This window comes from Vibrio celticus (assembly GCF_024347335.1).
Classification (GTDB): Bacteria; Pseudomonadota; Gammaproteobacteria; order Enterobacterales; family Vibrionaceae; genus Vibrio; species Vibrio celticus.
This window is the reverse complement of the sequence record NZ_AP025463.1, coordinates 1,150,729-1,208,399: the sequence shown is the minus strand read 5'-3', so window position 1 is coordinate 1,208,399 and position 57,671 is coordinate 1,150,729. Positions and strand designations below refer to the sequence as shown.

At 44.6% G+C, this 57,671-nt stretch carries 50 protein-coding genes, 1 riboswitch and 1 other annotated feature (2 of these 52 only partly in view); of the genes, 13 read left to right on the top strand and 37 right to left on the bottom strand.

Going from position 1 to position 57,671, the window contains the following annotated elements; translation table 11 throughout:
• From hisF to OCV19_RS05650, 8 genes are all read right to left on the bottom strand, one after another.
• Positions 1–397 carry the 5' portion of an imidazole glycerol phosphate synthase subunit HisF gene (gene hisF / locus OCV19_RS05685; RefSeq protein WP_065675748.1) on the bottom strand. Its footprint begins 377 nt before the window's first position, so only the first 397 of its 774 coding nucleotides appear in the window; the start codon lies at positions 395–397; its stop codon lies off the left edge, out of view.
• Entirely contained in the window at positions 379–1,116 is a 738-nt protein-coding gene (gene hisA, locus OCV19_RS05680; RefSeq protein ID WP_012604374.1) for a 1-(5-phosphoribosyl)-5-[(5-phosphoribosylamino)methylideneamino]imidazole-4-carboxamide isomerase, read from the bottom strand. The genes hisF and hisA overlap by 19 nt, the downstream gene beginning before the upstream one ends.
• Positions 1,117–1,159: 43 nt before the next feature.
• Positions 1,160–1,774: an imidazole glycerol phosphate synthase subunit HisH gene (gene hisH / locus OCV19_RS05675; RefSeq protein ID WP_065675749.1), complete on the bottom strand. Its 615-nt coding sequence runs from the start codon at positions 1,772–1,774 to the stop codon at positions 1,160–1,162.
• A gap of 24 nt (positions 1,775–1,798) precedes the next feature.
• Positions 1,799–2,887, bottom strand: a complete 1,089-nt coding sequence (gene hisB / locus OCV19_RS05670; RefSeq protein WP_048609394.1) for a bifunctional histidinol-phosphatase/imidazoleglycerol-phosphate dehydratase HisB — start codon at positions 2,885–2,887, stop codon at positions 1,799–1,801.
• A gap of 129 nt (positions 2,888–3,016) precedes the next feature.
• Entirely contained in the window at positions 3,017–4,057 is a 1,041-nt protein-coding gene (gene hisC / locus OCV19_RS05665) for a histidinol-phosphate transaminase (protein ID WP_065675750.1), read from the bottom strand.
• 9 nt (positions 4,058–4,066) lie between these two features.
• Positions 4,067–5,386 (bottom strand): histidinol dehydrogenase, encoded by a 1,320-nt coding sequence (gene hisD / locus OCV19_RS05660; RefSeq protein WP_065675751.1) that lies wholly within the window; start codon positions 5,384–5,386, stop codon positions 4,067–4,069.
• On the bottom strand, positions 5,386–6,282 hold the full coding sequence (hisG, locus tag OCV19_RS05655; protein ID WP_009848806.1) for an ATP phosphoribosyltransferase: 897 nt from the start codon (positions 6,280–6,282) through the stop codon (positions 5,386–5,388). The genes hisD and hisG overlap by 1 nt, the downstream gene beginning before the upstream one ends.
• Positions 6,283–6,335: 53 nt before the next feature.
• Positions 6,336–6,471: a sequence feature (His leader region), on the bottom strand.
• A gap of 190 nt (positions 6,472–6,661) precedes the next feature.
• Entirely contained in the window at positions 6,662–8,254 is a 1,593-nt protein-coding gene (locus tag OCV19_RS05650) for a Na+/H+ antiporter NhaC family protein (protein ID WP_026084180.1), read from the bottom strand.
• 112 nt (positions 8,255–8,366) lie between these two features.
• A riboswitch (Lysine riboswitch) is annotated at positions 8,367–8,544 on the bottom strand.
• Positions 8,545–8,908: 364 nt separating this feature from the next.
• On the opposite strand from OCV19_RS05650, the gene OCV19_RS05645 reads away from it, so the two are divergent.
• Positions 8,909–9,319 (top strand): H-NS family histone-like protein, encoded by a 411-nt coding sequence (locus OCV19_RS05645; protein ID WP_017060262.1) that lies wholly within the window; start codon positions 8,909–8,911, stop codon positions 9,317–9,319.
• A 197-nt stretch (positions 9,320–9,516) separates the two neighbouring features.
• Here the strand turns inward: OCV19_RS05645 and OCV19_RS05640 are convergent, their stop codons facing one another.
• The 3 genes from OCV19_RS05640 to OCV19_RS05630 form a co-directional block, all read right to left on the bottom strand.
• A complete protein-coding gene (locus OCV19_RS05640; RefSeq protein WP_065677722.1) occupies positions 9,517–10,617 on the bottom strand; it encodes an ISAs1 family transposase in 1,101 nt (366 codons plus the stop codon).
• A 101-nt stretch (positions 10,618–10,718) separates the two neighbouring features.
• Positions 10,719–12,023 (bottom strand): inosine/guanosine kinase, encoded by a 1,305-nt coding sequence (locus tag OCV19_RS05635; protein WP_065675699.1) that lies wholly within the window; start codon positions 12,021–12,023, stop codon positions 10,719–10,721.
• A gap of 102 nt (positions 12,024–12,125) precedes the next feature.
• A complete protein-coding gene (locus OCV19_RS05630; RefSeq protein ID WP_010439986.1) occupies positions 12,126–12,395 on the bottom strand; it encodes a hypothetical protein in 270 nt (89 codons plus the stop codon).
• A 204-nt stretch (positions 12,396–12,599) separates the two neighbouring features.
• Between OCV19_RS05630 and mnmA the strand changes: the two genes are divergently transcribed.
• The 3 genes from mnmA to purB all read left to right on the top strand — a co-directional run bounded on the left by mnmA (position 12,600) and on the right by purB (position 15,911).
• Entirely contained in the window at positions 12,600–13,736 is a 1,137-nt protein-coding gene (gene mnmA / locus OCV19_RS05625) for a tRNA 2-thiouridine(34) synthase MnmA (RefSeq protein ID WP_065675698.1), read from the top strand.
• Positions 13,737–13,779: 43 nt separating this feature from the next.
• Complete coding sequence (gene hflD / locus OCV19_RS05620) at positions 13,780–14,397, top strand: high frequency lysogenization protein HflD (RefSeq protein ID WP_019822494.1); 618 nt, start codon at positions 13,780–13,782, stop codon at positions 14,395–14,397.
• Positions 14,398–14,540: 143 nt separating this feature from the next.
• On the top strand, positions 14,541–15,911 hold the full coding sequence (gene purB, locus OCV19_RS05615; protein ID WP_017057059.1) for an adenylosuccinate lyase: 1,371 nt from the start codon (positions 14,541–14,543) through the stop codon (positions 15,909–15,911).
• A gap of 255 nt (positions 15,912–16,166) precedes the next feature.
• On the opposite strand, the gene htpX is transcribed toward purB, so the two are convergent.
• Complete coding sequence (gene htpX / locus OCV19_RS05610) at positions 16,167–17,030, bottom strand: protease HtpX (RefSeq protein ID WP_048617716.1); 864 nt, start codon at positions 17,028–17,030, stop codon at positions 16,167–16,169.
• A 277-nt stretch (positions 17,031–17,307) separates the two neighbouring features.
• Between htpX and OCV19_RS05605 the strand changes: the two genes are divergently transcribed.
• Positions 17,308–17,475 carry a hypothetical protein gene (locus OCV19_RS05605; protein WP_017060256.1) on the top strand — a complete coding sequence of 56 codons (168 nt, stop codon included), beginning with the start codon at positions 17,308–17,310 and terminating at the stop codon, positions 17,473–17,475.
• A gap of 114 nt (positions 17,476–17,589) precedes the next feature.
• Here OCV19_RS05605 and bioD read toward each other — a convergent pair whose 3' ends face one another.
• From bioD to bioB, 4 genes are read right to left on the bottom strand one after another with little or no spacing between them, the layout of a single operon-like run.
• Complete coding sequence (bioD, locus tag OCV19_RS05600; protein WP_017060255.1) at positions 17,590–18,273, bottom strand: dethiobiotin synthase; 684 nt, start codon at positions 18,271–18,273, stop codon at positions 17,590–17,592.
• Positions 18,270–19,073 (bottom strand): malonyl-ACP O-methyltransferase BioC, encoded by an 804-nt coding sequence (bioC, locus tag OCV19_RS05595; protein WP_065675697.1) that lies wholly within the window; start codon positions 19,071–19,073, stop codon positions 18,270–18,272. The genes bioD and bioC overlap by 4 nt, the downstream gene beginning before the upstream one ends.
• Entirely contained in the window at positions 19,074–20,285 is a 1,212-nt protein-coding gene (gene bioF / locus OCV19_RS05590; protein ID WP_065675696.1) for an 8-amino-7-oxononanoate synthase, read from the bottom strand.
• Positions 20,272–21,324, bottom strand: a complete 1,053-nt coding sequence (bioB, locus tag OCV19_RS05585) for a biotin synthase BioB (RefSeq protein ID WP_010439965.1) — start codon at positions 21,322–21,324, stop codon at positions 20,272–20,274. The genes bioF and bioB overlap by 14 nt, the downstream gene beginning before the upstream one ends.
• 159 nt (positions 21,325–21,483) lie before the next feature.
• Here bioB and bioA point away from each other — a divergent pair, with 159 nt between their 5' ends.
• Positions 21,484–22,767, top strand: coding sequence for an adenosylmethionine--8-amino-7-oxononanoate transaminase (gene bioA, locus OCV19_RS05580; protein WP_065675695.1), 1,284 nt, complete (start codon positions 21,484–21,486; stop codon positions 22,765–22,767).
• 459 nt (positions 22,768–23,226) lie between these two features.
• Positions 23,227–24,873, top strand: a complete 1,647-nt coding sequence (locus tag OCV19_RS05575; RefSeq protein ID WP_065675694.1) for a response regulator — start codon at positions 23,227–23,229, stop codon at positions 24,871–24,873.
• Between the two features lie 125 nt (positions 24,874–24,998).
• Here OCV19_RS05575 and serS read toward each other — a convergent pair whose 3' ends face one another.
• The 5 genes from serS to lrp form a co-directional block, all read right to left on the bottom strand.
• The gene (gene serS, locus OCV19_RS05570) at positions 24,999–26,306 is read right to left on the bottom strand and encodes a serine--tRNA ligase (RefSeq protein ID WP_065675693.1); all 1,308 of its coding nucleotides are present in this window, start codon (positions 26,304–26,306) and stop codon (positions 24,999–25,001) included.
• Between the two features lie 142 nt (positions 26,307–26,448).
• Positions 26,449–27,804, bottom strand: coding sequence for a replication-associated recombination protein A (locus OCV19_RS05565; RefSeq protein WP_017107655.1), 1,356 nt, complete (start codon positions 27,802–27,804; stop codon positions 26,449–26,451).
• Between the two features lie 64 nt (positions 27,805–27,868).
• Positions 27,869–28,465, bottom strand: coding sequence for an outer membrane lipoprotein chaperone LolA (gene lolA / locus OCV19_RS05560; protein ID WP_017060248.1), 597 nt, complete (start codon positions 28,463–28,465; stop codon positions 27,869–27,871).
• Positions 28,466–28,540: 75 nt separating this feature from the next.
• On the bottom strand, positions 28,541–31,711 hold the full coding sequence (locus tag OCV19_RS05555; protein ID WP_065675692.1) for a DNA translocase FtsK 4TM domain-containing protein: 3,171 nt from the start codon (positions 31,709–31,711) through the stop codon (positions 28,541–28,543).
• A 163-nt stretch (positions 31,712–31,874) separates the two neighbouring features.
• Complete coding sequence (gene lrp / locus OCV19_RS05550) at positions 31,875–32,369, bottom strand: leucine-responsive transcriptional regulator Lrp (protein ID WP_004734558.1); 495 nt, start codon at positions 32,367–32,369, stop codon at positions 31,875–31,877.
• A 156-nt stretch (positions 32,370–32,525) separates the two neighbouring features.
• Between lrp and ald the strand changes: the two genes are divergently transcribed.
• The gene (ald, locus tag OCV19_RS05545; RefSeq protein ID WP_065675691.1) at positions 32,526–33,650 is read left to right on the top strand and encodes an alanine dehydrogenase; all 1,125 of its coding nucleotides are present in this window, start codon (positions 32,526–32,528) and stop codon (positions 33,648–33,650) included.
• A 190-nt stretch (positions 33,651–33,840) separates the two neighbouring features.
• On the opposite strand, the gene OCV19_RS05540 is transcribed toward ald, so the two are convergent.
• On the bottom strand, positions 33,841–35,043 hold the full coding sequence (locus OCV19_RS05540) for a methyltransferase (RefSeq protein ID WP_065675690.1): 1,203 nt from the start codon (positions 35,041–35,043) through the stop codon (positions 33,841–33,843).
• Between the two features lie 140 nt (positions 35,044–35,183).
• Entirely contained in the window at positions 35,184–36,158 is a 975-nt protein-coding gene (gene cysB, locus OCV19_RS05535) for an HTH-type transcriptional regulator CysB (RefSeq protein WP_065675689.1), read from the bottom strand.
• Positions 36,159–36,480: 322 nt separating this feature from the next.
• Here cysB and OCV19_RS05530 point away from each other — a divergent pair, with 322 nt between their 5' ends.
• Positions 36,481–37,245: a hypothetical protein gene (locus OCV19_RS05530; protein ID WP_019822470.1), complete on the top strand. Its 765-nt coding sequence runs from the start codon at positions 36,481–36,483 to the stop codon at positions 37,243–37,245.
• Between the two features lie 143 nt (positions 37,246–37,388).
• Complete coding sequence (gene miaE / locus OCV19_RS05525; protein ID WP_065675688.1) at positions 37,389–38,144, top strand: tRNA isopentenyl-2-thiomethyl-A-37 hydroxylase MiaE; 756 nt, start codon at positions 37,389–37,391, stop codon at positions 38,142–38,144.
• Between the two features lie 104 nt (positions 38,145–38,248).
• Here the strand turns inward: miaE and pyrF are convergent, their stop codons facing one another.
• The 11 genes from pyrF to OCV19_RS05470 all read right to left on the bottom strand — a co-directional run bounded on the left by pyrF (position 38,249) and on the right by OCV19_RS05470 (position 49,703).
• Positions 38,249–38,944: an orotidine-5'-phosphate decarboxylase gene (gene pyrF, locus OCV19_RS05520; RefSeq protein ID WP_017078954.1), complete on the bottom strand. Its 696-nt coding sequence runs from the start codon at positions 38,942–38,944 to the stop codon at positions 38,249–38,251.
• 124 nt (positions 38,945–39,068) lie between these two features.
• Complete coding sequence (gene lapB / locus OCV19_RS05515; RefSeq protein WP_017060240.1) at positions 39,069–40,244, bottom strand: lipopolysaccharide assembly protein LapB; 1,176 nt, start codon at positions 40,242–40,244, stop codon at positions 39,069–39,071.
• A gap of 12 nt (positions 40,245–40,256) precedes the next feature.
• The gene (locus OCV19_RS05510) at positions 40,257–40,529 is read right to left on the bottom strand and encodes a LapA family protein (protein WP_017066774.1); all 273 of its coding nucleotides are present in this window, start codon (positions 40,527–40,529) and stop codon (positions 40,257–40,259) included.
• Between the two features lie 129 nt (positions 40,530–40,658).
• Positions 40,659–40,943, bottom strand: coding sequence for an integration host factor subunit beta (ihfB, locus tag OCV19_RS05505; protein WP_017060238.1), 285 nt, complete (start codon positions 40,941–40,943; stop codon positions 40,659–40,661).
• A gap of 121 nt (positions 40,944–41,064) precedes the next feature.
• On the bottom strand, positions 41,065–42,735 hold the full coding sequence (gene rpsA, locus OCV19_RS05500) for a 30S ribosomal protein S1 (RefSeq protein WP_010439921.1): 1,671 nt from the start codon (positions 42,733–42,735) through the stop codon (positions 41,065–41,067).
• Between the two features lie 106 nt (positions 42,736–42,841).
• On the bottom strand, positions 42,842–43,522 hold the full coding sequence (gene cmk / locus OCV19_RS05495) for a (d)CMP kinase (RefSeq protein WP_017060237.1): 681 nt from the start codon (positions 43,520–43,522) through the stop codon (positions 42,842–42,844).
• Positions 43,523–43,814: 292 nt separating this feature from the next.
• A complete protein-coding gene (gene kdsB / locus OCV19_RS05490) occupies positions 43,815–44,561 on the bottom strand; it encodes a 3-deoxy-manno-octulosonate cytidylyltransferase (protein ID WP_065675687.1) in 747 nt (248 codons plus the stop codon).
• Entirely contained in the window at positions 44,561–44,740 is a 180-nt protein-coding gene (locus OCV19_RS05485) for a Trm112 family protein (RefSeq protein WP_065675686.1), read from the bottom strand. Before OCV19_RS05485 ends, kdsB begins: the two co-directional genes overlap by 1 nt.
• Entirely contained in the window at positions 44,721–45,728 is a 1,008-nt protein-coding gene (gene lpxK / locus OCV19_RS05480) for a tetraacyldisaccharide 4'-kinase (protein WP_065675685.1), read from the bottom strand. Before lpxK ends, OCV19_RS05485 begins: the two co-directional genes overlap by 20 nt.
• Positions 45,729–45,742: 14 nt before the next feature.
• Entirely contained in the window at positions 45,743–47,491 is a 1,749-nt protein-coding gene (gene msbA / locus OCV19_RS05475) for a lipid A ABC transporter ATP-binding protein/permease MsbA (RefSeq protein WP_065675684.1), read from the bottom strand.
• A gap of 31 nt (positions 47,492–47,522) precedes the next feature.
• Complete coding sequence (locus OCV19_RS05470) at positions 47,523–49,703, bottom strand: DNA internalization-related competence protein ComEC/Rec2 (protein ID WP_065675683.1); 2,181 nt, start codon at positions 49,701–49,703, stop codon at positions 47,523–47,525.
• A gap of 17 nt (positions 49,704–49,720) precedes the next feature.
• Between OCV19_RS05470 and OCV19_RS05465 the strand changes: the two genes are divergently transcribed.
• Positions 49,721–50,233, top strand: coding sequence for a DUF2062 domain-containing protein (locus OCV19_RS05465; RefSeq protein WP_017060232.1), 513 nt, complete (start codon positions 49,721–49,723; stop codon positions 50,231–50,233).
• Between the two features lie 206 nt (positions 50,234–50,439).
• Here OCV19_RS05465 and lolE read toward each other — a convergent pair whose 3' ends face one another.
• Genes lolE through lolC form a run of 3 tightly spaced genes read right to left on the bottom strand, consistent with a single transcriptional unit; the run spans position 50,440 to position 53,578 of the window.
• Positions 50,440–51,684, bottom strand: a complete 1,245-nt coding sequence (gene lolE, locus OCV19_RS05460) for a lipoprotein-releasing ABC transporter permease subunit LolE (protein WP_065675682.1) — start codon at positions 51,682–51,684, stop codon at positions 50,440–50,442.
• Entirely contained in the window at positions 51,685–52,377 is a 693-nt protein-coding gene (gene lolD / locus OCV19_RS05455; RefSeq protein WP_048614550.1) for a lipoprotein-releasing ABC transporter ATP-binding protein LolD, read from the bottom strand.
• Positions 52,370–53,578: a lipoprotein-releasing ABC transporter permease subunit LolC gene (gene lolC, locus OCV19_RS05450; protein WP_059020945.1), complete on the bottom strand. Its 1,209-nt coding sequence runs from the start codon at positions 53,576–53,578 to the stop codon at positions 52,370–52,372. The genes lolD and lolC overlap by 8 nt, the downstream gene beginning before the upstream one ends.
• 227 nt (positions 53,579–53,805) lie before the next feature.
• Here lolC and OCV19_RS05445 point away from each other — a divergent pair, with 227 nt between their 5' ends.
• Together OCV19_RS05445 and mfd are read left to right on the top strand one after the other, a co-directional pair.
• Positions 53,806–54,375 (top strand): hypothetical protein, encoded by a 570-nt coding sequence (locus OCV19_RS05445; protein WP_065675681.1) that lies wholly within the window; start codon positions 53,806–53,808, stop codon positions 54,373–54,375.
• A gap of 6 nt (positions 54,376–54,381) precedes the next feature.
• On the top strand, positions 54,382–57,671 hold the 5' portion of the coding sequence (gene mfd, locus OCV19_RS05440; protein WP_065675680.1) for a transcription-repair coupling factor. It continues 172 nt past the right edge of the window; 3,290 of the gene's 3,462 nt are visible here — the first part of the coding sequence; it begins with the start codon at positions 54,382–54,384; its stop codon lies beyond the right edge, outside the window.

Here is a 57,671-nt window from a genome sequence, read left to right as displayed (position 1 = left end):
AATATGAATCGATGCCGACAACGATACATTGCACGCCAAACTTATCAGCAAGGTCAGTGATCAGTTGTGGATTAGCCAATGCCGGTGAGTTGATTGATACTTTATCTGCACCAAACTCAAGAATGCGCGCTGCATCTTCTGCTGATTTAATACCACCAGCCACACAGAAAGGAATATCGATCACTTCTGCTACGCGTTTTACCCAGCTTTTATCGACCACACGACCATCACTTGATGCGGTGATATCGTAAAATACTAATTCATCAGCGCCCTCTTCTGCATAGCGTTGTGCTAGCGGAACGATGTCACCAATAATTTCGTGGTTACGGAACTGAACACCCTTAACCACTTGTCCATCACGGACATCCAAACAAGGGATTATTCGCTTTGCCAACATGCAAATGCCTCCTCTGCGGTAAACTTACCATCAAGTAGCGCGCGCCCCACAATCACTCCAGCAACACCGCTGCCTTTAAGCGCTTCGATATCAGCTAGGCTGCCAATGCCGCCCGATGATTGGAACTGAACTTGTGGGTACTGCTTACAAAGATCAACGTAAAGCTCTACGTTTGATCCTTCTAGCGTGCCATCACGTGAAATATCGGTACACAGAACGTGTTTAAGGCCAACCGTGAGGTAGTCTTCAATTAGCGCTTCAATAGTCACGCCTGAATCTTCCTGCCAACCTGAAATCGCCACTTTACGTGTGCCGCTTTCGTCGATGTTGATGTCCAAAGCTAACACGATTTTTTCCGCGCCGTACTTCTCCATCCAACCTTTCACCAACTCAGGTTGCTTAACGGCTGTAGAACCAACCACAACGCGCTGTGCGCCAGCTTCTAGTAGATCAACGACATCTTGTTCGTTACGCACGCCACCACCAATCTGGATGTTCGCAGGCGTGCTAGCAAGGAGCTTAGCAATCAAGTCTAACTGACGAGCCGTTGTGTCTTTTGCGCCTGTTAAGTCAACAAGGTGCAGCCAGCCAGCGCCAGCTTGGTGATACAGATTAAACTGCTCTGCTGGGTCTACTTTGTATTCTGTTACTTGCCCGTAGTCTCCTTGGAATAAGCGAACTACTTGGCCTTCAATTAAATCTAACGCGGGAATAATCATTTACATTCCTTATATGGCAACGTTAGCCGCTGCCTAATCCTTATTACAATTCCAAGAAGTTCTGAATCAGCTTAGAGCCAGCTTTCGAAGATCGCTCTGGGTGGAACTGAACACCATAATAATTGCCACTTTGAACCGCCGCAGTGAACGGATTACCGTAATCACATTGTGCGATTGTGTAGTCGCCCACCGGCATTGCGAAGCTATGAACAAAGTAGAAGTATTCGCCTTCTTCAATGTCTTTAAATAGAGAGTGATTAGGTGTTGCCGTTACGGTGTTCCAACCCATGTGTGGTAATGGCAAGTCGCCCGTTTGAAGTAAACGAACTTCACCATCACACAAACCTAGACATTCAACTAACTCATCAGCCTTTTGGCCTTTCTCTTGAGACAGTTTGCCTAACAGCTGCATACCTAAACAAATACCTAGCAGAGGCTTCTCTACTTGCTTCACAAGGGTAACAAGGTCACGCTCTTGCAGGTTTTTCATAGCCTCACTTGCTGTACCTACACCGGGTAGGAATAGCTTGTCGGCAGCAAGAACCACTTCTGGTTCTTTTGAAATTTCAACTGCGTAGCCCAGACGTTCAATCGCAAACTTCACTGAGGAAACGTTGGCACAACCAGTATCAATAATAACGACTTTTTGATCTTTCATTGTTTTTCCTTGCTAACGTTAGCCTTACAGAACGCCTTTGCTGCTTGGTAACTCGTTACCTTCAACTTTGATTGCTTGGCGAAGAGTGCGGCCAAACGCTTTGAACAGGCTTTCAATGATGTGGTGATCATTATTGCCATCAGAAGAAAGGTGTAGCGTACAAGCCAATGTATCAGTTAGAGAACGGAAGAAGTGAACCACCATCTCGGTTGAAAGATCACCCACTTGCTCACGGCTGAACTTAGCATCGAACTTCAGGTATGGACGACCAGAAAGGTCTAACGCACACTGAGCCAAACACTCATCCATTGGTAGGCTGAAACCAAAACGGCCAATACCACGTTTGTCGCCTAGTGCATCTTTCAATGCTTGGCCTAAAGCCAGAGCGGTATCTTCGACTGTGTGGTGATCATCAATGTGCAGGTCGCCCTTCACAGTCAGGTTCATTTGGAAACCACCGTGTGTCGCGATTTGATCAAGCATGTGGTCGAAGAAACCCATGCCGGTATCGATCTTGTTGCCACCGGTTTCATCAAGGTTTACTGCAACCTTGATATCGGTTTCTTTAGTAGTACGAACTACTTCAGCAATACGCGCATTAACCGTCAGATCTTTAACGATTTGTGGCCAGTTAAGCGTGCCTTCAGTTTCCGCATCCGGGCCATATTGAATACCGCGGATAGCCATGTTCTCTGCCAGTTGAAGATCCGTCATTCGGTCGCCAATCACAACAGAGTGTTGGAAATCGACTTTACCGCCTTGTAGGTACTCTTTAACCATACCCAGTTTAGGCTTGCGGCAAGAGCAGTTATCTTCGTCAAAGTGAGGGCAAATAAGCACATCGTCAAACTTAACGCCTTGAGACTCGAAGAACTCCATCATCATATTGTGTGGTGCATCGAAATCTTCTTGTGGGTAGCTATCGGTACCTAAACCATCTTGGTTAGTGACCATCACTAAGCGGTAACCAGCATCTTGCAAAGCAAGCAGGCTAGGAATCACTAGCGGTTCGAATTTTAGCTTGTCTAAACGGTCTACTTGAAAGTCAACTGGCGGCTCAACAATTAAGGTGCCGTCACGGTCTATAAAAAGTATTTTCTGTTGTTTACTCACTTGAACTTCCTTTTAATTTTAAATCTGGTGGCCTAGCTAAAATCAAACGCTAACCCAAAATATTGGTTTCACTTGCCAGCCCAATTAATCAACTCAAACTGGCAAATGTTATTACTGGTAAGCCTTTCGTTACTGATAAAAGTTACGAATTAATCCAAGTGTCTTTTCGCACTCTTCGCGGTTACCAATACTAATACGAACACAGTCTTCAATCGGTGAATTACGCAAAATAATGCCCGTATCCCAAGCCGCTTTAAATAACTCATCGCCGTTCGGAAATTTAACCAGTAGGTAGTTACCCCAACCATCAAATACCGTCACTTGAGGCATGCCTAATAGACCCGCTTGCAAATACGCTCGGTTAGCACTTAAATCCAGAACTTGGAACTTAGCTCGCGCGAGTCCTTGCTCTGAAAGTGCTTGAACGGCGATGTCAGCAACAGGGATTGGCACTGGATAAGGAGCAATCACTTTCAGCAGTACATCGATTAGCTCTTTATTCGCTAGCGTAAAACCACAACGTAAACCCGCTAAAGCAAAAGCCTTCGACAAGGTGCGCAGAATCGCTAGGTTTGGATATTGCTCAAGCAAATCAACGGTTGACGCTTCTGGACAAAAATCGATATACGCTTCATCCATCACCACAATCGCTTTGTCTTGTGTCATTTCAAGCAACTTGATGATGTCTTTGCGATCAACCAAATTACCGGTTGGGTTATTTGGGCTACAAACAAACACCACTTTTACGTTGTCGAGCTGAGCTTCGATAGCTGGAAGATCCAATTGCCATTCAGACGTCAGAGGCACAACTTTACGCTCAACACCAATCGTCTCTGCACTGATTGCGTACATACCGTAAGTAGGTGGGCAGTAAAGAATAGCGTCTTCGTTCGGCTCACAAAAAGCACGAATCAATAACTCGATGCCTTCATCAGCACCACGAGTCGTTAGTGTTTGCTCTGATTTCACACCGGCGTATTGTGCATAAGCGTCAATCAACTCTTTAGGCTGACATTCGCTGTAGCGATTAAGACGAGACAGGTTTAGGTTGTACTCGTTATCAAACGGAGATTCGTTGGCATTGAGCCATACATCACCAGTACCGCCAATGCGTCTTGCAGACAAGTAAGGTGTAAGAGCCTGAACTTGTTTTCTTGCTAACTTTTCCATGCCCTACCCTTATTTCGCTTTATTTAACTGTTCAAATCGATTTAATTTTTCAACTCGGATAGTCACAGCGCGTTTGTGTGCATCCAAGCCTTCGGCTTCCGCCATTGTTACTACCGTTGGCGCTAGGCCTTTCAAACCGTCAGCCGTTAGCTCTTGCACCGTCATTCTCTTAGAGAAATCAGCTAAACCCAGGCTTGAATACGTTTTCGTGTAACCGTAAGTCGGAAGAACGTGGTTTGTGCCTGATGCGTAGTCACCTGCAGATTCTGGAGACCAGTCACCAAGGAAGATTGAGCCTGCATTATCTAGCAATGGCAGCAATTCACGTGGATTCTTGGTTTGAACAATCAAGTGCTCAGGACCGTAGAAGTTCGAAATCGCAATCGCTTGAGTGATCGATTCAGCAATGATAATTAAGCTTGAAGCCAATGCTTGCTGAGCGATGTTCGCACGAGACAGTTCTTTCAATTGCTTCTGAACCGCTTCTGTTACTTGGTCAGCAACCACTGGAGATGGTGTTACTAGCACAACCTGAGAATCAGGACCGTGCTCCGCTTGGCTCAGTAAATCCGCCGCGATGAAATCTGCATCTGCAGTTTCATCGGCAATCACTAACACTTCAGACGGGCCAGCAGGCATATCAATCGCCGCGCCACGGAAGTCGTTGCTAACTTGGCGTTTCGCTTCCGTTACGTACGCGTTGCCAGGGCCGAAGATCTTATCGACTTTAGCTACACTCTCGGTACCGTAAGCCATTGCAGCCACCGCTTGACCACCACCAACGTTGTAAACCTCGTCGATCTTACAAAGCTTTGCGACATACAAGATTTCATCAGCGATTGGCGGAGGTGAACAAAGCACAACCTTACGACAACCTGCGATTTGAGCGGGAACACCTAACATAAGAACCGTTGACGGAAGTGGCGCACTGCCACCTGGAATATAAAGACCAACAGTATTAATAGCGCGCGTCACTTGCTCACACACAACACCAGGCTGTGTCTCAACCTTAATTGGCTGTGGCTTTTGAGCTTCGTGAAACTTCGCAATGTTGCTATAAGCTTGCTCTAACGCTTGCTTCATCTCTGGTGTTAGACGAGCACACGCCTCTTCAATCTCACCCGAACTGACTCGGATAGATTCTGGAGTTACACCATCAAACTTTGCAGTCAGCTCTCTAAGCGCGGCATCGCCTTCATTTCGTACTTTTGCAATAACATCAGAAACAGTTGCTGTGATGTTTGCACCTTCAGTAATAGCTGGACGCTCTAATACCGAATCTTGCTGTGATTCACTTAAAGATTGCCAAACAACGGTTCTCATCGTCACTACCCCATCATTTTTTCGATTGGTAATACTAGAATCGAGCTTGCACCCAACTCTTTCAGCTGTTCCATTGTTTCCCAGAACAAGTTCTCTGTACTTACTAGGTGAACGGCAACTTTGTCTTTGTCTGTTGATAGTGGAAGAACCGTTGGATCTTCAGCACCAGGCAGTAATGCTTTGATTTGCTCTAGCTGAGAGGTTGGCGCGTGAAGCATGATGTACTTCGACTCTTTCGCTTGTTGAACACCCTGCATACGAGTCAGTAGTTTTTCAATTAATGCGGTTTTGTCTGCGTCGAAATCACCAACACGTTGAATCAGTGTCGCTTTAGATTGGAAGATAGCTTCTGCTTCTTTTAGGCCATTTGCTTCAAGCGTTGCACCTGTAGAAACTAAGTCAGCAATAGCGTCTGCTAGACCTGCGCGAGGAGCAACTTCAACCGAGCCTGTTAGCATACAAGTGCTGAATTCAACACCCTGCTCATCCATGTAGGCTTTCAGTAGTTGTGGGTAAGTTGTCGCAATACGTTTGCCCGCAAGATCTTGTGGACCGTTGTAGACTTCATCTTTGTTGATTGCGATAGAAAGACGGCAACCACCGAAGTCTAAACGACGTAGTGTGCGAAACTCTGATGGCTCTTTTAGAGCAACACGGTCTAGGCGAACTTCTTCCAGTTCATTTTCACCGATGAAACCAAGGTCAACCACACCATCCATGATAAGACCTGGGATGTCATCATCACGAACTAATAACAAGTCGATTGGCATATTTAGTGAATGAACAACTAGGCGCTCACCCATGATGTTAAATTTAACACCACATTTTTTAAGTAGATCTTGGCACTCTTTACTTAAGCGACCTTTCTTTTGAATTGCGATTCTTAGGCGTTGTGTCTGCATTGCTGTATCCCTGTGCAAATATTTGAATTTATTGATTATTTAAAAGCGCTAAAACTAAAAAACCCTCGGAAGACTTTGTCATCCCGAGGGTTTAAATCTAAATTCTTTGACTTAACCTCCGGGAGAATTCTTGCTCCCGGGTATACGTAAATCTCCCCGAAAGACTAAATAGGGTGATGATGGTGATGAATGTTCATTACTAATTTACGCATACTTATAAGCTCTTCAGTTGTTTGCTGTCTTGTCTCCACACTAACTAAGCTGAGATCCTTTTTCAACCATTTATTCGAACTTTTTTCACGAAACTTAAAATTAAATTAACAGGCACAAAAAAGGGAGGCAAACGCCTCCCTGATAGTTTACAGATTAACTCTCAGTTTTAGCTTTTGCACGTCGCCATTTTGCAGCGAGAGAAGTAAGCCAATGCAAAACATACAGCAACAAACGTTAGAGACGCTGCGCCAAATGCGATGCCAATTGAAGATGTCATACCTAGAGTAATGAAACCAATGCACGATACGAACGCCACAGACAGCGCGTATGGAAGCTGAGTCGATACGTGATCGATGTGGTTACAACGAGCACCAGTAGAAGACAGAATCGTCGTATCTGAGATTGGAGAACAGTGGTCACCAAATACAGCACCTGCTAGAACCGCACTTAGCATCGGCAGAATCAACGCGATGTCAGATGCCGCAGCCATGTCACCTGCGATTGGTAGCATGATGCCGAACGTACCCCAAGATGTACCTGTAGAGAACGCCATAACGCCCGCTAGAAGGAACAACATAACCGGTAGCCAGTGGTAATCAATGCTGCCTGTTACTAGAGACGATAGGTAAGAACCCGTTTTCATGTCGCCGATTACAGAACCGATAGTCCATGCGAACACAAGAATCAGAATCGCACCAAACATAGAGCTAGCACCGATCCACATTGTTCTTGCGATGTCAGCCATAGATAGCTTTTGCTTAAATACTGTCGCTAATGCTACTAGTAAGCCGATAACACCACCGTAAACAAGAGACTTACCTACATCCGTATTTTCGAATGCACCTAGAAGGTTGAATGCTTGGCCATCAGCAGCCAGCGCTTGGCCACCTGTGTAAAGCATTGCAGCAACTGTCGCTACAATCAGCGATACGATAGGCATAACAAGATCAGAAACTGAACCGTTTTCGCTCTCTTCGATATCTAGCTCTTCGTTTAGATCGTGCGCTTGCTTTTGATCGTTGTCGCCTTCAAAGCCACGGCCTTGAGATGCTTCAATTTCATGCTCACGCATCTTACCAACATCTAGACCGAACCAAGCCACTGCGAACACCATTAGTAGTGCAAACACAGCGTAGAAGTTCATTGGGATAAGACGAACGTAAGCGCCCAATGCAGAATACTCTGTCACACCGTGTGTTACTAAGATGCCACCAATGATAGTGATGATGTAAGCACCCCAGCTAGAAGCAGGCATGATCACACACATAGGAGCAGCCGTTGAATCTAGAATATAAGCAAGCTTAGCGCGAGATACATAGAAACGGTCTGTTACAGGACGAGAGATAGCACCAACTGCTAGGCTGTTAAAGTAGTCATCTACAAAGATGAATACACCTAAGAAAGCAGCAAGTAGTTTTGAGCCACGTTTGCTCTTAACGCGAGACTGTGCCCATTCCGCGAATGCGCGAGTACCGCCAGACAGTGTTAATAATGCCGTTGTCATTCCAAGAATTATTAGGAATGCAATGATGCTCATGTTCCAAGTGTTGATGCCACCGTCTTCGATGAAAACACCAGATGCTTTAGTAAACACGTAACTAGCTGCGTTACCTACTGAGTAATCAGCAAGTAGAATCGCACCCATGATGATACCGACACCCAAAGAAACCAATACACGGCGGGTAACAATAGCAAGGCTCAAAGCCACAAGGGGCGGAAGCAAAGATAAAGGTGATGTTGCAAAATCTATTAAATTCATGATCTTCAAAAACCAGTTTTTTATTTGGCTAGAGATCTACTGCAGACAAACTTGATACGGCTGACCAAGCTCATGTTGAACTAAGCGAAAGGGAAGTGAACACTTCACCCAACCCTACAGTAGCGCTCCATAGTTTAAAATTAAGACTATGGCAGTGTTGTACCTATTGAGCACAACCCCAGCAAATTGCTTAGATATACAATTTACTTCGGCAATTACACCTTTCATTCCCGTTCATTGGCATCACCCCAACGGAAGTTACTTTTTATAATTGCACCTCTACGTGCGATAACATTATTAACCGTGTAAACCAGAGTTTAACAACAAATTAACCAACACCTCGCATCAGGTAGCCGCAATTGTACTCATCAAGAGCAACAATGCAACATATCATTCCGAGAAAAATAGCTTTTTGTTAATGAACTAATCAATAGAAGAATAGTCTACATAAGTTCACTACTCCACCAGTCACATATCACTTTTTAAGATAATCTTAATAATTATTATAAATTCGATAGAAATACAGCTCTGAATTTTCAACTATTCATCTCACTTTTATATTTAAATATGTAATAGAAGAAATACTATTTGTTTTATTCCTAGGCTCTGTTTATTATTAGGAAGATTATTTAGTTTACCTTGATGGGAAATATCATGTCTGAATTAACAAAAACTCTATTAAATATCCGCAGCCTTCGTGCGTTCTCACGTGAATTAACTCTTGAGCAACTTGAAGAAGCGCTAGACAAGCTGACTATTGTTGTACAAGAGCGTCAAGAGTCTGAAGCTGAAGAACGTGCTGCTAAAGCAGAGCAAGAAGCTAAGCTTTCTGCTATTGCTGAACAAATTGCAAAAGACGGAATTGATGTTGCCGATCTTATTGCTGCACTTTCTGGTGAAGCAAAATCTAAAACAACAAAAGCTAAACGCGCTCCTCGCCCAGCGAAATACAAATACGTAGACGCAAACGGCGACGAGAAGACTTGGACAGGTCAAGGCCGTACGCCTTCAGCTATCCAAGAACAGCTAGATGCTGGTAAATCTCTAGAAGAGTTTGCTATCTAAACATTTAGTTTACTTAGTGAGTAATCAATTACACGCTAAGCGATAGAATTAATATTTAAGTCGACCAAAGTATTATTTACGACTTCAATATATTCAGAAACAAAAAAGGCTCCTTTCGGAGCCTTTTTTATATTTGTACTATCAGTATTAGAAACCAACTGATACTGATAGCAGGGCGGGAGCATACTTTGATGGATTTATAACCCAAAGAATACTCTAGCCCGATAATCGTCGTTCCATGCCGCTTTTTTCAATTTCACTTTTTGGCTTGGCGCACCACAGTCACATTGCTTGAGCATATTCATCACAAAGCGCCTGAACAACGCTATGTTTTCCACTGCACCATCTAAAGTGATGCGTGAACTATCCTCTTTAAAAACAACATCTAACACGTAATGCTGACTGTTCTCGATCCGCCAATGCTGGCGAATATAATGACCCAGGAGTTTGTTGTTCGGCGACAAAGAACTAATGTAGTAGGACGTATCTACAGTGCCTTTACCGTTGATCACTCGATGGCGCTCCACTGCTATGATGCTTCTTACCGTTGGCCACTTCTTAGCTAAGTCATCGGGCAATTTAGCCTTGAGCTGAAACACGTATCGCTCTTCACTGCGACCATGTTTTTTCTCTTTGATTTCGGTGACTATTTTCTCTTTGCCAGCATCAAAAACTGTTTGGAACTGCTCCACAACAGCCGCTCGAAGCTTGGGCTGATTATTCTTAACCTGGACGACGACATGTGCCTGTTTGTCTTTGATTTTCTCTAGTGTTTCACGCTGGCAATGTAAGGCGTCAACCGTGACAACGCTACCCTTTACATTAATAACATCAAGCATTTGGCGTACAATGTTTATCTCACCATTCTTGTTCTCAGTCGGCTTCTGGCTCAGAACTAGACCACGCTCGGTATCGTAAGCGGTGACCAACTGCAACGCAGTTTTTCTGTCGTTACGATAGGAGCCCCGCAACACCTTACCGTCAAATGCGATAATGGGCTTGTTATGGCTAGTTCGCTGCTCGTTTATCCAAAGGGCTAAAGCTTCGAGCAGTGACTCAGCAACAACGGAACGCAAGATGCGAGCTATTGTGTGTCTACGAGGGATACCATGTTCGAAAGGTCTATATTTCCTTAACCAATCGAGCTTTTCTTCTCCATAAAATTCAATGTCTTGCCAACCTTCACATCCCGATGCGATAGCGCTAATCACTAGAAACATGACATCGATGAGGTTGTGTTTCTGATTGATGTCCGAGCGAGTGTCTTCGACGACAGATAAGTATTCAATAAGGTTCAAAATTGCTGTGTATCTGAGGATTTGCCACTATTAGATCACATTAGTTAACAAAGTGCGATCCCGCCCTGATACTGATAGTACTACTGATTAAAGAAAGTAACTTATCTTTCCCAGTACGCTTCTTCTAGGCTATCTTCTCTTTCAGGAAGGCCACGAGATAAACGTGGAGAGTGTTGAACCAACACTTCATAGCTAGCACGGTTAGAATATTTACAAACTTGTGAGAACGAAGAGTACGTCAAGAATGAATGTTGATGTTTACTTGAATTTGGCACGTTTTCTTTATGGTACTTATTAGCAGCCATATCATGTAATAAAGCTGATAACGCAGCATCACCTGCACCATTGGTATTTTTGATCTTTTCTGGTCCACCCATGTATGGTGCAATGTGCGAATACACTTTAGTTGGGTTTTCACATAAATCTTTATGCGCAGGACGGCTAAATTCAAAACGGTTGAATTCCGCAATTGAACCTGGAAGTAAAGGCAGTGACGTTTCACGCTTAGCTGCATCTTCTGTATAACCAGCCATAAATAGGCCAACAGGTCCCGCAGTACATAGAACAAGGTCTACCCAGTCTAGCGCTTTATCTGATGCAGCCAGTGGATCGCTTTCACCCGTTAACGCTTCAGCTTCGTCTTCATTCATTGCAACAACCGTTACGTGTTGCTCAAGGAAATCTTTCCAGAATTCTGGATCATCTTGAATAACGAACTTAGTACCTAGTGTAAGAACGACTGGCACATCGTATTTCTTCGCGTATTCGATCGCTTTCATTGTTGCTTCAGGCATCGGGTCGCCTGGCTTACAGCGAACTAAATAAGCCGTTAAAACTAAAGCAGAAGCACTTTTGAAGATTTTTTCAGGAATGCTTTCTGGTTTTAATTGGTTCATTTGTCCTTCGCTAATTGCGAAAGTACGTTCACCGTCTTCTGTAATTAAAGCAAAGCAGCGACCAATTGCGCCATCTACCCCTTGTAAATGGTTCAGATCCATTCTGCTTGATGTATTACATAAATAGCGATAACCGTAACTACCAATCTTAATATCTTGGCTCATTACACCTAGCAGTGTTGAACGGTCATCCGCTAGCACTGAATAGTTGTGTAATGTGTTACCAATTGTGCCACCAGCGTATTCATTGGTAATCAGGCACTGCTCTTTTAATTCTTGATATAAAGATTCAGCGGCTGTGTCACCAATAACCAGTGAATGTCCCTTGCTCAAACCATACTTCTCAATAAGTTCAGAACTCACCTTTGCTTCAATATCCACCAATGTTTGGTCAATACCGATAATATGAGTGCGTGACATTCTTTTACTGCTTTGAGCTTGGCTCACTAGAGGATCACGAGCGTGAACCGGAAAGTAGTGCTTTGATTTACGTTGTCCAGGGAATTTCATAGGGCTAGTCTAAGTCAAGGGGAAATAGGTGGCGGATTCTACCGCGCTATATTTAACGCGGCAATCTTTCAAACCATAGCAAACGTTTGCTAAAGGTTTTTTTTATTCGCCTTCCATAAAGCTTAAATCAGGCAGCATGCCCAAATGCTCTGCGTAACGTTTTTGATTAAACTCCGCGCCGTTTTTCATAACGTCAAATACTTCAATTGCCAGTGCACATGCCATAGCCGCAATTGCTTCTTCACGTGGAGTACCAGTCATCATTAAACGCATCAACGTCTCTTTCACTTTCACTGGTTCGCCATCTTCAAGCTGGTTCTCGATAATCTCAATCAGCTCTTCTTCTTGCATAAATTCGTTTTGTTCAGACATTTTTTTATCTCAGGTCTTGGATTTCGAGCGACTATGCCACATATACTTCTGACATCCTAGCGACTCACCTCGCTCTCATGCGATTCTCTAACAAAGTCAGCGCACTATTTGTGCAAATGAAACTGTGATTCCGGTCTCGGATCTGTCACGGCGTTTCTCTTTCTGTTAGAATCTGCGACCAAGTAATAGTAACGGTGTTTAGACATGTCAGATATCAGCTCTGGAAACAGCGAAAAGAAAGTAATTGTCGGTATGTCCGGCGGTGTAGATTCGTCAGTATCGGCGTATCTTCTTCAGCAACAAGGCTATCAGGTAGAAGGCCTTTTCATGAAAAACTGGGAAGAAGACGATAACGAAGAATACTGCACGGCAGCTGAAGATCTTGCTGATGCTCAAGCGGTATGTGACAAACTAGGTATCCACCTTCACACTATCAACTTTGCTGCAGAATACTGGGACAACGTATTCGAATACTTCCTTGAAGAGTACAAAGCAGGCCGTACACCTAACCCAGATATTCTTTGTAACAAAGAAATCAAATTCAAAGCATTCTTAGAGTTTGCGGATGAAGTGCTAGACGCAGACTACATTGCGATGGGTCACTACGTTCGTCGTACTTTCCCAACTCAAGAAGAGCTTGATGCTGGCGTAAAACCAGAAATGCTACGCGGTCTAGACAGCAACAAAGACCAAAGCTATTTCCTATACACGCTAAGCTCAGATCAAGTGGCACGCAGCCTATTCCCTGTCGGTGAATTAGAGAAGCCAGAAGTGCGACGTATTGCTGAAGAGCAAGACTTAATCACAGCGAAGAAGAAAGATTCAACAGGCATCTGCTTTATCGGTGAGCGCAAATTCACTGAGTTCCTAGGCAAGTACCTACCAGCACAACCGGGTAACATCGAAACACCAGAAGGCCAAGTGATTGGTCAACACCAAGGTTTGATGTACCACACGCTAGGTCAGCGTAAAGGTCTTCATATTGGCGGCACTAAAGGTGGCGGCGGTAACGAAGAACCATGGTTTGTTGGTGAAAAAGATCTGAAGCGTAATGTTCTGATCGCAGTACAAGGTAAAGATCACCCTCTTCTAAAATCAGAAGGTTTGATCGCTTCTCAGCTTCACTGGGTAAATCGCACACCAATTAATGAAGTTATGACATGCACGGTAAAAACACGTTACCGTCAAACCGATATTCCTTGTACAATCATCCCAATTGATGATGAGAACATTAAGGTTATTTTTGATGAACCACAGATTGCTGTGACCCCAGGTCAATCGGCAGTGTTCTACCTAGACGAAGTTTGTCTTGGTGGCGGTATCATCGAAAAGCGCATCTAATCAATCAAACGACAAACGATAGAAGACAACTAGGAGTTACTACGTGGCTAATACACTTTATGACCGTACTATTGCTTTCGCCGGAATTTGCCAAGCTGTGGCTTTGGTTCAACAAGTAGCGAAAGACGGCCATTGTGATAAAGATGCCTTCGAAGCTTCACTCAATGCTATTTTAAATACCAACCCGGCGAACACCGTGGGCGTATTTGGACGTGAAGCGAACCTAAAGCTTGGCCTTGAGTGCTTAGTAAAAGGTATCGATAGTACTCCAGCTGGTAGCGATATTACGCGCTACATTATCAGCTTGATGGCTCTTGAGCGTAAGCTATCTTCTCGTAACGACTCTATGTCTCAGCTTGGCGATCGCATTCAAACTGCAGAACGCCAAACTGAACATTTTGATCTGTTTGACGAGCAAATGATCAGCAACCTAGCGAGCATCTACCTTGATGTTGTGAGCCCAATAGGCCCTCGTATTCAGGTTTCTGGCACACCAGCTGTACTTCAACAAACCTCGAGCCAACATAAGGTTCGCGCACTGCTTCTATCAGGGATTCGAAGCGCTGTGTTATGGCGCCAGGTTGGTGGTAAACGCCGCCACCTTATCTTCGGTCGCAAGAAGATGATCGAGCAGGCTCAAATCCTACTAGCTCGAATGTAATTTATTAGCTCGCGCCTTGTCGCGAGCTTGTTTTTTGTATCAACACAACTCTCACGCAAACGATTGCGCAATATGCGTGACAATTGAGATTGTTACTGGTATAAACCTCTCAAAATTTAGAAAACTCAATTCAGGAGAACACCATGGAACTGTCAGCATTGACTGCTGTTTCACCAGTAGACGGCCGTTACGGAAGTAAGACTATTGCATTACGCAGCATCTTTAGTGAGTTTGGACTACTAAAGTACCGCTCTATCGTTGAAATTCGTTGGTTACAAAAGCTTGCAGCTACTGATGCAATCAAGGAAGTACCAGCGTTCAGTGCAGAAGCTAACCAGTTTCTTGATGAACTAGCCGCTAACTTCAGCGAAGAAGACGCTCTGCGTATCAAAGAGATCGAGCGCACGACAAACCACGACGTAAAAGCGGTTGAGTACTTCTTGAAAGAGAAAGTTGCGGGCGTTCCTGAGCTTCACGCAGTTAACGAATTCATTCACTTTGCATGTACTTCTGAAGACATCAACAACACATCTCACGCGCTTATGCTTAAAGAAGCTCGTGACACAGTGATTCTTCCAGAAATTCGTAACGTAATTGATGCTATCAAAGCACTTGCGAACGAGTACCGTGACATTCCTCTTCTTTCTCGTACACACGGTCAGCCAGCTTCTCCTTCTACTATGGGGAAAGAGATGGCTAACGTTGCGTACCGTATGGAACGTCAATACAAGCAAATCGAAAGCGTTGAGATCCTAGCGAAAATCAACGGCGCGGTAGGTAACTACAACGCACACCTTTCTGCATACCCAGAAGTTGAATGGCACCAGTTCTCTGAAGAGTTCATCACTGAATCTCTTGGCGTAACTTGGAACCCGTACACAACTCAAATCGAACCTCACGATTACATCGCTGAGCTATTCGACGCGGTTGCTCGTTTCAACACGATTCTTCTAGACTTCGACCGTGACGTTTGGGGCTACATCGCTCTTGGTCACTTCAAGCAGAAGACTATTGCTGGCGAAATCGGTTCTTCTACAATGCCGCATAAAGTTAACCCAATTGACTTCGAAAACTCTGAAGGCAACCTTGGTCTAGCTAACGCAGTATTTAGCCACCTTGCACAAAAACTTCCAGTTTCTCGCTGGCAACGTGACCTAACTGACTCTACGGTTCTTCGTAACCTAGGTGTTGGTGTTGGCTACGCTATCATTGCATACACTTCAACTCTGAAAGGTATTAGCAAGCTAGAAGTTAACCGTGAAGCGCTACTTGCTGAACTGGACAAGAACTGGGAAGTACTGGCTGAACCAGTACAAACAGTAATGCGTCGTTACGGTATCGAGAAGCCATACGAGAAGCTAAAAGAGCTAACTCGTGGTAAGCGTGTAGATGGCGAAGGCATGCGTGCATTCATCGACGGTCTTGAAATCCCTGCAGACGAGAAAGTTCGCCTGAAAGAGATGACACCAGCGAACTACATCGGTCAAGCAATCGAGCTGACTGACAAGCTGTAAGATTCGAACAAACGAATAAACAAAGGCTTCCCACGTGGAAGCCTTTTTGTTGCGTAGAACAAATGTTTCGAACAGTAGTCCCTAAGTAAAACAACAGTCGTTAATCAAACCTGAGTTCTCCAACTAGTCTCCCCCATTCAAAAACTCCAAACCACATAAGACAAACATCCTTAAATGCTAAGATCAAAAAAGGCCTCCCGAAGGAAGCCTTTAGCATAGATACTGCCGCTTAACGACAGCAGCTTGTATTAGAAATTACATGTTACGTAGAGAAGCAATACGCTTATCTAGCGGCGGGTGGCTCATTAGAAGCTCAGTTAGAGACTTCTTACCGTTGATACCAAACGCCATCATAGAACCTTCTAGTTGTGGCTCGTGGCTCACCTTTAGACGCTCTAGCGCTGCAATCATCTTCTCTTTACCTACCAAGTGCGCAGCACCTGCATCAGCATGGAACTCACGATGGCGGCTGTACCACATCGTAATGAAGCTCGCTAGGAAACCAAATACCAGTTCCAGCACCATAGACACACCGAAGTACACCATCATGTTGCTGCCACCCTCCTCTTCGTTGTCATTCGACGCAACAATGTTGGCGATGAAACGAGATAGGAAGATAACGAACGTGTTCACAACACCTTGCATTAGGGTCATTGTCACCATATCACCATTCGCGATGTGGCTAACTTCGTGAGCTAATACCGCTTCAGCTTCGTCACGCGTCATACTGTGCAGAAGACCCGTTGATACTGCGACCAATGAATCATCACGCTTAGCGCCCGTTGCAAATGCGTTGATGTCTGGCGAATCGTAGATCGCCACTGTTGGCATACCAATACCAACTTGTTGAGATTGACGGCTTACCGTCTCCATCAACCAATGTTCTGTTTCGTTACGTGGGCTTTCAATGACCATGCCGCCTACCGAGCGTAGCGCCATTTTCTTCGACATCATTAATGAAATGAATGAGCCGCCAAAACCAAATACCGCAGCCATCACCAATAAGCCTGAGAGGCTACCGGGTTGCATACCTGTAACTGCGTATACAATATTAAGAACAACACTTAGTACCAATACAACCGCTAAGTTAGTTGCAAGGAACAACATTACTCGCTTCATTACTTATCTCCGCATGAAAGCTGTTTTTATAAAACTTATTGTTATAGACAAGGCAGACAGCAATAGATTCCAACCTTGAAGACTTATACTTACTTATACATATAGTCTTAGATTAAGAAAACAAGGTTAAGCATTAAATTGCAACATTTGATTACGAGGCCATATCCGAATTAAATCCACTCTATTAGACCTAAGTCGTATGGTGTCGATATAACAATCCGTTTACAGTGACTTCAGATGATTTATTGGCTAGTCCATGTACAAAAAGGAAAGGATCATGGTTGAAGGTACTAACACTCAAATGGCTATCGATTTACTGTGCTGTCACCTAGGGATTACTGAAGAAGAAGCGAAAAAGCAGGTTGGAATCCTAACACCGCAAACGGCACAGACAAAAATCACAGAAACTCAGCAAGCTTTAATGGGACTGACTAAAGAACATTAGTTCTAAGCTTGTTTATTAAAAGACCGGTTGTTTATCAACTAAAGGTCTAAAGGCTTAAAATAGCAAAAGGGCTGCAATCGCAGCCCTTTTCTTATTTAGTACATAACGTGGTAATTAAAGCGCAAGCAAAGGCTGCACATCAATGTACTTACCAATGTTTTTAGACTTCGCTTTTGGGACGTAAGGGATTTCACCTAACTTAGGTGCACCTAACTTATCTTCAAGCATCGCAATAATATCTGCGTAGTGCTCAGTACCTGGATTGATACGGTTTGCGACCCAACCTACTAGGTTTAGGCCATCAGCACGAATCGCTTCTGCCGTTAATAGAGCGTGGCTCAAACAACCAAGTTTAATACCCACAGTCAGTACCACTGGCAGCTGCTCTTTTTTAACCCAGCTAGAAAGATATTCATCGTCTGAAACCGGGACTCGCCAACCACCAGCACCTTCAACTAATACGATGTCAGAGTTTTTCTTATGCTCTTCTAGCTTCGCTGATAATACCGCCTCATCAATTACAACACCATCATGCTTAGCAGCGATGTGAGGCGATGATGGTAGCAACAACGCATATGGATTGACGTCTTCGTAAGCAATATCTTGCGTCGCCGCTTCTTGAAGATGCAGTGCATCACTATTACGTAGTCCTTCAGGGGATTTTTCACTCCCTGCAGCAACTGGCTTGTAACCAATTGTTGATAAATCTTGTGCAGCCAAAGCTTGAAGAATCGCTTTTGAAACCACAGTTTTTCCCACTTCGGTATCCGTACCTGCAATGAATAATGCATCAATCATAATTGAATAACCCCTAAACAAACTTGATATGTTGCTGGTAAGAAACCTTGATGGTTTTTAAACTCTCGATATTCCCGTTCAACAAGCTGCAACATGCGACGACTTGTTAAACCTTGTGAGCGACCACTTACGTGATTAGCGCCGATACCTTTAAGGTCGCGCATCAGTTCAAACGCAGTGTCGTACCAAACGGTGATGGTGGGCAAGTCTAGTTGATGAGCCGCACAGCTAGATTGCGCTAACGCAATTTTTACCTGATTGATTGTGATAAAATGGTTAACGTGTTGATGTGCGTCAATTTTGGACCACGACTTTTTCAGTTCAAACAGTGACCCATCAAGCAAAGTTGAGAAAAGAACACGCCCACCAACCGCTGTAACACGCTTCATCTCTCTCAAAGGTAACGATAAGTCGTCACACCATTGCAACGCAAGGCTAGAGAAAACGATGTCAAAACACCCATCTTCAAAAGGCAATTGTTCGGCATCGGCTTGTTGATATAAAGAGACAGATGCACCACACCGCTTCTCTGCTGTTGCTAACATTCCAACAGAAAGATCAGCGCAAACCACTTCAGCGCCTCGTTTCACCATCTGTTCGGAGAAATAGCCAGTGCCACAACCTAAATCGAGCACCTTTAACCCAGAAAGGTCACTCGGTAACTTACCCAGCAGTCGGTGGCCAACATCGCGTTGAAATTCAGCGTGTTTGTCATAGGTTATTGCTGCTTTGCCGAAAGCCTCGGCAATCGCACTCTTGTCTTGGCCGACGTAATTATCCACTACTGCTTCTTGTGACATTTACTGAGCCTCTTTCTTCAATTCAAAGTTCGATTCTAAGCTTGGTTTGATATTTAATTCGTCATGTCGCTCCATTGCTTGAAGCAGCGAATTAGTTAACTGAAAAATCTGTTTCTGACTGTGGTTCGCCGTTAAGGTAATACGCAAACGAGCAGTCCCAATTGGCACCGTTGGTGGCCTTATTGCCGTTACCCAAACTTGGTTGCGCTTTAACTCTTCAGCAATAGATAGTGCAGCTTGGGCTTCGCCGATTACAAATGGCTTGATCGGCGTCTGAGTATCAATAAAACCTTTCACACCATTCATCTGCTCTGCATAGAGAGCGCCTAACTCCGTGAGTTTCTCACGACGCCACTCTTGCGTTTGAATCATCTTGCATGCATGAGACAAAGCCACCGCTTGTGAAGGTGGCATCGCCGTCGAGTACACATGATGACGAGCAAACTGAGTTAAGTAATCACCCACTTCTGACGAACAAAGAATCGCAGCGCCAGACAGGCCAAATGCTTTACCAAAAGTGACGACTAGAATATCGGGCGTTATTTGCGCCACGTTGCAGCTCCCTACCCCTTGCTCACCTAGCACTCCGATACCATGAGCATCATCAACCGCCAACCAACTGTCGAATTGATGAGTCAGGTTAGATATCTGACTGAGAGGCGCTTGGTCGCCGTCCATGCTGAACACACCTTCAGTCACAACCAAGGATTGTGGCGATCGGCTTAATAGCGACTCTAGATGCTGCGTGTCGTTATGCTTAAAGCGTTTCATGGTTGCAGGAGAAAGCATCCCCGCTTCCATCAAAGAGGCGTGATTAAGCTTGTCTTGCAGCAGAGTGTCGTCTTTTTCGAGCAGAGAAAATAACAAGGCTTGGTTCGCACTGAAACCAGAACTAAAGAGAATGGCACGTTCAAAGCCCAACCATTCACACAGCTGAGCCTCTAAATTTCGATGAGCAGGACTAAAACCCGTGACCAATGGCGATGCAGCACTGCCAGCACCATAAAGGGAAAGCCCAGCTTGCCACGCCTCCACCAACTCAGGATCGTTTGCAAAGCCTAAATAGTCATTACTCGAAAAGTTAATGAAGTCAGAACCTTCACTATTAAGCAAAGGGCTATTGCTGTTTTCGAGTACCTTGAGTTGACGAGTTAAACCTTGCTCACGGCGATGAGCAAGGGCACTTTTGATACGAGATTTAAACAGTGGCATCGTAGAACATGTCATCTTTCGTTGGACGAGCAGCAACGCGCTCCACCACTTGATCTAACAGTTCGTTTTCTTGAATTTCATCAGGCTTCTGAGCCACTTGTTGGCTGTTGATACCTAACTTCTTAAACAGCTGCATATCCGTGTCTTCATCTGGGTTTGGCGTAGTCAGTAACTTACAACCGTAGAAGATAGAGTTCGCGCCAGCCATGAAGCACATCGCTTGCATCTGTTCATTCATATTCTCGCGACCTGCAGATAGACGAACCGCAGACATTGGCATCATGATACGAGCAATCGCAATCAACTTAATGAAGTCAAAAGATTCAACATCATCGACGTTTTCCATCGGTGTGCCTTTCACTTTCACGAGCATGTTGATTGGCACACTCTCAGGGTGTACCGGAAGGTTCGCTAGCTCTACCAGCAGACCTGCACGGTCATTGGTACTTTCGCCCATACCAATAATGCCACCAGAACAGATCTTCATACCGGCATCACGCACGTGAGATAGCGTATCTAAACGATCTTGGTAAGTACGAGTGGTGATGATGCTGCCGTAGAACTCAGGAGACGTATCAAGGTTGTGGTTGTAGTAATCCAAACCTGCATCCGCTAACTCGCCAGCTTGATCGGGGGTTAACATGCCTAGTGTCATACAAGTTTCTAGCCCCATACCTTTCACACCTTTGATCATATCAGTCAGGTGAGGCATATCGCGTTCTTTCGGGTTTTTCCATGCCGCGCCCATACAGAAACGAGTCGAGCCTGCGTTCTTTGCTTTTTGCGCCGCATCCAAAACACGCTCTACTTCCATTAGGCGTTCTTTGTCGACATCCGTTCGGTAGTGAGCACTTTGAGGGCAGTACTTACAGTCTTCAGGACAAGCACCGGTCTTAATCGATAGAAGCGTACTCACCTGCACGTGGTTGTGCTCTTGGTACTGTCTATGAACCACTTGAGCTTCAAACATTAAATCCATAAACGGTTTTTCAAGCAGCGCTCTTACTTCAGCGACTGTCCAGTCATGACGAACTTCCACGTGTCGATCCTTTTTTATTATTTGATGTTTCATCTCTATCAATAGAGATTGCATTTATGCTTGGCTAGTCTACCGACAAGCTTTAGACTGTCAACACATTGATAATATCAAAAGTTTACATATGATTATTTTTTAATCAAACCAAGAATGGAAGTTACTATGGATCTCGCCTTTGATCGCCAGCATATCTGGCATCCCTACACATCAACGTTAACACCTCTGACCTGCTATCCAGTCACCAACGCAGACGGTGTTTACCTAGAATTAGAAGGCGGAAAACGAATTATTGATGGTATGTCATCTTGGTGGTCAACCATCCACGGCTACAATCACCCTGAGCTAAATGCTGCAGCTCACAGCCAAATCGATAAGGTTTCACACGTTATGTTTGGTGGCATCACCCACCAACCCGCTATCGATCTATGTAAGAAGCTTTTGAATCTCGCGCCAAGTAATCTTGAGCATGTATTTTTGGCCGATTCAGGTTCAGTAGCCGTAGAGGTTAGCCTCAAGATGGCACTGCAATATTGGCACGCTAAAGGACAACCTCGTTCAAAGTTCCTCACACTAAGAGATGGTTACCACGGTGATACCTTTGCGGCGATGTCAGTGACCGACCCTGACAACTCGATGCACAGCCTCTACAAAGGCTTTTTACCGGAACATATTTTCGCTGATTCGCCAAAAACAGCCTTTTGGGATGAGTGGAACTCAAGTGACATCGATAGTTTTCGAGAAAAGCTGGCAGCACACCATCAAGAAGTCGCAGCGGTGATCTTAGAGCCAATCGTTCAAGGGGCTGGCGGTATGCGTATCTACCACCCTGAGTTCCTAAAACAGGTTCGCTTACTGTGTGATGAATTCAATGTATTGCTGATCTTGGATGAGATTGCGACCGGATTTGGCCGCACAGGGAAACTGTTCGCTTGTGAGCATGCCGATGTTCAACCGGACATCTTATGCGTAGGCAAGGCTTTAACTGGTGGCTATATGACATTGTCAGCGACGCTTGCGAGTAAAGAAGTTGCTGACACGGTATGTGGCGGTGAAGCGGGATGTTTTATGCACGGGCCAACCTTTATGGGTAACCCATTAGCTTGCGCGGTAGGTGCGGCAAGCTTGTCCATCATAGAGCAAGGTCATTGGCAGAGTCAGACTCAGCAGATAGAACAGCTTTTCTCAGAATTGCTGCCACCTTTGCGAGAGCATCCACTGGTTAAAGACGTTCGTTGGTTAGGCGCGATTGGTGTAGTTGAAACCCATTCGCCTGTCGATATGGAAACCATCCAAGCTCACTTTGTAGAGCAAGGCGTTTGGATCCGTCCGTTTGGTAAACTAATTTATATGATGCCTCCATTTATCAGCGACCCTGCGCATATCGAGCAACTGGTCTCTGCAATTGATAAAGCACTACAACAATCAGCTTGCTTCAAGTCAAATTGATATAATAAAACCAAATAGAAATTCCGAAAATTTATTAGCATATAAGCCGATACGCCGCCTTTAGAGTGCTAAAGGTGGCCTACTCACAAAGCAAATAATCAGACAGCCAATAAAAAATCTCAAACTCATATTTTATCTATGATTCCACCCTGAAGAATCTCACAAATAAATTTAATCCTCTCCATAAAAACAATTAGCAAAAGAGTGTTACCTATCGGGTCAATAGCCGCTTAAAATACAAGCCATTTTTTGTCGGATATTATGATGAGCTTCCTCACTCGATTTCATTCTAGAATCCAATCAGCTAATTCAATTCGACTGTACTTAGATAATAAATATTAACGAAAGCTTGTATCAACTTGGTAGAAACAGAGCTTTTCTGTTTTGTCGATCGAGCAAGACAGCAAAGCAACCCGTAATAGCTGCGGAATTCACGTCAGTAAATAATTTAAAGTAAACATGAAATTAAACCAACTCAATGCACTTATCGTTGACGACTCATCGATCGTGCTATCAACCATCCGCAATATGTTGATTCATATCGGCTTTTCAGAGCAAATGATTTCAATTGCGAAATCCCCTCGCATCGCTATGACGATAACAAGCGAGACGACGTTTGATGTGATTATCTGTGACTACAACTTTGGTAACACCATCAATGGCAAGCAGCTGTTTGAAGAGCTTAAACAATCGAATAGATTGAAAGACGATGGGATATTTATTCTAGTTACAGGCGAAAATTCCGCTTTATCGATCCGCCCTATTTTAGAGCTTCGACCAGATAATTATTTATTAAAACCATTCAATCGTGAAACTTTAAAGCAACGTATCACAAGCTCTCTAAAAAAGAAGCTGGTGCTACAAAAAATCTATAAGGCCGAACGAGAAAATGACTATGAAGCCGGACTTGAGTACTGCGAAGAGCTGATCGCCTTTCATTCTGAGTATTTTACGACCATCCAGCAATTTCGCGGAAGCTTTTTGTCAAAGCTTAAGCTTTACGAAGAAGCAAAGAACGTATATGAGAAGGCGCTTGATGAAGGCCGTTTTGATTGGGCTCAAGCGGGTCTAGCAAACAGCCTTGCGAATTTGGGTCAGGTCAATGAAGCACAACGAATGATCGAAAGCTTGATTGATTCAGCACCCACCAGCACCTTGTATCGAGATCAAGCAGCTCAAGTGAACCTTATCAGTAATAAGGTTCCTGCTGCGATTGCCCATTTTAAATTGGCGAGTGCACTCACACCGGGTAACTCAGAAAGGGAACTGGCAATCGCAAACCTGTGTCTCTCCGTAAATGATACCAAGACGGCGTTGGTTCACTATCAGAACTATGTGCAGATCAATAGAGATACCTTTCGAGATAACCTCTATATGAAGCTCAACCATATTCGATTTTTGCTCTATTGCGCATCTGGTGAGAGCAACAATAAAGCGACACTCGATCAAGTAAATTATCTAATTTCGAAGATCCCTACAGAAGCAAGAGCAGGTCTTCAAACGGATTTAGCGCTTATCGCAGCACACATTGCAATGGAATCAAAACAGTACCAAAAAGCGGTCACTATTTTGACCGCACTGCACGACAGAAATAGCTTTGATGCATTCCCGGTTATCTATCATCACACCTGGTTGTTAGACAGAATGAGTTGTGAGAATGAGTTTAAAGTCGCAGAAAGTCGTTGTGGCATGTTGATTATCCAAACGGCGAACGAAACCGTTGTTTCTAGTCAAATGACCATGTGCAGTGAGATGAAACGCCGTAACGCAGAAAAGATGGAATGGCTCAAACAGAGCAACGTCATAATTAAGCAGGCTTCGTCGGACTATAAACAGGTATTGGTCGCTTATTTAGAGATTCACAAGCGATGCCCGATGATCAAAAACGTATGCATGAATATCGTCAAACTGCTCTCTGTTATTTGGCCTGACGCAATGGGTACGAAACAGGTTTTAACGATTATTCAGAAGTGTGATGGCGTGGTCACTCAACTTTATACGCTTGATGAACTGACCAAAAACAATTATCAAAATTACTATCGAAAGGCGTTGCTAGCTTGTAAACAAGCAGACGAAGCAACCAAAGCGAGCTTCTCGTTTATGTAGCTTCGCTTTATACGACTTCTACTTGGGTAAACTTCAGATACGAAAAAGGCTTTGCCATTACAGCAAAGCCTTTTAAATATTCTGGCAAGTCAGGTTAATCTAAATTTGATTAACCTAAATTGACATTAACCGATGTGCGTTACGCCGCCCATGTATGGCTGAAGTACTGTTGGGATAGCAATACGGCCATCTGCTTCTTGGTTGTTCTCAAGAATAGCAACCATAGTACGACCAACAGCAAGACCAGAACCGTTTAGTGTGTGTACAAGTTCAGGTTTCTTCTCGCCTTTACGACGGAAACGAGCTTGCATACGACGCGCTTGGAAATCCCACATGTTTGAACAAGAAGAGATTTCGCGGTAAGTCTCTTGTGCTGGAACCCATACTTCTAAGTCGTAAGTTTTCGCAGAACCGAAGCCCATGTCACCTGTACATAGAATCACTTTACGGTAAGGAAGCTCTAGAAGTTGAAGTACTTTCTCAGCATGACCTGTGAGCTCTTCAAGCGCTGCCATTGAGTCTTCTGGCTTAGTGATTTGTACTAATTCAACTTTGTCGAATTGGTGCATACGGATAAGACCACGAGTGTCACGACCGTAAGAACCCGCTTCAGAACGGAAACATGGTGTGTGAGCTGTCATCTTAAGTGGCAGTTCAGCTTCATCAGTAATCGTGTCACGAACCATGTTCGTTACCGGTACTTCCGCAGTAGGAATAAGCGATAGAGTCTTAAGAGGTACGTCACTTACTTGCTCAGTTAGCGGGCTTGTGTGGAACAAGTCTTCGCCGAACTTAGGAAGTTGACCAGTACCGTAAAGGCTATCGTGGTTCACTAGGTACGGTACGTACATTTCTGTGTAGCCGTGCTCATCAGTGTGAAGGTCCAGCATGAACTGGGCAATAGCACGGTGTAGACGTGCAAATTTGCCTTTCATCACGATGAAACGAGAACCCGAGATTTTAACTGCGCTAGCAAAATCAAGACCGCCAGACATTTCGCCAAGATCGACGTGATCTTTCACTTCAAAGTCGTAAGTCTTAGGTTGACCCCAACGAGAAACTTCTACGTTGTCATCTTCGTCTTTACCATCTGGCACTTCTGCATCAGGTAGGTTAGGAATAGACATTGTGATCGTTTCTAGCTCAGATTGAAGATCAGCCAATGCTACTTTAGCTTGGTCTAGTTCTGTGCCTAAGTTGCCTACTTCTGCAAGGATACGCTCAGCTTCTTCATGGTCGCCTTTTGCTTTCGCTTGACCAATGGACTTCGATCGAGAGTTACGTAACGCTTGTAGCTCTTCAGTTTTCATCTGAAGAGACTTACGTTTTTCTTCAAGTTCACGAATTGTCTCTACATCAAGGGTGAAGCCTCGACGTGCTAATTTTGCCGCTGTTTCATCCAGCTCAGCTCGAAGTAATTTAGAATCCAGCATTGCTAATCCTATGCTTTAGTTATTTGAATATTCAGTAGTTTGCTACTGAATCACTGCTAAACCCCTAAAACTGGTGTTATTTCGACCAATTTATAACGATTTAATTGAAATTTTATGACTAGGTAACGATATCCAAAAAAGACTACTTTTCATAGCGTTTTTGTGGGCTTTTTGCGTCCAAATCCGCCAGATAATCTAGCTTCTCGCCAATTTTGGTCTCTAAGCCTCGTTTTGTTGGGAAATAGTATTGCTTCTCTCCCATTTCAGGAGGCAGATACTTTTCACCCGCCGCGTAGGCTCCTGGTTCGTCATGAGCATAACGATATTCTTGCCCGTAGCCCATGTCCTTCATCAAAGTTGTCGGTGCATTTCGCAAATGATGAGGGACTTCATATTCCGGAAGGTTGTGAGCATCTGTTAACGCTTGCTTCCACGCGGTGTAAACGGCGTTACTCTTTGGTGCACACGCAAGATAAACAACCGCCTGCGCAATCGCACGCTCGCCTTCGGCAGGACCAATTCGAGTGAAGCAGTCCCAAGCGGACATTGCGACCTGCATTGCTCTTGGGTCAGCGTTGCCAATATCTTCAGAAGCAATCGCTAGCAAACGTCTTACGATATACAAAGGGTCGCAACCCGCCGCAATCATTCTTGCTGACCAATACAAGGCCGCATCAGGGTTTGAGCCACGAATTGACTTATGAACCGCCGATATTAGGTCGTACCAAATATCACCCTTGTTATCGAAACGAGCGACTTTCTCACCAGCCACTTCAGCCAACAACTGCAAAGTTATCGCTTTCTCGCCTTTATCGTTGTCTTCTGCCATGTCATACAGCAGTTCAAGATAGTTAAGCGACATACGCGCGTCACCGTTAACCAGTTCTGCAAGGCGATCTAAAACATTATCAGCAAAATCAGCAGGCACATCACCTAACCCGCGTTGCTTGTCTTCAATCGCTTGGCGAATAACGAGAGAAATATCATCTGTATTCAGGGACGTCAGTTTGTAGACACGCGCACGTGATAACAAAGCGTTGTTCAATTCAAAAGAAGGGTTTTCTGTGGTCGCACCAATAAAGGTCACGGTGCCATCTTCGATATGAGGCAGAAAAGCATCTTGCTGACTTTTGTTAAAGCGATGGACTTCGTCCACAAACAGGATGGTTCTGCGCCCTGCTTGCTTGTTCTCACGCGCTTTTTCAATCGCAATACGGATGTCTTTTACGCCCGAAGTTACCGCCGATACGCGTTCAACTTCTGCATTAGCATAGTTTGCAGCCACTTCCGCTAGCGTCGTTTTACCGGTGCCCGGAGGCCCCCACAAAATCATCGAGTGGATATGGCCCGCTTCCAATGCTCTGCGAAGTGGTTTACCTGGGCCTAATATATGCTGCTGACCGATGTACTGTTCGACAGTTTCCGGTCTCATACGAGCAGCAAGGGGACGAAAATCTTCGTCCCCCGCAAAATCTAAGCTGTAATTACTCAATTGCAATCTCTTGATTCGTTGATGGCATTAATGCCTATCGACTTACTACCAAACGATCTGCTTATTTAGATCAGTTTCTTTGGTCGTCGACCTCGACACCTTCCGGTGCCACAAAAGTAAAGCGGTCTGCTGCAGGTTTACCCAAGTCAACATTGCTAAAGGTAAACTCACCTTTTTGACCGTCTTGTTCAATCACATTAAAGCCCTGAACAATACCCTTTTCGGTGATATTAATCTGGAAGTCGCCCTGATTAGAATCGACAGCGGTTGGCGTTAGCGTAAATTGGTTACCCGTTTGCGCCACATTATAGTTATCCCAATCGCTTTCTTGGTTACGTGTAAGTAGGACAAAAGGTGTCTGTGATGTCGCTTGCTCTTGCCAATAAATGCTCACTTGCTCAATGAACGGGCTGTAGTACCACAAGCTTTGACCGTCAGATACCAGTAGGTTTTCATCAGGGAAAGTCGTTTCCCAGCGGAACAAGCTTGGGCGTGCAATCTCAACCGTGCCCTCACCTTCCATAACAACATCACCATCAGGGCTGGTCACGACTTGTTTAAAGTCAGCGCTGAAGCCTGCGTTTAATGCCAAACGGCTACTCAACTCTTCTTTCGGAGAAGCAAACACTGAGAAGCTCATAAATAAAAGTGCGAATACTTTTTTCATCAATAATCCTGTTAGAACATAAGTCGGTCATATTTTCGATTTGACCGACTTAATAGTTATGAGTTCCTACCGGAACTAATCTTTTGGTGGCGCTGGTGCTAAGACTTCTCGGTTACCGTTATGGCCTGGAGCACTTACGATACCTTGAGCTTCAAGTTGCTCGACAATACGTGCAGCACGGTTGTAGCCAATCTTGAATCGACGTTGTACGCCTGAGACTGAGCCACGACGCGAATGAACAACGTGTTCTACCACTTGATCAAATAGAGGATCAACCTCTTCATCACCTTCCATCTTCTCACCCGGAAGCAAGGTTTCTGGGGTTTGTTCGCCGTTGGTGATCTCATCAATATAGTTTGGCTTACCACGCGCTTTCCAGTTATTCACGACTGCGTGTACATCATCATCAGATGCAAAGGCACCGTGAACACGAGTTGTATGGCTAGAACCCGGTGGCAAGTAAAGCATATCACCCATGCCCAATAGTGATTCCGCACCACCTTGGTCAAGGATAGTTCGTGAATCCGTTTTGGTTGATACCGTAAAAGCGACACGGGTTGGAATGTTCGCTTTAATAAGACCCGTAATAACATCCACAGATGGACGCTGCGTCGCTAGAATCAAGTGAACACCCGCCGCACGTGCTTTTTGTGCCAAACGTGCAATCAGTTCTTCAACCTTCTTACCAACCACCATGATTAGGTCGGCAAATTCATCAACGATAACCACAATGTAAGGCAGCTTCTCAAGCAATGGCGCTTCTGGGTCCATGCTGTCACCCGGCTTCCACAGTGGATCGTGAATTGGGTGACCCGCTTCCGCTGCCATCTTAAGCTTATCGTTGTAACCTTTAATGTTACGAACGCCTAATGCTGACATCAGCTTATAACGTCGTTCCATCTCGCCAACACACCAACGAAGGGCGTTCGACGCATCTTTCATGTCGGTTACCACTTCAGACAATAGATGAGGAATACCCTCATAAACCGATAGCTCAAGCATTTTCGGGTCGATCATGATGAATCGAACATCTTCCGGTGATGCTTTGTAAAGCATACTCAGAATCATTACGTTCACACCTACCGACTTACCAGAACCGGTTGTACCCGCAACCAGAACGTGAGGCATTTTCGATAGATCAGCAATAACGGCTTCACCAGCGATGTCTTGCCCTAAAACCACTGTCGTTGGCGATTTCGCTTCTTGGAACTGAGGGCTAGCAACCACATCTGAGAAGAATACCGTTTGGCGGCTCATGTTCGGCAGTTCTAAGCCAACATAAGGTTTACCCGGAATCACTTCTACGACACGTACTGCCAATGCAGAGAGTGAACGCGCTAAGTCCATAGAAAGACCAGAAATACGGCTTACTTTCACGCCCGGGGCCAGATCGAGTTCAAATCGAGTGATTACTGGGCCAGGGAAAATATCAACCACATCTGCCTTGATCTTGTAATCCGCTAGCTTAGATTCAACAAGACGAGCAATTGCCTCTAGCGCATCACGGTCAATAAAGGTTTCACGTTTTTCAGGGTGGAATAACAATTCAAGCGTGGGTAATGGCTCAGCAGGTTTCGGTAAATTCACATCTTGTTGAACCAAGAACGGGTTCTGCGCCGCTGCCATATTCGCTTGGGCTTCAGAAACAATGCTTTGGAATGCGGTGACATCTTGATCTTGATGCGCAGATTCTTCTTCCGTTACTTCTTCCCAAGGAAGATCAACAGCTGACTCTTGGCTTTGTGCTGTTGGCTGTTCAGGCTCTGAATGTTCTTCTTGATAAGAGAAAGGTTCAAACTGTTCTTCGGTTAATGCTGCGCCAGCTAACTCAGCTTCAGTCTGCTCAGACTTAAGATCTGAACCCTGTTGGTAGCTTTGCTCTTCCGTTACATCAAACGGTGAAGGTTGTGCAGAGAAATCGTCTTCCACGGTTGCTTCTGGCTCGCCCATAGGTGAAGCGTATAAGGATTCAGGTTGAACATCTTCAGCACCGAATTCGCCATTTAATTGTGGTGAGCTATCTAATTCTGGTTCAGCACTTTCTAGGTCAGCATGAGCAGGGCTAACTTCTGATTGTTCGTTCTGCATGTATTGTTGGTAAGCAACCTGGGAATCATGCGCGTCGAGCTGATCTTGTTCCGCTAGGTCATCTTCATACATGGCCGCATTTTCTAGCTGCTCTATTGTTGCATTCAACTGTTTAGAGCGCTCAATACCTTCTTCTAACGGTTCTTCTGGCGCTTGGTAAGTAGGTGCTGCAGGGGTCGGTTGCTCTGACTCAATTACCGCTTGAGGCTGAACCTGAGGTTCTTCATGAACAGGAGCGTCTTGTTTCACAGGAGCATCGACTGGCATATGAATATTGTAATGACGCTTCGGCGATGCAGCATTGTCTCGCGCATTTGTCGCCACGTCTGAAGAATCATTGGTCGCAGAAAAGCTCATCGCTGGATCTAGCGGGTCATGCTCTGTCGATTCTTTGTTGTCTTCTATAACAGGAACATCGCGGTAAGTTGGCTCTTGATGGCGCTGATGACGTTCTTCGATTAAATCGCGGTCTGCTGATTCTCTTAATTGAGGCTCAAGCAGCTCTTGATCTTGGCCACGAACCTTATTAACAGCAGACGTGAAGAATTTGATGGCACGTTCACCCAACCATTCCACAATACTTAACCAAGAAATACCGGTTAATAGAGTAAAGCCAGCACCCCATAAGAAAAGTAGAACCAGCGTACTACCAAGAACATTCAACGTCGGAAGTGCAAGGCTTGTTAAGACGTCGCCCACTACGCCACCGGATGAAAAATACCAGATGTCGTCAAAGTTTATATCCGCGAGACCACAACTCGTAAGAATTAGGATAGTCAGGCCGAGTAAGCGAGTGCCCCACAGCATGAAGTCGATCTGCTCGTCTTCATTACGTTTGCGGAATAATACCCACGCAGCAACCGTCACTAAGATAGGCAAAGGGTAAGCCAAAGAACCAAATACGAAGAAAAGCGTATCCGCCAACCAAGCACCTAGGTAGCCACCCGCATTTTGAATGTCACCACCCCACGCCGTTTGCGACCATGATGGGTCTGCAGGACTAAAAGTTAATAACGCAACGGCAAGTAGAATAGAGAAGAGAACACCGAGAATCAGACTGCACTCTTTGAGACGTTGAGAACCACTCAAACGAGGAGACTGAGGCTCTTCACTCGTTTTAATGATTGTTTCTACTTTATTACTGCTCTGCTTGAACATAAACCAACTTAATAATTAAACGGGATAAAAACATCTCGAGCGGCCAAAGCCGCTCGTTTCAATGAAACTACTGTTGATTTAACCATATCAAACAGAAAAACCCAATTCCAGAAAGCAAGAAAGCGGAACAAATGTCCGCTTTCTTTCATTTCACCAATTGTGACTAACGAGTTTTAATCACAAGTTGATTGGTTTGTTTCACTTCTTCCATTACTACGTAAGTTCGAGTGTCGTTTACGCCCGGTAGACGAAGTAACGTATCACCCAGTAACTTACGGTAAGCACCCATATCAGATACACGTGTTTTCAGAAGATAGTCAAAATCACCCGACACTAAATGACACTCTTGGATGTCATCCAGTTTCTGCACAGCGGTGTTGAATTGTTCGAACACATCTGGCGCACCACGGTTCAACGTAATTTCAACAAACACTAAAAGTGAAGCATCAAGGTACTGTGGGTTCAGCAACGCTGTGTACCCAGTAATGTAACCTTGACGTTCTAAACGACGAACACGCTCAAGACATGGAGTTGGAGAAAGTCCTACTCGTTTTGAGAGTTCAACGTTTGAGATACGACCGTCTTTTTGCAACTCATTAAGAATGTTGCGGTCAATACGATCTAGTTCCTTGGACGGCTTCTTATAATTGTCTGCCATTTTTTATTCCACCTTATTACTTCCTTGCAAAAAAATATACTACAACTTTTTAATATTCAGTATCAAATTTTATCTGAACCTATCTATACTAGGTATTAATTCGACAGAATTACCCTACACATAGATAAAACAACCAAAATAAAATGAGGAGTCAGGATGATCATTGGCGTACCTAAGGAAATCAAGAACCACGAATACCGCGTTGGTATGACCCCAGCTAGCGTGAGAGAACTAATCTCACACGGCCACCAAGTTTTTGTAGAAACCAATGCCGGTACTGGTATCGGTTTTTCAGACGATGATTACATCGCTGTAGGCGCATCCATTCTTCCTACTGCTGCTGACGTTTTCGCGAAAGCAGAGATGATTGTAAAGGTTAAAGAACCTCAAGCTGTCGAGCGAGCTATGCTTCGCGAAGGGCAAATATTATTTACCTATTTACACCTTGCACCAGATTTTCCACAAACTGAAGAGCTTATCAAGAGCAAAGCTGTCTGCGTAGCCTATGAGACTGTAACAGATAATATGGGTCGCTTGCCACTATTAGCACCAATGTCTGAAGTCGCTGGTCGCATGTCTATTCAAGCAGGTGCACAAACATTAGAGAAATCTAACGGTGGTTGTGGTCTTCTTCTTGGTGGCGTTCCAGGTGTTGAACCAGCAAAAGTTGTTGTTGTTGGTGGCGGTGTTGTTGGTGCTAACGCAGCACGTATGGCTGTAGGCCTTCGCGCTGATGTTACAATTCTTGACCGTAACGTAGATACATTGCGTCGTCTTGATGAAGAATTCCAAGGTCGCGCAAAAGTGGTTTATTCTACTGAAGACGCCATTGAGAAGCATGTTCTAGAAGCAGACCTAGTGATTGGTGCTGTATTAATCCCTGGTGCGGCAGCGCCAAAACTGGTTACAAAAGAGCACATCGCTAAGATGAAACCAGGTTCAGCAGTTGTTGACGTTGCAATCGACCAAGGCGGTTGTTTTGAGACTTCTCACGCAACCACTCACGCAGACCCAACTTACATTGTTGATGACGTAGTTCACTACTGTGTTGCAAACATGCCTGGCGCTGTTGCTCGCACTTCAACTTACGCACTAAACAATGCAACACTTCCTTACATTGTTAAGCTAGCGAACAAGGGCTACCGCGAAGCACTTCTATCTGATGAAGGCTTCCTAGAAGGTCTAAACGTTATTCACGGTAAAGTAACTTGTAAAGAAGTTGCAGAGAGCTTTGACCTTGAATACGTAGATCCAGAAGAAGCAATCGCAATGTTTAACTAATGATGTAATGACTAACTGAACGCAATAACCTTCTCGTTGAAGCGTTCAGTTAACTCATACAAATTAAACAAAAAGCCAGTACGACATAATGTCACGTTGGCTTTTTTGCATTTCTGACTTTATTTGTATTTATAGCCTTATTTTGCATTAATGGATTTAGGTCGAAAAAACACGAATAGACTGTTTACCACTAGCGCTCGATTTTAACCCCATGAATCAATAGATTTCTTGGCGTAATGCTGCGTTCGCAAAACTCTTCAATCGAAGCTTCATAACCTTGCTCTTGCAGATAGATAGCGCGATCTAAAGCCAGCCATATCTCTAAAGGTCTTCTAAAGACTTGTTGAACCAAACTCAGCTTTTCCATTTCCCAGAAAAGCACTTCGCCTTGAACCAAATAAGAGTCAAAATCGATATCGGAACCCAGCGATAGCTCTTTCACTTCAGATGCCCAACGGCAGAAGGATTCAAAACCCTCAGCTAACTCTGATTTTTTGATGCTCGGTACAGGAATATATTCGTCAATGTTAAGTTCAGCCTTAAGCAGTTGGCTGAAGCCTAGACGATAGCTCATCTCTAGTTGACGATGTCTTTTTACTCTTTCACCACCAGTGACGGTTTCTTGAAGCGGGATTCTTAAATCGCTCTTACTTAACGTTAATGCTGATCTTTTCGAGACAGAAGACATCGCTTGGTAGTTGTCGTCTCGAATAAGATGATAACAACAAGGGGAAATCGTGACCGCGGGTAGCCCATGTGACACTGACTTTTTAACTAACTCAACATGAAGATCGCCACAAGCATGAAGGGCTACTGCATGTTGGTTTGAGTTAAACACGTCATCGGCCTTGTCTGAAAACGCATCTCCTTGAACAAAATTCATCGCTAACTTCTGGTCATCCGCAATCTTTTGTCCGCTTTCGCATAACGATTGCTGCCATTCAAAGCTAGTGACTTTTTGATCCGATTGCTGAGATAGGATTCGACCAAGAAAGCCTTTACCAGAACACCATTCGAGCCACTCTTTGCCATGGTGATGGCCTAATGCAGCCTCGCCCATTGCGACAATTTGATGTAGCTTTCGGCCAGGAATACCATCAGCAGTACCACGTGGGAGGTCTAAACCAACCAAAGCAGTGTTATCGAACTGGATGTTTTGGGTAGCAGTTTCTAATTCAGGTAGGAAACGAGTCAGTTCCTCAATCAAAAGCTGAGGCTGCTCTTTTAAGGTTTGAATGCTTTCATTATCTAAGCTTTCTAACCAATCAACGAGTGGACGATTGACCTCTTTCCACGGCTGCTGTTGAGTTTGGCATAGGTGAAAAGGCTCTGAACGCCAGTAAATCTGGTGCTCTAGCAAAAATGAATCGAGTATTTTAAATCGTGAATGCATGCTTCCCCCTATGATGCGTGGATTGTAGGGGTAAGAGGTCGAAATGGAAAGGCTCGATAAAGAAAACGAAAACTAAAAGCCCTAAAGAAAAACGGCCTGCAAATACAGGCCGAATAAGAATCTAGATTTACACGACGAGATTAACGAACTGGCAGCTCGATATCTTTAAACATCTCTTCTATTTCTTCATTCGATTTCAAAGAAATAGCTTGCTCAACCACAGGGCGAGTTAAGTGCGGTGCAAAACGCTCCATGAAATCAAACATGTAAGAACGCAGGAAGGTACCTTTTCTAAAACCAATGCTGGTTGTGCTCGCACAAAATAGATGGCTCGCATCAATCGCAACCAAATCAGTATCTTGCTCGTGGTCAATCGCCATACTTGCAATTACACCAACACCAATGCCCATACGAACGTAGGTTTTGATTACGTCTGCATCGGTCGCGGTAAACACAACGCGCGGTGTTAACCCTACTTTGTTAAACGCGGTATCAAGCTCAGAACGGCCAGTGAAACCAAATACATAAGTCACGAGAGAGTAAGCCGCAAGATCTTCGATCGTGATATTACGCTTCTGTGCCAGAGGGTGATCTTTGGTCACGACGATCGAACGGTTCCAGTGGTAACAAGGCAGCATAATCGCATCTTGGTAAAGGTGTAGCGCTTCCGTTGCAATCGCAAAATTCGCCGTACCTTTAGCGACGGCTTCTGACATTTGGCTTGGCGTGCCTTGGTGCATGTGAAGCGATACTTTAGGGTAACGCGCCGTGAAACCTTTAATCACATCAGGCAGTGCATAACGAGCTTGAGTATGAGTCGTTGAAATATTCAATGTACCCATCTCTGGATGAGTGTGCTCACCCGCTACCGCTTTAATACTTTCAACGCGTGCCAAAATCTCTTGAGAGATACGAATAATATCTTCACCCGCTTGGGTAACCTGCGTTAGATGCTTGCCGCTACGCTCAAAAATCTGAATACCTAGTTCGTCTTCAAGTAATCTAACTTGCTTACTAATGCCAGGCTGAGATGTGTACAAACTCTCTGCTGTAGCTGAAACATTTAGGTTATGGTTTACAACCTCAACAATGTACTTCAGTTGCTGTAACTTCATATCTAACCTCGTAATCCTTTACTCATTTCTGTGCTAACTTATTTGCAAAGAGAGCGTTATAGTCGCGTGTAATATAATTAATAGTTATAACGCTTCGAACACAAAAATGACAGAAAAATTGATTTTTTCTAGCTTAACAAACAAAAATATCACTAACGCTTTGCAACCCAACCCTCATTCTCATACATTAGTTGGTAAGTTTTGATTGCCGATTTCGCTCAACAAGAGATAATCAGAAATTGCAATTTACGAGTGCCGATACACAATGGAATCGTGTATGCTCTCCAGTTAGCTATAGAAAATAATAAGCAGACTCAAATATATGAATATTGGTTTAATAATCGCCTTAGTAGCCGTTCTTTTGGTGTTAGTTTTAGGCTACAACATCATGCTTCAATATAAAGTTAAGGTAGAAACAGCGAAGAAACAGGAAGCTTCTCGTTATCTAACCATTATTGATGGTACAGAAGAACTGATTGGCAACGCTCATCACATGCCGTTTAGCCAAGATCTTCTTGTATGCTTAAACAATCGAATTCTTGATGCATTAGAAAACATGTATCAACTCGATCCAAAAAATAAGCAGCTTGCCCAACGCATTGAAAGCGTAAAACAACAAATTACTCAGCTTAAAGAGAACTACAAAGGTGGCGAGAGTACCGCTTTCCGCTCACCAAGCAGTGACAAGCAAGCGATCATGATGCTTAAGTTAGTTAAACGCCTGCGTGATACGGTACGTAACGAGCACAATAAAGGCCGTTTCGAGACCCAAGCTTACGTGGTTGAAAATGCTCGCCTAGAAACGATTCAAATCCGTATTAACATTGAAAATGTTATCAAACGTGCAAACGATTCGATTTCTCGCGGACAACCGGGAACAGCGATTCAGCTATTACGCAAAGGTATTGATGCTTTAGCGACTAAGAACGACTCCTACTCTAATCAAGCCAAAGAAAAGCTTCAGCAGATGCTCAACGAGCTTGACCAGAAACGCCAAGACAAAAACGCTCAAGATTTGCAGCAGATGGAATCTAAAGAGCGTGAAGACGATATGGATGCCCTCTTCGGTCAGAAGAAGAAATGGTAACAGTCTAACTCAACACTTAAAGGCCGCCTTATTTACATTAAATAGGCGGCCTTTTTTGTAGCTGTTGAATTTCCTTTCTCTGTATAGGGAGATCTCTTGAGCTGTGATAAAATCCCCGCATTATCAACAAACTTTCCCTGACCATGTATCAAGAATTACTCGCTCCAATCCACTCTTTTCTCAAAGTCGAAACGCCAGATTCATGGATAGATGAAGCCAAAAAGCCTGAAAATCTTCACATCATTCTACGCGATCACATGCTGTGTGAACTGAAGGCTGCACAGAGTGCTTTGTTCCTTATCCGCAAGTACGCAGTTGATAAAGAAAGCGCGAAGCAACTGAATGAATGGATTTTGCCATACGAGCAATTTGCTTACCGTCGTATCGGAGACTTAGAGTCTCTGCGTGGTAAAAGCAACGTATCCAAGCAAATCACAGCGAAAGAAGGCTGTAATTACGGTGCTGACCTAATCGATAAGATGGTTTTACTGATCAAAGAAGAGCTGCATCACTTCTACCAAGTCATGGAGTTGATGGAGAAGAAAGGCGTGACTTACCAGCCAATCGAGGCGGGTCGTTACGCTAAGGGCTTGATCAAACAAGTTAAGACTTACGAGCCTGATGCTCTGGTTGATAAGCTTATCATCGGTGCGTTTATTGAAGCTCGCTCTTGTGAGCGCTTCGCTAAATTGGCTCCTTTCTTGGAAGAAGACATGGAGAAGTTTTACGTGTCTCTACTTCGTTCAGAAGCTCGCCACTACCAAGATTACCTTGAGCTAGCAGAACAGATCGCAGGGAAAGATATTTCAGAGCGTATTTCGCATTTTGCTCAAGTAGAAGCTGATCTTATCACTTCAGAAGACAGCGACTTCAAATTCCATAGTGGTGCTCCGGTTTAGGCTCCACACAGAACATTCAGTCCAGTTTAGACTAATCCAGACTAAAAAATTAAGGCCAGCAATTTGCTGGCCTTCTTTATTTATATCTCAATCCAAATATAGACTTAAGCAAGCGTACCGTTGATCTCTGCAAGTACAGCAGCAGGGTCTATCGCTTGCGTAATCGGACGACCAATAACAAGGTAGTCTGAACCTGATTCAATCGCTTTAGAAGGCGTCATGATGCGCTTCTGGTCACCCACATCTGCGCCGACAGGACGAATACCTGGAGTAACTAGCTTGAACTCTTGACCAAGTGCACCTTTAAGCAAAGAAGCCTCTTGTGCAGAACATACAACACCGTCTAAGCCAGAGTTTTTCGTTAGAGAAGCCAAGCGCATCACTTGTTGTTGTGGTTCAAGATCCAGACCGATACCCGCTAAGTCAGATTGCTCCATACTGGTGAGTACCGTTACACCGATTAACAGTGGACGATCTTTGCCATAAGGTTCTAAGATTTCGCGAGAAGCCGTCATCATACGCTCACCGCCACTTGCGTGTACGTTCACCATCCAAACACCCAGTTCAGCGGCAGCACGGACTGCTTTTGAACATGTGTTCGGGATGTCGTGGAATTTAAGGTCTAAAAATACTGAGAAACCACGCTTATGTAATTCACGAACAAATTCAGGGCCAAACAGGGTAAACATCTCTTTGCCCACTTTTAGGCGGCAAGATGCTGGGTCAATTCGATCGACAAAGGCTAACGCATCCGCTTGATTATCATAATCCAAGGCTACAATGATTTTTTGGTCGTTCATTTCATCTCCTAACGCAGTTAACTTTCTAAAAATTTCTAATCACCTAAGCTGGTGATAAATAACAGTCATAAAAATGCAGCCCGAAAGCTGCAATTAATAATTTGGTCTTAAAGTGACCACAAATCTATTCACCATCAAGCCCACGAATAGGCTTGATCGTCCCCCACCCTTTACATGAAGGGCAGTGCCAATACAAAGAGTGTGTCGAGAAACCACACTGACGACAACGGTAATGAGGCTTAACCTTAAGCTGTTCACCAACCATAGATTGAAGTGTGGTTAAGCTGTCTTTTGCTCGGCCTTCTTCTGCTTCCGCTAGGTGGTAATCGATTAATCGATAAAAACCTTTCATAGTTGGGTTTTTAACAAGCTGCTTTGTCAGTAGCTCTTGAGCTGAGCCTACATCTTCATGGTGAGCAACCAATTGCGCCAGCATCAGTTCGGCAGATACACCGGCTTTCTTCTGAATACACGCTTTGAGGAACTCGACCAATTGAGCTTCTTGTCCAAGCTTGTGGTAACACTCAGCAAGGGTTGGCAACACCTCACTGATAAAATCGATATCTTGTTCAAGTACCGATTCAAGACAATCAATTGTCTTTTGGTAATCTTCGTTCGCTAAGTGGAACTTCCCTAGTGCGATACTTGCGCGAACACATTTAGGGTCTTCAGAAAGCGCCTTCTTAAAATGCTGAAGCGCTTTAGAACGATTACCATCGGCTTGTTCTTGCATCGCAAGCTCACACCAGAAATGCGCAACGGTCGCACGCATCTTCATTTTTTTCTTGCCGAGCTTAACTAAGATATTTCCGTAATGGATAGCCTTGTTCCACTCACGGGTCTGCTGATAAATAGCCACCAACTGCTGTAAAGCGCCCTCTTTATGGTCAGGTTCTTCTACAAGTTGTTCAAAGATTTTTTCAGCGCGATCAAGGAAACCAGAGACCATATAGTCTTTGGCTAATTGTTGCAGTGCGAGGTTTTTCTGATCGAGGGTAAGCCCCGAACGAGAGATGAGATTTTGGTGAATACGAATAGCGCGGTCGACTTCGCCTCTTGAGCGGAACAAGTTGCCCAAAGCCAAGTGAGTATCGATGGTTTCATTGTCTACTTGAAGCAGCTCAATGAAGTGATCAACCGCTTTGTCAGATTGATCTGACAGTAATAGGTTCAAACCCGTCACGTATTGACGGGAGATCTGGTGTGATTGCTTTTGTTTTTCTTGCTGAGCATTACGATTACCCATATACCAGCCATATGCGGCTGCGATGGGCAAAAGTAAGAACAGTAACTCTAACATCAAATATAGCCTTTAAGCTTTAGTATCAGCAGCGACCTGCTTTGATTGCTTATTGAGTTGCTTCTTCAAGCGATGAATTTTCAGCTGAGACCGCATGTGCATATTACCAAAGACTAACCAAGCAAGGGCGAAGCCTGAAACGAATACAACACCTAATAAACTTGAGAGGTGGAAGTCACCTTGCGCTAGCAGATAGTTGAAATTCACAGTTGTTTGGTTTTGAGAGCCTAAAGCCAGTGCAATTAGGAAAAGTGCGATAACGGCGACTATTTTTATAATTTTCATAGTTCATCACTCATTGGTTGGTTAGCTGTACGATTATGCAGGAAAATTACTAATCAGACCACCATATTATGGTCATAAAAAAGCGGCATACATTATAGTATGCCGCTTTTCTTAATTCCGATAAGTAGGCTACATTCCTGAGTTTACTCGTTCACGCAACTCTTTACCTGGTTTGAAGTGAGGAACGTATTTACCTTCTAACTCAACCTTGTCACCAGTCTTTGGGTTACGTCCAACACGAGGCTCACGATAATGCAGAGAAAAACTGCCAAAACCGCGAATTTCGATTCGATCACCACTTTCTAGTGTTGAAGCCATATGCTCTAAAATGTCTTTTACAGCGTCTTCAATTTCTTTTGCAGAAAGATGCGTTTGCTCAGCGCACAGTCTTTCAATCAATTCAGACTTAGTCATAGTTACCCTCGTTGGTTTTCTTTTTAGAAATTATAGACCTATCGGAAAAATAAGCAAAAAAAAAGGAGCCTTACGGCTCCTTTCTTGGCTAGATAGCTATAATTCTCTTAATGAGAAGCTATTATTCGCCTTTAGCAGCTTTGAATGCGTCTGCCATTGCGTTACCGAACGCGCCTTCTTCAGACTTGTTCAGTGAAGCCATTGCTTCTTGCTCATCAGCTTCATCTTTAGCTTTGATAGATAGGTTGATTACGCGGTTCTTACGGTCTACACCAGTGAACTTCGCTTCAACGCTGTCGCCAACGCTTAGGATTAGAGATGCATCTTCGATACGGTCGCGAGAAACTTCAGAAGCGCGGATGTAACCTTCAACGCCTTCGATTAGCTCGATAGTAGCGCCTTTCGCGTCAACTGCAGTAACAGTACCGTTTACAAGAACACCTTTCTTGTTGTCAGCAACGTATGCGTTGAACGGGTCGTTTTCCATTTGCTTAACGCCAAGAGAAATACGCTCACGCTCTGCATCTACTGCTAGAACAACAGCAGAGATTTCGTCGCCTTTCTTGTATTCACGTACAGCTTCTTCGCCGGCAGCGTTCCAAGAAATGTCAGATAGGTGTACAAGACCGTCGATACCGCCTTCTAGACCGATGAAGATACCAAAGTCAGTGATAGACTTGATCTTACCAGTAACTTTGTCGCCCTTAGCTTGCATTTCTGCAAATGACTGCCATGGGTTAGCTTTACACTGTTTCAGACCTAGAGAGATACGACGACGTTCTTCGTCGATATCAAGAACCATAACCTCAACTTCGTCGCCAACATTAACAACTTTAGAAGGGTGGATGTTCTTGTTAGTCCAATCCATTTCAGAAACGTGTACTAGACCTTCAACGCCTTCTTCGATTTCAACGAAGCAGCCGTAGTCAGTTAGGTTTGTAACACGACCAGAAAGCTTGTGACCTTCTGGGTAACGCTTAGCGATTGCTACCCATGGATCTTCGCCTAGTTGCTTAAGACCTAGTGAAACACGAGTGCGCTCACGATCGAACTTAAGAACTTTAACTAGGATTTCGTCACCAACGTTAACGATCTCTGATGGGTGCTTAACGCGCTTCCAAGCCATATCTGTGATATGTAGAAGACCGTCAACACCGCCAAGGTCAACGAATGCACCGTAGTCAGTAAGGTTCTTAACGATACCTTTAACTTCAGTACCTTCTTGTAGAGTTTCAAGAAGTTCGTCACGCTCAACACTGTTTTCAGATTCGATAACAGCACGACGAGAAACAACAACGTTGTTACGCTTCTGGTCTAGCTTGATTACTTTGAACTCTAGCTCTTTGTTTTCTAGGTGAGCAGTGTCACGGATAGGACGTACGTCTACTAGAGAACCAGGAAGGAAAGCACGGATACCGTTAAGTTCAACAGTGAAACCGCCTTTAACTTTACCGTTGATGATACCAACAACAGTTTCAGCTTCTTCACAAGCTTTCTCAAGTACGATCCAAGCTTCGTGACGCTTAGCTTTCTCACGAGAAAGTTGAGTTTCACCGAAACCATCTTCAACAGCGTCTAGAGCTACGTCTACTTCAGCACCAACTTCAACTTCAAGTTCGCCAGCAGCGTTCTTGAATTGTTCAGCAGGGATAGCAGATTCAGACTTAAGACCAGCGTCTACAAGAACGAAACCGTTCTCGATAGCTACTACAGTACCTTTAACGATGCTGCCTTGTTGGAATTCAGTTTCAGATAGAAACTCTTCAAAGAGTTGAGCAAAAGATTCAGTCATTATTTAATCTTCAATAATTAAACGTCCATGGGTATCCTACCGCATGGGGTTGATAAATTCGCCGGTCATCATCCTTGCGACCAACGTTCGTACTAGCTCGGCGAAATTACCCAGCCAGTTTCGATTCAATATAGTGTAGTGCTTTTTCTACTACCTGCTCAATATTCATTGAGGTGGAATCAAGCACTAGAGCATCCTCTGCAGGGCGAAGTGGCGCCACTGGGCGATTACGATCTCGGTCGTCTCGCTCTTGGATCTCGCTCAAAAGGTCGTCAAATTTAACATCTAACCCCTTCTGTTGCAACTGTTTAAGGCGGCGACTCGCACGCTCTTCAGCACTTGCATCTAAAAATATTTTCGCTTCAGCTTCAGGAAACACAACCGTTCCCATGTCACGACCATCTGCAACCAAACCAGGCGCAGCGCTGAATGCACGTTGACGACGAAGCAGTGCTTCGCGAACGCGAGGTAAAGCAGCAACTTTTGAAGCCGCCATGCCTGTCTCTTCTTTACGAAGTTCACCAGACACATCTTCACCTTCTAGGATAACCTTAACTAAGTCGCCTTCAGCAATAAACTGCACGTCTAAGTGTGTAGCAAGCGGTACTAAAGCATCCTCTGATTCAGTATCCACACCATGGTGAATTGCCGCTAAAGCCAATACGCGATAGATCGCGCCTGAGTCTAGAAGATGAAAGCCTAGCTTATCTGCTAGCAACATACACAGGGTACCTTTACCTGCACCACTTGGTCCATCAACCGTAATCACTGGGCTTTGAGAAGGCATCTTTTACTCCACGTTTTGTCGTAAGTTTTATTCTGTACTAGCGATTCGCCACTACTTTATAGGCGGCATATTATAGAGAAAAATTGGAACTCGAGCGAGGTAAATCTCAGATAATTCCGTGTTGATGATGCATAAAGCAATGCAACTATCTCAATATCCGTTTGCTTAGGTCAATAAGACACACACGCGCTTTTCGATAGCGCACTTTTCGGTAGATATAAAAAAGCCTCGCAATAGGCAAGGCTCATCATTTCTCATTTTGTAGAGCAAAGAAGAACTCGCTCAAAGAAGCTTAGCCAATAATAGCTCGAACCGCTTCTAGGTCTTCAGGCGTATCAACACCAGCAGCCGGCGCTTCCGCCGCAACATCTACGTGGATTTTTTCACCGTACCAAAGCACGCGTAGTTGCTCTAGGCACTCAATACGCTCAAGAGTACTTGGTTCCCAATTGATGTAGGTATTGATAAAACCCGCTCGGTAAGCATAGATACCAATATGACGAAGCAAAGGAGATTCCGCTGCAGTACCGTTGTTCGCGTAAGCATCGCGATCCCAAGGGATGGTTGCTCGGCTAAAATACAATGCGTAACCGTCTTTATCGGTTACAACTTTAACGGCATTAGGGTTAAACACTTCATCAGCATGAGTGATTTCCACACCTAACGTTGCCATCGGGGCTGTACTGTTAGCAAGATTGTTGGCAACCTGATTAATGATTGAAGGTGGAATAAGTGGCTCATCACCTTGAACATTCACGATAATATGATCATCAGGAATCTTCATAACTTCAATCACTTCAGCTAGGCGTTCAGTGCCTGATTCATGATTCGGTGATGTCATACAAACGGTCGCGCCAAATGCTTTAGCCGCTTTTTCAACTCGAGCGTCGTCTGTAGCGATAATAACGCTATCGGCACCCGCTTTCATTGACTGTTCGTATACCCATTGAATCATCGGCTTTCCACCAATGTCAGCAAGTGGCTTCCCTGGTAAACGGCTCGATTGGTATCTTGCAGGTATAACAACCGTATAAGACATTACTTACCCTCATCCATAGAAACGGTGCGAGCTTCAGGTTCTAAAAGAACAGGAATACCCTCTTGAATTGGGTAAGCAAGGCGATCAATTTTACAAACAAGCTCTTGCTTATCCTTGTCAAAAGTTAGTTTACCTTTACATACAGGGCAAGCAACGATCTCAAGTAGACGGTGATCCATAGTATTCCATAACCTCTTTTATTCTTTTTAAAATTTGCTGTTGCGAATCTTCATCAAACTGCGCAGAAACTGGAAGATACCACCAGTTATCTTGCGCATATTCTTCGCACTTTACAGCGTCTTTTTCTGTCATAATCAGATTCATACCTTTATTAGCTAAGGCATGAAGTTCATCTTTATCAAAATCTTGATGGTCGGCGAAGCCCTGTGTGAAAACCACATCACCATCAAGATCTTCCAATGTTTTAAAAAAGCGCGGTGGGTGGCCAATACCGGCAAAAGCCACCAGCTTCTGTAATTCTGCCACAGACCTTTTCTGACCTGTTTTCAGGTTAACCGCTTGGCTCGGAAGCAAAGACATCGAGAACTCTCGCCCATGTGCTTTACCGCCATTGTTAACCAAAAAGTCGACCTCTTCTAAACGTGAAACCGGCTCTCGTAATGGACCTAAAGGAATCAAGCTCTCGCTACCAAAGCGTCTTGCGCCGTCGATAACTGCAAATTCAATATCGCGTTCAAGCGCGTAATGCTGAAGGCCATCGTCAGTGATGATCACATCAACGCCTTTGCTCAGCAATACTTTCACCGCGTTAGCTCGCACAGGGTCGACTGCGACTGGCGCACCAGTTCGCTTACGAATCAAGCGAGGTTCATCACCCGAATGCTCAGGTGGGGTATTTTCATCCAACACCAACGGATAGCTTGGTGCTTTTGCACCGTAGCCACGAGATACGACTCCGGGTTTAAAGCCGTGAGCCTGAAGCACCTCAACTAACCAAATCACAACCGGCGTTTTACCATTTCCGCCAGCAGTAATATTGCCCACAACAATCACAGGTAAAGGCGGGCGGTAGGTCTCTTTCTTCCCCGATAGATAAGCGTCACGACGCTGACTACTGATCATTTTGAACAGCAGACTCAGTGGCCACAAAAGCGGCCAGAGAAGGTATTTCAACGGGTGATTGTTAAACCAAATCTTTTCGATCACAACAAGACCTAATCTTATCCGCTGAACTGAATTCGGTGTAATTGTGCATAGGCGCCATCATGTGCGATTAGCTCAGCATGTGCGCCCCTTTCTACAATATGACCATCATCAACCACTAGAATCTCATCGGCTTGCTCGATGGTAGAAAGTCGGTGTGCGATAACTAATACTGTTTTATCTTTCTGCAGTTCTTCTAATGCAGATTGAATAGCTCTCTCTGACTCTGTATCCAGTGCAGACGTTGCCTCATCAAGAATCAAAACCGGTGCATCTCTCAATAGCGCTCGAGCAATCGCAATACGCTGTCTTTGACCACCAGAAAGACTCGCGCCATTCTCGCCCACAACAGTATCAATGCCATTTTCCATGCCATCGATAAACTCACTTGCATGAGCAAGCTTAGCCGCGTGTTCGATCTGTTCACGTGAATACTGTTCTTCTGCTGCGTAAGCGATGTTGTTAGCCACCGTATCGTTAAACAGATGCACATTTTGAGAAACGAGAGCAAAGTGCTCACGCAGGTTTCTCAATTCGTAATCACGAATGTCGTGACCATCAAGCTCAATTGAACCAGAGTCTACGTCATAAAAACGAGTAAATAGGTTGGCAATGGTACTCTTACCCGAACCCGATCGCCCAACAAGCGCAACCGTTTTACCTTTCGGTATATTAAAGCTGACCTTATCAAGTGCTGGTTTTTCTGCACCGTCATAAGTAAACGTGACATCTTTTACTGCAACTTCACCCGTTACAGTTTCAGGTTTCAACGTTCCTTTGTTTTGCTCGGTATCTAGATCCATCAAGCCAAATAGAGTCGTACTCGCAGCCATACCGCGTTGGAACTGAGACGTTACACTAGTTAGTGCTTTTAATGGGCGCATTAAGCCGAACATCGCAGAGAAAATAACAGTAAATGTACCGGGGGTTAACTCAGCTCGAATAGAGTCAAAGCTAGCTAAGATCAACACCGTCACAACGGCAACAGACGCAATCATCTGAATTATTGGGTTAGCGGCTGCTTGTGCTGTTACTAACTTCATACTCTGTTGGCGCATTTGGTTACTAACTTGATCAAAACGTTGCTTCTCTATGTCTTGACCACCATAAGTTAGAACTACTTTATGTCCTTTCAACATTTGCTCTGCAGACGACGCCACATGGCCCATACTGGTCTGCATATTTTTAGAGATCTTTCTGAATCGCTTAGAAACTATGGTAATAGCCCAAGCGACAACGGGTGCGACAGCAAATAGGACTAAAGATAACTGCCAGCTATTCCAGAACATCAGCGTCAACAAGCCAATAATACTTGCACCTTCACGGACAATACTGACTAACGCTTTACTGGTTGCTGCAGACACTTGCTCTGAATCGTAAGTAATTCGAGATAGCAATGCGCCTGTCTGTTCTTTATCGAAAAAAGAAACAGGCATGTGCATGAAATGGCTGAAAATCTTACGACGAATTTCCATCACCACATTGCCAGAGACCCAGCTCAAACAATAGGTTGAAACAAAGCCACTGACGCCACGAACGAACATCATGGCGAAGATAATAAGTGGAAGTGTACGTAAAAAGTCAGATTCTGCATTACCAAAGCCTTCATCAAGTAACGGCTTTAGTAAGGAAATCATATAGGTATCAGAAACGGCATTTATAATAAGCGCAATTACCGCAACACCTAGGCCGGCCTTATATAGTCGAATATAAGTCCAAAGTCTTTTAAATGTGACCCAGGTAGTTTCATCTGTTTGTGTTGACATAGAATCGCTTAATTTTCTCACAATAATCTATCTATTCTACTCCCTTACGGAGCATCTGCCTATACCACTGCCCGCCTTGTTGTTCTCTAATCGCATGATATTGCCAACCTTCTTTGCTAAGAGTGATGGTTATTTGTCCGCTTTCTCCTGTATCAAGCCAAGTACTCCCCGCTTCCTGATAGCGTTCAATAACAGACTCATTCGGCATTCCCCACTGATTGCCTTTTGCAAGAGAAGCTATCGCCAGCTGAGGAGACACCGCCTCAATAAACGACTTAATTGATGACGAATCGCTACCATGATGCGGAACCAACATGACATCACTCCTTAGCTGTTCTCCTTCACGAGCAAGTAACCACTCACTTACCAGTTCAATATCACCAGTGAGCAACATTGAGAAATCAGCACTATGATCTGAGATCTTGACCACACACGAATGTGGGTTATACGCCCTCTTTACTTGCTTAGGCGGCCACAACACCTCAAAAACAACATCTTGCCAGTTCCAAACCTCTCCAATAGTACATGTTTGAATATTAGACGGGGCTTGAGTGGCAGATTGGCGTTCTTGAATAAGGTCCTGACTGGTTCGTATCCACTTTGGCGTATAGTTCTCAAGTAACGCCGGATAACCACCGGCATGGTCAGAATCGAAATGACTCACAATCACACCTTCTAATTCATAAATCCCCCTCTGGTTTAAAGTAGGAATCAACAAGGACTCAACAACCGAACCTCCTGGCCACGCATTGCCAAGATCATAAACAACAATCTGATTGTTCTTCTCCAAGACCAAAGACAACCCATGCCCAACATCCAAGATATCAATAGTTAGTTTGTCTTGTTGGGGTTTGCTGAACTCCCACCACAGGACAAACACTGCAGTTACTAATATCGATAATGTTCGCTTGAAATACCGACTGACAAAGCTCAAAAACAAGATAAGGAATACTGATAATGCAATCGTCTGATTATCAACTTGGATCCAAAATCGCTCAGAGAAAGGAATACTAAATACGAGAGGCTCGAGCGATAAGTCGACTAACTTCCACAGCTGACTGACCAAATCATTGTCTAGCGCTGTTATACCAACCACGCCAGACACTGACTCCGATATTAAGCTTAGAAACATTGCCAGAAACAACAGTGGGATCGTCACCATCGATACCCAAGGCAAAAGGAACAAGTTGTAGAAAACAGAGCCCAATGCACCAAAGGACAACCAAAAACTGCTCGATAAAGCTGAAAACGGCCAAATCAGCAGAACCACGCACAGACTTAAAGCAACATACCGAAGCAAACTGATATTTTGCCCACGCCACAAGAAATAACTCGCGATGACGCACATCACCAAAGCTCTCAAAGTTGGCAGCGTGAATCCAGCAAACCAACTATAGAAATACGCCAAGCCGAGCCCGAATATTGTAGGTAACCAAAGAAATGAAGGGGAAAGTAACCTTGATATCTTGCCAATCTGATAGCCGATACCAAAGGCAATCCCAATATGCAGCCCCGAAATAGCCATCAAGTGAATCAGGCCACTGCTTTTAAGCATATCCCACCGCTGAGGCGGAATAAGGTCTCGATATCCAAAACTCAAAGCGATAATGAGATCTTGATTTGCCAGCAGACTTAACCTCTCAAGGCTGGTTTCAAACCATCGGGATCGCAAGTTGGTGCTAGAGTGAATTCGGTACTTGGTATCTGCTCTGTAAGTTGCATTGGCAACCACGCCAGCACTAAACAAGTACTTTTCTAGGTCAAAGCCGGCTTCGTTGAGTTTGCCCCATATCGGCTTTATTGAGGCCGATAAATAGACATCATCTCCAAGCGTTAGCTTGAAAGGAGTAAACAAACGCAATTTTATCAATTGAGGAAAGATTAATTTTTCGCCGCCAATTGATCTGGCTACTATTACGCTTTCAAAACCGTGGCTATTTTCACTAAAAAGGCTAACAACCGACGCATTTATGGTAGTATTCTGCCCTGATTGGAATAAGCGACTCGTTTGTATTTCAATCGCATTCCCTAAGCAGATAACTAGTATCAATGCTGTTACTGGACCTCTTGCACTCCGGAAAACGCTATACTTTGTTGGTGCTAGCAGTAACAACAGCATCAATGGTGCCCAAACCCAATGTGGCATCACAGGCCAGAAGCTGGCAGACACAACTGTCGCAGCAAATGAAATCAAGAACCAAGTGTTAAACAAGAGAGTAGCTTCCTCCTATGCCAAGAAAGTTTATCAAACGATTTATGCCTGACCATGATCTAATCAAGCGTCAGAAAGCATTGAAAGTTTTTGGCAATGTTTTGTACAACCCCAACTTATGGTGCCTTAATCGTCGCTCTGCGGCTGGCGCGTTTGCTGTTGGGTTATTCATGGCGTTTGTCCCTCTACCAAGTCAAATGATTATGTCTGCAGGCCTTGCTGTCGCATGTGGCGTTAACCTGCCTTTAGCTGTCGCACTTGTTTGGATCAGTAACCCGGTTACCATGCCTGTTCTCTTCTACTTTGCTTATAAAGTCGGGGCGTTTGTTATGCATGTGCCACCTCAAGCCTTCCATTTCGAATTGTCCTGGGACTTCATCTTGGCGCAAATGAGCACTATAGGGCCTCCGTTCTTATTGGGTTGTCTGATTTGTGGTGTGGTTTCAGCAATGATTGGCTACTTTGGTATTCGCGGTTTATGGCGTTACTCAGTAGTAAGAAGTTGGAAAAAGCGACAAGCAAGGCACTGAACGCCATCACTTGTTATTCAATCTAACCTTGTATGTGCTTCACTTAAAACGCACACAAGTTAAAATCAGATGAGCCACTAACCTCTGCAAGATTGGCATGTAACGAAAGTCGTAAAGAACACGAATTGAATTCAATAAAAAAGGATCCCATTGGGATCCTTTTTTGTATTTATCGACGCGGAACTGCTTTGTTATTTAAGCTAATGCTATTTAGAACTCAGCACTGAGGCTGGATTCAACTTCGCTGCTCGTGATGCTGGGTACCATGTCGCCAGTAAACTCAGCACAATCGCAGTGCCGGAAACCACAACAACATCCGTCATATCAAGTTGTGACGGCAAGAAGTCGACAAAATAGATATCACCGGACAAGAACTGGTGATCGACCAGCTTTTCAAGTCCTTTGATTAGCGTCGTGAGATTAAGAGCGACTAGCACACCTATTGCACTGCCCACCAAACTGCCTAACACGCCTGAGAATACGCCCTGCCAAACAAAGATGCGCTTCACAAGGCCGTCTGATGCCCCCATGGTTCTTAAAATCGCGATCTCTGATGCTCTGTCTTTTACCGCCATCATTAAGGTCGAGACGATGTTGAAACAAGCAACACCAATAACCAGCACCATCACCAGATACATGATGGTACGAACGAGTTGAATATCTCGATACAAGAAGCCAAACTTCTGCTGCCAGCTGCGCAGATACACATACACATCAAGCTGATTACCCACTTCACGCACAATAGAATTCGCGTTCAGCACATCGGTCACTTTTAAAGAGACTCCAGTCACCGCCTCACCTAAGTTTGCGTAGACCTGAGCATCTCCAATCGGGATCAGAGCCAAGCTGTGATCTATCTGACCATTAAGCATCAGCAAGCCAACCACTTTCACTCGAACACGCTTTGGCGCCTGAACCTTCACAGAACCGTTTACCGTTGGAATCATCAAAGTCAGATAATCACCGACTTTCGCACCCAGCACATTCGCTACACCAGAGCCCAAAATGATCTGTTGTTGCCCTGCCTTAAACTCACTCCAAGCTTGCTTATCGATAAAACTCGACAGGCTCGAGACTTGTTGCTCAAGTTTTGGGTCAACGCCGCGCACTTCTATTGCTTTGAGTTCTTTGCCCTTTTCAGCAAGCGCTGTAATTTTTACATAAGGCGCAGCAGCAACGACTTTATCGTGCTTAACCGATTCCTCAATCACGTGCTCCCAACGAGTCACAGGCTCATTCACGCCTTCAAACTCACCGTGAGGAATCACTGAAAGCACTCGTGATTGAAGCTCTCGCTCAAAGCCATTCATCGCAGATAAGCCGATAATGATCACCGCGACACCAACAGCGATACCAATCGTCGAGGACAAAGAGATGAACGACACCATCTTGTCTCGTTGTTTCGCACGGCTAAATCGACCGCCTATCAATAGAGATAAAGAAGAAAACACTTAGCTCTCCTCTTTTTCTACGTTGACCAGTAAACCATCTTGCATGTGAAGTTGGCGATCCATCTTACCGGCAAGTTCACCATCGTGAGTCACGACCAAAAAGGCAGTATCGTACTCACGGTTCAGTTCACGCATTAAGTCATAAATAGAAAGAGCGGTGTTATGGTCAAGGTTACCGGTTGGTTCATCCGCCAACACTAGCGCAGGCTTATTCACCAATGCACGAGCAATCGCCACACGTTGTCTTTCACCACCAGAAAGCTCTGAAGGTCGGTGATCAACACGATGACTCAATCCAACCTTATCAAGCAGACGTTGCGCTTCTTGTTTTGCTTTCGCTGGCTTTTCACCACCAATCAGCAACGGCATAGCTACGTTTTCTAACGCTGAAAAGTCCGAGAGAAGATGATGGAATTGATACACAAAGCCAAGATGCTGGTTACGAAGTTTGGCCTGCTTATTTGAACTCAAAGATGCTAAATCCTGACCAAGAAAACTTACGCTGCCCGCAGAAGCATCGTCTAATGCGCCTAAGATATGCAGTAAGGTACTTTTACCCGACCCAGAAGTACCGATGATTGCTACTAGCTCACCCTTTTCGATTTCAAAGCTGACTCCCTTGAGCACCTCAGTATCTAACGAGCCTTCACGGTACGTTTTACGGATATCATTACATTGAAGAAAATTACTCATAACGAAGGGCCTCAGCAGGTTTCACAGACGATGCACGATAAGAAGGGAATACAGTGGCAATCAGGCTAAGTGCAATAGCCAAAACCACAACAACAGCGATTTGAATTGGGTTAATCAGAATTGGCAACTGTCCACCAAAGGAGAATAGAGCAACGCCCATCGCCTCTAAAATAGTATTAAGGTTCATCGCTAGGGCAACGCCTAACACACCACCAGAGAGCGCGCCAATCACGCCACTACTTGCGCCTTGAACCATGAAGATCCCCATGACTTGACCATCGGTCATGCCTTGGGTCTTAAGAATCGCGACTTCAGACTGCTTCTCCATCACCACCATGATAAGTGCCGAGATAATATTGAAAGCAGCAACACCGATGATAAGCCCAAGCATTAAGCCCATCATGTTTTTTTCCATACGAACGGCTTGGAACAGCTCACCACGTTGGTCACGCCAATCACTCCACAACCAACCTTCTGGCAATGGCTGAGTTGATAACTCTGCGACTTCAAACGGGTCTTCAAAAAACAGTCGCCAGCCTGAAATAGTGTCTGATTTATAACGCATCAAACGCCCAGCGTCTTGGATGTCTGTCACCATCAGTTGAGCGTCGATATCAGAACCTGTGTTGAAAATACCGGCAACAGTGAAATTTCGTTGGCTTGGAATACGACCTAATGGGGTGTATTGGCTCGCGCTGGTCACCATCAGGCGAACTTTGTCACCCATAGATACCTTCAAGTTTCTCGCCAAGGTGTGACCAAGAAATAGCTGATATTGACCCGCCTTAAGTGAAGACAGTCTGCCCGCAATCAAGTGGTTCTGAAGAGGGTCGTCTGAATTAGGTTCAATGCCGATTAACAGCCCTGCAGATAACTGAGCCGGACTCTGAATCACCGCCTCACTGCGGACAATCGGTTCAACGTGACCATTAAGCGAGATTTGCTCTGCAAAATTAGGCGCTTGGGCAGCAAGAGAGGTGGTGCCACCTTGCTCATAAACCACCGCTTGAGGAAGAACGCCAAGAATTCGGTCTTTTAACTGCGCTTCGAATCCATTCATTACCGATAAAACAGTAACCAAAGACAGCACACCAATCGTGATACCTGCCGTCGACATATAAGAAACAAAACGGCTAAAGCGATCACCTGAACGACCTTTCAAATAGCGTAGGCCAACAAACAACGAAATAGGATGAAACATACTTTGAACCATCTAAAGGGGATGCGGGTTAATGTAACGGGTATTGCTGTTACTGTGTAGGGGTTAATTGAAAATATAGAGTGAATTAACTCAATTAGTTAGGCTTGAAAAACAGAACCTTGTCAAATAGCCAAATTTCAAACAACTATTTGAGACTTTCAATTAACTGACCTTGATTACTGCGGCCACATAGCGATAATCAATAGATCACTTCAAGGAACTAACGCATGACAGAACAAGAGTTTTTCACCGTTCACCATAGCCTTACCGCTAATATTGAACCAATGGACAGCGGCTTCACTTTACCTTCTCAAATTCAATTCGAATCTGAGATCCCAGCACCATTTGTGGTGGCAAGTGAATTTAGCCAATTGGATCTGTTAGCTGACAGCGCTAGAACGGAACTGAAAAACAGCGACTTGAAGAATGTCACCAGTTTATTGGATGCACAAAACTCAAAATTAAACCTCTTGTTGAGCTTTATGTTATCGCAGCAAGATGATGAGAAATTTCGCACTCACACCTATTCATTTGGTGCGAGTCAGTTTTCCTGCTTTTCAAAAGCAGACATCGAACCGGGTCGCTTAGTAAAAGCCAAACTTTTTCTAGAGCACCCAGCTGCAGCCATTTATTGCTACGCAGAAGTATTTGCTAGCGAGGCGAAAGACTCAGGTTTCGAAATCAAATATAAATACGCTCATCTTCGCGATACCGACCAAGACCTGCTAATTAAAGCGGCACTTCATCAACAACAGAAACTCTTGCGTCAACGCTCTCTAGACCGAGATAACAAGTAAATTAACATGACCAAAAAATCCATATTTACACTACCTAAACTTAAAGGTGCCGGTGACAAAAAGCACATCGGTAACCTAGTCGGTTCGTCTCTCGCTCTTGCCATTGCCAAACTCGCAGAGCAACACAACAGCCATACCGTCTTGGCTGTACCCGACCCACAAGTGGCGCTTAAGCTTCAATCTGAAATTGAACAGTTTACGGCACATGAAGTCGCATTATTCCCTGATTGGGAAACGCTGCCATACGATAGCTTCTCGCCGCACCAAGAGATCATTTCAGATCGTATCGCTCGCCTTTATGCACTGCCAACACTAAAAGATGGCATCACGATCGTTCCGATCAGCACGTTATTGCAACGCCAGTCACCGCGAGACTTTTTGCTACAACACACGTTAATGGTGAAAACGGGCGATCTCTACTCGCTTGAGAAACTGCGCCTACAGCTTGAAAAGTCAGGCTATCGTTACGTTGATCAAGTGTTTGGCCCCGGCGAATACGCAAGTCGTGGTTCTATTCTTGACCTATTCCCAATGGGCAGTAAAGACCCGTATCGCATCGACTTCTTCGATGACGAGATCGACACTATTCGTACTTTCGATCCTGAAAACCAGCGTTCTATCGAAGACATCTCTGAGATCCGCCTGCTGCCTGCTCACGAATTCCCGACCTCGGAAACGGCGATTGAAGATTTCCGTATTCGTTGGCGCCAACAGTTTGATGCGCGCCGCGAACCAGAATCGGTTTATATGCAGGTTTCAAAAGGTACTTGGCCTGCTGGTATCGAGTATTGGCAGCCGCTGTTCTTTGATCACACTGAAACCTTGTTTGATTACGTTGCCGATGAAGCGCAACTGCTGATTCTAGGTGATGTCGAGACTGCAGTAGATTCATTCCTAACGGACGTTGCTCATCGATACGAACAGCGCGGTGTTGATCCATTACGACCACTGCTGACACCTGAGCAACTTTGGTTGAAGAAAGACGAACTATTCTCACACTTCAAACAGAAGCCACAGTTCAACCTAAGCCTAGAGTCGATTGAAGAGAAAGCAGGCCGCACTAACTTACCTGTCGTGTCATTGCCTGATCTCAGCGTTCAGCATCAAAATAAAGAACCTTTGGCTAACCTAAGAAAGTTCACTGAAGCCTTCGAAGGAAAAGTGGTCTTTTCAGTTGAATCTGAAGGCCGCCGTGAAGCACTGAGTGAATTACTTCGAGGCATCAAAGTTCGTCCAAGCGAAGTTGAAAACCTCGACGCGGCGATTAAAGGTAAAGACAAGTTCAGCCTGACCCTCGGTTCCGCGGAACATGGCTTTATCCACGAAGAGCAAAACATCGCCCTTATCTGTGAAAGCGACCTGTTGGGTGATCGCGTTGTTCAGCGCCGTAAGAAAGACAAAAAAAGTGTTAACAGCGACACTGTCATTCGTCACTTAGCCGAACTTAAACCAGGTCAACCTGTTGTGCACATTGACCACGGTATTGGTCGCTACATCGGCTTGCAAACACTCGAAGCCGGTGGTATGAAAACCGAATACGTAACCCTTGAGTATCAAAACGATGCCAAGTTGTACGTACCTGTTGCTTCTTTGAATCTCATCGGACGCTACTCTGGCGGCGCTGAAGACTCTGCACCACTGCATAAGCTCGGTGGGGAGGCATGGCAGAAAGCGCGTAAACGTGCCGCGGAGAAAGTCCGTGACGTGGCCGCAGAATTGCTTGATGTTTACGCCAAGCGTGAACTCAAACCAGGCTACAAATTTGTATTGGATCGCGGTCAATACGCAACCTTCAAATCTGGCTTCCCGTTTGAAGAGACCGATGACCAAGCGATGGCCATCAATGCGGTTATGTCTGACATGTGCCAAGCAAAAGCCATGGACCGCTTAGTGTGTGGTGATGTTGGTTTTGGTAAGACTGAAGTTGCGATGCGCGCGGCATTCGTTTGTACCGATAACAGCAAACAAGTAGCGGTTTTAGTTCCTACTACTCTACTTGCTCAGCAACACTTCGAGAACTTCCGTGACCGTTTCGCCAACTTGCCGATTCGTGTTGAGGTTCTATCCCGATTCAAATCAGCTAAAGAGCAAAAACTAATCATGCAAGATGTCGCCGACGGTAAAGTCGACATCTTGGTGGGGACTCACAAGCTGCTTTCGAGTGATATTAAGTTTAAAGACCTAGGCCTGCTGGTTGTCGATGAAGAACACCGATTTGGTGTGCGTCAGAAAGAAAAAGTAAAAGCGATGCGTGCGGATGTCGACATCCTAACGCTTACCGCAACACCAATCCCGCGAACGCTTAACATGGCAATGAGCGGTATGCGTGATTTGTCGATCATCGCTACACCACCCGCACGACGCTTGGCAATTAAAACCTTTGTTCGCGAGAGTGATGATGCCATCGTAAGAGAAGCAGTACTTCGTGAAATCATGCGTGGTGGTCAGGTTTACTTCCTACACAACCAAGTCGACACGATTGAGAAAACAGCTGAGTCACTACAGAAGTTGATTCCCGAAGCACGTGTTACCGTGGCTCATGGCCAGATGCGTGAGCGCGAACTGGAACGCATCATGAATGACTTCTATCACCAGCGCTTCAACTTACTGGTGTGTACAACCATCATTGAAACCGGTATCGACGTACCAACGGCAAATACCATCTTGATGGACAGAGCCGATAACCTTGGTTTAGCACAGCTGCACCAATTACGTGGTCGTGTAGGTCGTTCGCACCACCAAGCTTATGCTTACTTGTTAACGCCACACCCTAAAGCAATGACCAAAGATGCGATCAAGCGATTGGATGCGATAGCTTCGCTCGAAGACTTGGGCGCAGGCTTTACCCTAGCAACTCACGATTTAGAGATTCGTGGTGCGGGTGAGTTGTTGGGTGATGAACAGAGTGGTCAAATCCAATCGGTTGGTTTCACCTTGTACATGGAGATGCTTGAACAAGCGGTTGAAGCATTGAAAGAAGGTCGAGAGCCATCGCTTGATGACCTACTACGTGAACAAACTGAAATTGAGATGCGTCTGCCAGCACTATTGCCAGATGACTACATCCCAGACATCAACACGCGCTTATCAACGTACAAACGTATAGCGAGTGTGAGTGACACCGACGAATTGGCAGAGTTGAAAGTCGAGCTGATTGATCGCTTCGGCCTTCTGCCTGATGCAACCAAGAACTTGTTGTCAGTTTCTGAGCTAAAATTAGCCGCAGCGTCTATCAAAACGAAGAAAATTGAAGCTCACGACAAGGGTGGATTCTTAGAATTCTACCCGGATGCTGA

Excerpts from the sequence above, each read along its gene's own strand:
- OCV19_RS05555 (WP_065675692.1), bottom strand. The coding sequence starts at position 31,711 with ATGTTCAAGCAGAGCAGTAATAAAGTAGAAACAATCATTAAAACGAGT.
- hisH (WP_065675749.1), bottom strand. The coding sequence starts at position 1,774 with ATGAAAGATCAAAAAGTCGTTATTATTGATACTGGTTGTGCCAACGTT.
- OCV19_RS05645 (WP_017060262.1), top strand. The coding sequence starts at position 8,909 with ATGTCTGAATTAACAAAAACTCTATTAAATATCCGCAGCCTTCGTGCG.
- OCV19_RS05510 (WP_017066774.1), bottom strand. The coding sequence starts at position 40,529 with ATGAAAATTATAAAAATAGTCGCCGTTATCGCACTTTTCCTAATTGCA.
- hisA (WP_012604374.1), bottom strand. The coding sequence starts at position 1,116 with ATGATTATTCCCGCGTTAGATTTAATTGAAGGCCAAGTAGTTCGCTTA.
- OCV19_RS05605 (WP_017060256.1), top strand. The coding sequence starts at position 17,308 with ATGGTTGAAGGTACTAACACTCAAATGGCTATCGATTTACTGTGCTGT.
- OCV19_RS05445 (WP_065675681.1), top strand. The coding sequence starts at position 53,806 with ATGACAGAACAAGAGTTTTTCACCGTTCACCATAGCCTTACCGCTAAT.
- lrp (WP_004734558.1), bottom strand. The coding sequence starts at position 32,369 with ATGGCAGACAATTATAAGAAGCCGTCCAAGGAACTAGATCGTATTGAC.
- OCV19_RS05540 (WP_065675690.1), bottom strand. The coding sequence starts at position 35,043 with ATGCATTCACGATTTAAAATACTCGATTCATTTTTGCTAGAGCACCAG.
- OCV19_RS05485 (WP_065675686.1), bottom strand. The coding sequence starts at position 44,740 with ATGGATCACCGTCTACTTGAGATCGTTGCTTGCCCTGTATGTAAAGGT.
- pyrF (WP_017078954.1), bottom strand. The coding sequence starts at position 38,944 with ATGAACGACCAAAAAATCATTGTAGCCTTGGATTATGATAATCAAGCG.
- serS (WP_065675693.1), bottom strand. The coding sequence starts at position 26,306 with ATGCTGGATTCTAAATTACTTCGAGCTGAGCTGGATGAAACAGCGGCA.
- OCV19_RS05650 (WP_026084180.1), bottom strand. The coding sequence starts at position 8,254 with ATGAATTTAATAGATTTTGCAACATCACCTTTATCTTTGCTTCCGCCC.
- OCV19_RS05530 (WP_019822470.1), top strand. The coding sequence starts at position 36,481 with ATGAATATTGGTTTAATAATCGCCTTAGTAGCCGTTCTTTTGGTGTTA.
- kdsB (WP_065675687.1), bottom strand. The coding sequence starts at position 44,561 with ATGTCTTATACGGTTGTTATACCTGCAAGATACCAATCGAGCCGTTTA.
- OCV19_RS05635 (WP_065675699.1), bottom strand. The coding sequence starts at position 12,023 with ATGAAATTCCCTGGACAACGTAAATCAAAGCACTACTTTCCGGTTCAC.
- cysB (WP_065675689.1), bottom strand. The coding sequence starts at position 36,158 with ATGAAGTTACAGCAACTGAAGTACATTGTTGAGGTTGTAAACCATAAC.
- OCV19_RS05465 (WP_017060232.1), top strand. The coding sequence starts at position 49,721 with ATGCCAAGAAAGTTTATCAAACGATTTATGCCTGACCATGATCTAATC.
- lolA (WP_017060248.1), bottom strand. The coding sequence starts at position 28,465 with ATGAAAAAAGTATTCGCACTTTTATTTATGAGCTTCTCAGTGTTTGCT.
- bioA (WP_065675695.1), top strand. The coding sequence starts at position 21,484 with ATGGATCTCGCCTTTGATCGCCAGCATATCTGGCATCCCTACACATCA.
- rpsA (WP_010439921.1), bottom strand. The coding sequence starts at position 42,735 with ATGACTGAATCTTTTGCTCAACTCTTTGAAGAGTTTCTATCTGAAACT.
- lapB (WP_017060240.1), bottom strand. The coding sequence starts at position 40,244 with ATGTTAGAGTTACTGTTCTTACTTTTGCCCATCGCAGCCGCATATGGC.
- ihfB (WP_017060238.1), bottom strand. The coding sequence starts at position 40,943 with ATGACTAAGTCTGAATTGATTGAAAGACTGTGCGCTGAGCAAACGCAT.
- ald (WP_065675691.1), top strand. The coding sequence starts at position 32,526 with ATGATCATTGGCGTACCTAAGGAAATCAAGAACCACGAATACCGCGTT.
- lolD (WP_048614550.1), bottom strand. The coding sequence starts at position 52,377 with ATGAGTAATTTTCTTCAATGTAATGATATCCGTAAAACGTACCGTGAA.
- hisC (WP_065675750.1), bottom strand. The coding sequence starts at position 4,057 with ATGGAAAAGTTAGCAAGAAAACAAGTTCAGGCTCTTACACCTTACTTG.
- hisG (WP_009848806.1), bottom strand. The coding sequence starts at position 6,282 with ATGCAGACACAACGCCTAAGAATCGCAATTCAAAAGAAAGGTCGCTTA.
- OCV19_RS05630 (WP_010439986.1), bottom strand. The coding sequence starts at position 12,395 with ATGTCTGAACAAAACGAATTTATGCAAGAAGAAGAGCTGATTGAGATT.
- htpX (WP_048617716.1), bottom strand. The coding sequence starts at position 17,030 with ATGAAGCGAGTAATGTTGTTCCTTGCAACTAACTTAGCGGTTGTATTG.
- bioC (WP_065675697.1), bottom strand. The coding sequence starts at position 19,073 with ATGTCACAAGAAGCAGTAGTGGATAATTACGTCGGCCAAGACAAGAGT.
- OCV19_RS05575 (WP_065675694.1), top strand. The coding sequence starts at position 23,227 with ATGAAATTAAACCAACTCAATGCACTTATCGTTGACGACTCATCGATC.
- msbA (WP_065675684.1), bottom strand. The coding sequence starts at position 47,491 with ATGTCAACACAAACAGATGAAACTACCTGGGTCACATTTAAAAGACTT.
- purB (WP_017057059.1), top strand. The coding sequence starts at position 14,541 with ATGGAACTGTCAGCATTGACTGCTGTTTCACCAGTAGACGGCCGTTAC.
- cmk (WP_017060237.1), bottom strand. The coding sequence starts at position 43,522 with ATGCCTTCTCAAAGCCCAGTGATTACGGTTGATGGACCAAGTGGTGCA.
- miaE (WP_065675688.1), top strand. The coding sequence starts at position 37,389 with ATGTATCAAGAATTACTCGCTCCAATCCACTCTTTTCTCAAAGTCGAA.
- bioF (WP_065675696.1), bottom strand. The coding sequence starts at position 20,285 with ATGCCACTGTTTAAATCTCGTATCAAAAGTGCCCTTGCTCATCGCCGT.
- bioD (WP_017060255.1), bottom strand. The coding sequence starts at position 18,273 with ATGATTGATGCATTATTCATTGCAGGTACGGATACCGAAGTGGGAAAA.
- lolC (WP_059020945.1), bottom strand. The coding sequence starts at position 53,578 with ATGTTTCATCCTATTTCGTTGTTTGTTGGCCTACGCTATTTGAAAGGT.
- mnmA (WP_065675698.1), top strand. The coding sequence starts at position 12,600 with ATGTCAGATATCAGCTCTGGAAACAGCGAAAAGAAAGTAATTGTCGGT.